The sequence below is a fragment of the Rhizobium sp. BR 317 genome, assembly GCF_047445835.1.
Taxonomy (GTDB): domain Bacteria; phylum Pseudomonadota; class Alphaproteobacteria; order Rhizobiales; family Rhizobiaceae; genus Rhizobium; species Rhizobium paranaense.
The window spans coordinates 287844-335221 of sequence record NZ_JARWLB010000006.1; the positions used below are offsets into that span (position 1 = coordinate 287844).

The following is a 47378-nucleotide window of genomic DNA, read 5'->3' on the forward strand; positions in this document are numbered from 1 at the left end:
CGACGCCCTCCCGGTTTTCAATCAGGCTTTCAGCGCCTCCAAACCTTCCACGACGGTCGTCAGAGCGATTTCCGTCACTTCATAGGCGGCGACGCCGTGGATGGTGAAGGGATCGGCTGCGACATAGGCTTCCAGTTCATCACGGTCGCCCAGGGCAAAGATGATGCCGCCAGTGCGCGGCACCTTGCGGCCGGACGCGAGGAACCAGCCCTTCGCATAACCTTCCTTCACCCAGGCCATATGCGGCTCCATGTGCTCGTCGGCTTCGTCATTGCCCTTGAGATAGGTCAGGGAGAGGATGAACATTGCGTCAATTCCGTATGAGTTGTGCGCAGATCAGTCCGCGCAGGGAGTTTCCGACATAAAGCTCACCTTTTTCCAGATCGTCCAGCCTTATCCGGCCGACGCGGGCTTTGCGTTGGCAAATGAGTTCGGTGCGCAACACACCGGCAAGCAGGCCGGAAGAGATGGGCGGCGTTCGCAATGGACCGGAACCCTCGTCGAGGAATACAGAGGTAATAGTGCCCTCGCAGACCTCATCCCTTTCATTGAGCAACAGCACTTCGTCGGCCTCCGCCGGCGAATATTCGGCGCGGGCAGCCTCATAGACGGACCGGCGAGTGGTTTTGACGCGCAGCAGCGTGTCGGCGGAATCAAGACGGGTTCCGGCGATGCGGACGCGCCAGGTGGCGTCGGGTGCAAGGGGCGTGAAGGCGGCGGTCGTGACTTCCGTCCGTCCGGCGCGATMGAATGTCAGACGGACCCGCAATGGAGCGTTCGCGCCGGCGACGGCCGCATCCAGTTTCGTTAGCGCATCCTTCGGTGCGGGAAAACCCAATCGGCGGGCGGAACGCTGGAGGCGGGCAAGATGCAGGCGCAGGCGCAGGAAGCCCGTCTGCGGCTCATAACGCAGCGTCTCGATCAGCGAAAAGTCCTCTAGCGCCGGATCCATCGGTCCCCCACGGCGAAGCGTGCCTTCAGCAGGCATTCTTCATATTCCGCCTCCGCCGTCGAATCGAAAACGATGCCGCCGCCGACATTGAAGACGGCGCGGCCGTCGTCGAACAGCGTGATGGTGCGGATCGCCACGGAAAAACGCATAGCGCCGCTCGGCGCAATCATACCGATCGCCCCGCAATAGGCGTCACGCGGGCCGACTTCGAGGTCGTGCAGAATTTCCATCGCCCGAATTTTCGGCGCGCCGGTGATCGAGCCGCAGGGGAAGAGTGCCGCGAAGATATCGCGAATGGTCATATTGGGGCGCAGCTTCGCCTGCACATGGCTGACCATCTGGTGCACGGTAGGATAGGTCTCGATCTCGAAGAGTTTCGGCACGTCGAGCGTGCCGACCTCGGTGATGCGCGAGATATCGTTGCGTAGGAGGTCGACGATCATGCGGTTCTCGGCCTGCGTCTTCTCGTCGGCAAGCATGGCGCTGATGATCTCGGCATCCTCGGCGTCGTTGGCGCCGCGCTTGGCCGTGCCCTTCATCGGATGCGTCTCGATCCAGCCGTCGTCGTCGGTGCGGAAGAAGAGTTCGGGCGAGCGCGACAGGATGACCGGGCCGCCGAGATCGACCAGCGCTCCATACTTCACCGGCTGGAGCTCKATCAGCGACCAGAAGGCGGCGCGGGCGTCGCCGTTCCAACGGGCCGTGATGGGCATGGTGAGGTTTGCCTGATAGCAGTCGCCCTGGCGCAAATGCCAATGCAGCCGGTCGAATCTCTCTTTATATATGGAGGGGTTCCACGCGGCCGTGGCGTCGGTCAGAAACGCCTCGTTTTCAAGGCGTTGCAATGGCTGGGCGAGGGGGTGGCCGTCCGCCGCCGGAGCGTCGAAGACGCCGAATGAGAGCAGCGGCGTCTCGCGGTTCTCCTCAGCGAAAGGGGCAAGCTTTTCCTCGAAGAGGTGACCGGCCTCATAGGCCATATAGCCCGCCAGCCATTTTCCGTCCTCCTTCGCCTTTTGCATCCGGTCAAGGGCATCGAAGAATTCCGCACGTGTTTGAGCCGTGATGATCTCCGCCGGCTCGGCAAAGAGCATCACCTGTCCTGTGCTGTCGTCCCGGAAGAGGACGTAGGGTTGGGTATCGGCCATGTTTCGGCCTGTATAGCTTTCTTGTTGTGTCGATTGTCAGGCGCCTTCGTATTTGGCGCACCTATGTGCCTGGCCCTCACCCTAACCCTCTCCCGCGAGCGGGGTGAGGGGACCAGTTCTCTATCCGCCGTACCGCTCGTGTCCAGACGATCAGCGAGCGATTTGCGCAGGATAGCTCCCTCTCCCCGCATGAGCGGGGAGAGGGCTGGGGTGAGGGGCCAGGCACGAAGGCGCCATAACGACGAACATGCCTGACTTGCTCATCTTCCGAACAAACAGGAAGACTTAGTTTCTATCTAGCGCCTCCAGCTCATCGATAAGCCCTTCGATCATCGACAGTCCCTTACTCCAGAACGACGGATCGGTGGCGTCGAGGCCGAAGGGCTTCAGGAGTTCGGAGTGATGCTTGGTGCCGCCGGCCTTCAGCAGCTCGAAATATTTCTCCTGAAAGCCCTGCTCGGCATTCTGATAGACGGCATAGAGCGAATTCACCAGGCAGTCGCCGAAGGCATAGGCGTAGACATAGAAGGGCGAGTGGATGAAGTGGGGGATATAGGCCCAATAGGTCTCATAGCCCTCGGAAATCTTGATCGCCGGTCCGAGGCTTTCCGATTGGACTGAGAGCCACAGCTCGCCGATATCGTCCGCTGTCAGCTCGCCGTTCTTGCGGGCGGTGTGCACCTTGCGTTCGAATTCGTAGAAGGCGATCTGGCGGACGACCGTGTTGATCATGTCCTCGACCTTCTGGGCGAGCATCGCCTTGCGCTCGCGCTTGTCTGTGATCTTGTCGAGCAAGGCGCGGAAGGTCAGCATTTCGCCGAAGACGGAGGCCGTTTCAGCCAGCGTCAGCGGCGTCTGGCACATCAGCGCGCCCTGGCCGCCGGCAAGCACCTGATGCACACCATGGCCGAGCTCGTGTGCTAGGGTCATGACATCGCGCGGCTTGCCCATATAGTTGACGAGCACATAGGGATGCGCCGACGGAACGGTCGGATGCGCGAAGGCGCCTGGCGCCTTGCCGGGGCGCACAGGTGCGTCGATCCATTCCTCGTAGAAGAATCGCTTGGCGATCGCGGCCATTTCCGGAGCGAAATTGTCATAGGCGGAAAGAACGGTCTGCTTCGCTTCGGTCCAGGGGATCAGCGCATTCGAGGTCTCGGGGAGTGGCGCATTGCGGTCCCAGAAATTCATCTGCTCCATGCCGAGCCACTTGGCCTTCATCGTGTAATAGCGATGTGACAGGCGAGGATAGGCGTCGCGCACGGCGGCAGCCAATGCATCGACCACCTCGCGTTCGACGCGGTTGGCCAGATGCCGGCTGTCGGCGATGTCCTCGAAGCCGCGCCAGCGGTCGGCGATGTCCTTATCCTTGGCAAGCGTATTGGTGATCAGCGTGAAGATGCGCAAATTGGCCTTGAAGGTCTCGGCGAGAGCCATTGCCGCCTTGCGGCGCACCTCGGGGTCTTTCTCCTGCAGCATGTTCAAGGCGACTTCCAGCGGCAGCTTCTCGCCGTCTACCTCGAAGCGCAGCTCCGCCATCGTCTCGTCGAACAGGCGATTGAAAGCGGCGGCGCTGGTCATGGATTTTTCCAGGAATAGCTGCTCCAGCTTGTCGTCGAGCTGGTAGGGCTTGTCCTTGCGCAGGTCGACGATCCAGGGGCGGTAGTGGCCGGCGGCCGGGTCGTTCACCATGCAGGCATCCATCGCGGCATCGTCGATGCGATTAAGCTCCAGCGGAAAKAACAGCAGATGGGCGGAATAGTCGGTCAGCCGCGCCTGCACGTCGCCATAGAGCTTGCCGTTGGCCGGATCGCTGGTGTTGGAGAAATAGGTGAGGCCGCCGAAGGAGCCGAGGCGGCCCATGATATCATCCAGCGCCTCATATTCCTTGAGCGCGGCACCGATGCCTGCCTCGCCGGTCTTGGTGGCAGCGTMGGCAAGCTTGCCTTTCCACTTTTCCTCGAAGGCGATCGCCGCCTTTCCGGCCTTCTCCATGTCACTGACGAAGGCCGTGGAGGTGGCGGAAGGATAGAGGTCGCTGAGCTTCCAGGCGGGCAGGTCGCCGAGCGCGGGATTGGTCGCGGCGGCCGTCGGGCCGGCGGAAAAATTAAGGGATGAATGGAGCGAGGTCGGGCTCATGGGCGGTATTTCCTCTGCTTTTCTTTGCGGAACAGTCCGGTCTCTCCGTGTCTATTCGGCTGAAAAGGCGACGGCAAGGGCGGATTTCCCTGGAGCGCTGTCTATTCATTTGAACGCACAGAGATGGCGCTAGTCTTTTGAATCTAGGGCATCTTATCCGCTTGCAGGTGATCGCGCCTGAAAGCCGGATACTCTGGGATCGACAACGGAATTCATAGACGACGTTACATTCGTCATAATGATTAAAATACGATGCTTTGGCAAAACTTCGTGTTCAAGCCTTTCTGCGAAGGTCCTCATCAGGTTTCGCATGAAGTGAGGCACCAATGACCGTATTTAATAGCGCCAAGGGGGGCGCGCAGATTCTCGTTGTTGAGGATGATCCGATTCAACGGCGTCTGCTGAAAAACGCTATCGAGCGGCACGGACACGTTGCTCATCTGGCGGAGAATGGCCGTTTCGGCCTTGAGATGCTGAAGCGCAACAGCGAGCAGATCAATGTGATCGTGCTCGACCTCATGATGCCGGAGATGAACGGCATCGAGTTTCTGAGTGCGCTGAGCGATATGGGCACCGATCTGCCGGTCATCGTGCAGACGGGGCAGGGCGGTATCGAGACCGTGGTGCAGGCCATGCGGGCCGGCGCTTTCGATTTCGTCGTCAAGCCGGTATCGCCGGAACGGATAGCGGCTTCAATCGCCAATGCGCTGAAGCTCGATCAACGTGAGGCGCGGGCTCGCGCCGGACGCAGATCGCGGACGAGCACGATCAGCTTCGACGACATCGTCTCGGCGAGCCCGGCGATGATGCGGGTGATCGATCTTGCCCAGCGCGCCGCGCAATCGAACATCCCCGTGGTGCTCGAAGGCGAATCCGGCGTCGGCAAGGAGCTGGTGGCGCGTGCTATCCAGGCCGGCAGCGACCGCGCTGGCAAGCCGTTCGTGACGGTCAATTGCGGTGCCATTCCGCACAATCTTGTCGAGAGTATTCTCTTCGGCCACGAGAAGGGCGCCTTCACCGGCGCTGCCGAGCGGCATGTCGGCAAGTTCATGGAGGCCGATGGCKGCACGCTGTTCCTCGATGAAGTCGGCGATCTGCCGCTGGAGGTGCAGGTCAAGCTCCTGCGCGCCGTGCAGCAGGGTGAGATCGAGACGGTCGGCGCACGCGTTGCCCAGAAGGTCAATGTCCGGCTGATTTCGGCGACCAACAAGGATCTGATCGAGGAGGTAAAGGCCGGCCGGTTCCGTGAAGACCTCTACTATCGCCTCAACGTCTTCCCGATCACCATGCCGGCGCTGCGTCGCCGTAAGGAAGACATTCCATACCTCGCACGCGCCTTCGCCGATCGATTTGCGCTCGAACAGAAGCTCGGTCATTCGCTTTCGATCAGTCCTGGTGCCCTGGCATTGCTGACGGCCTATGACTGGCCGGGCAATATCCGCCAGCTCGAAAACGCGGTCTTCCGCGCTGTCGTGCTGTCGGAGGGTTCGGAGCTGGTGGAAGCCGACTTCCCGCAGATTGCGGCACAGTTGCCTGGCTATTTCACCGCCGAGCATCCGACCTTAGTTGTGGATAATTCCGAGGCTTTCAGCAGCGGTATGGACCCCGACGAAAGATTTGAACGCGGCATGCGTGTCATTTCCTCCGATGCGGCTACAACTCCGCCGCTTTCGATCGTCGACACATCATCTGCTCCTCAATCGGATAATGTCATCGCCAGCACGGACCCGTTCGGCGACGTCAGAAAGCTCGCAGATGTTGAGGAAGAGCTTATTCGATTCGCTCTCAAATTCTATCGAGGACAAATGAGTCAAGTGGCAAGGAAGCTCGGAATCGGGCGGTCGACTCTCTATCGCAAGTTGAAAGACTATGGGATAGACCCGGATGACCCGCAGAAACATGCGGCCTGAGCGTATATTAACGTTTAGGCAAGCATATTTTGTTACCTGTCGTAAAGCACTTGTTAGTGCATCGTTCACCATGTATGAAGAGGGCGACCATGTGTGGCATTTTTGCCATCGTGTCACCGCAATTGACAGCCATTTGGAACACGATGCGACATTGTCTGTCGGACGGGGATCGAATTGCCGAATCTGAGTGGAAATACCAAGCCTAATAGCTTGAGCAGGCTTTTTGCGTGCTCGGAGATATTGCGTAAGGTGGCCAAGGTCGTAGCCGTTGGTCTGCTTGCGATGGCCGTTTCCACTCCGGTTTTCGTTGGCTCCCCCTCCCAGGCAGGCGGCGAAACCCGCAGCCTCAAGATCTACTACGTCCATACAGGCGAAAAGGCAGTCATCACCTACAAGCGCAATGGAAAGTTCGATCCGGACGGTCTGGAGAAACTGAACCGCATCCTGCGCGACTGGCGTAAAAACCAGCCGACCAAGATGAACCCGCGCTTGTTTGACCTGATCTGGGAAGTCTACCGCGAAAGCGGTTCGCATGAATTCATCTATGTCGTCTGCGGCTTCCGCTCGCCGGGAACCAACGAGATGCTGCGCACGCGTTCGGCCCATACGGGTGTCGCGAAGAAGAGCCAGCATATGCTCGGCAACGCGATGGATTTCTATATTCCCGATGTCAAGCTCACCAAGCTGCGCGAGATCGGCATGAAGCTGCAGGTTGGCGGCGTCGGCTATTATCCGACGTCCGGTTCGCCCTTCGTGCATATGGACGTCGGCGGCGTGCGCGCCTGGCCGCGCATGGATCGCCAGGATCTCGTCCGTCTCTTCCCCGATGGCAAGACGATGCATATTCCGGCTGATKGTCGGCCGTTGCCGGGCTATCAGGAGGCGGTTGCCGACTACAAGCGCCGCATGTCTTCCGACGATATCCAGATCGCCAGCGCTTCGCATGCGCGTCGCGGCTTCTTCGCCAGACTGTTTGGCGGCGGCGGCGCGGATGAGGAAGAGGACAATGCGGATGAAGGTGCGCCGACGACGGCAGCGCCGGCCACCCTTGTTGCCAGCAAGAAGACCGACCAGGCTCCCGCAACCGCGGATGACGGCGACGACAGCCAACCGGCTACGCAGGTTGCCAGCATAAACGCGCCTGTTCCACAGGTTCGTCCAGCCTTCGGCAACCAGCCGGCGGGCAGCGAAGTGGCTTCGGCTCTGCTGTCGCAGCCGCATAACGCCGCTCAGGATGCGCTTACCGCGGCCATGCCGGATGCAAACGGCCAGCAGGACCAGCAATATGCGGATCTTCGTGACTATCGCGTTCCCGTGCCGGCACTACTTGACCGTCGCTCGCCCGGTGATGCCGAGCTAGCCTCCGCCGAGTCGGACGCGAAGGATCAGACCGCCGACGTGCCGGTTCCGGCCGAGCGTCCGGAAGTGGCTGAAAGCCTGCTCGCCTCCGCCGATGCCGATCCGGATGCGATCGATGATGCGGCCGACGAAGGCACGCTGTCGCCGTCGATCGTGGCGGCTCTCGAACAGCATCGCGTCGATCAAGCGGATGCGAATGCCGGCGTTCCGGTCAATGTGGCTGCTAACAATGCCGCATCCAAGGACGAGATACCGCCGAAGAGTGTTGCGGATGCCACGCCGCCGGACGAGAACAATACCGCTGCCGATAATGACGCCGTCCGGGCTATTGCAGCGGTCTCGCCGCAGAAGCGGCCGGGACAGCCGATGCCGATGCAGGTTGCCGCACTTGCGCCGACTTCCAACAAAATCAAGGTCAACAGCGGCCGCTTCAACGACAGCTTCGAACCGGCGCGGTCGCAGGAGAGTCCGATTGCTGCCGGGATGGCGACCAAGGGTGGCCGGCCGAACAAGCAGGATGCCGCAGTGGCCGATGCAGGTCGCGCGACGGTGACCACCGAGCCGAAGCTGACCGAGAAGATGATCTCGCAGTGGGCGATCACCAATGCCCGCGTCGAGATCGTCAACCGCCCGGTCAAGGCTCCGCGCTTCGTCAGCCCGACGCTGCGCGCTCAGCCGACCGCCGTCTATACCGACGGCTTCAAGGTGCAGACCGCGTCGATCGACCCGKAACGCTTCAGCGGTACGGCCGTGAACTTCCTGCAAGTGAAGAAGTTCAATTCGGTCGAATAGCTGACTGCCGCCATTCCCAAAAGAAAACCGTCGACGCGGTCAGTTCCGCTTCGACGGTTTCAACTATTCATCTCATCTAGGTTCGAACGGAGCTGAACGCTGTTCCGAGTTCAGCCGAAAACGCTTTTTGGCATGCTCCCATGCAGCCAAGTGGCGGGCTTTGTCGAGCCGAAGACTCTCATCAGAGCACCAGGCTTTTATTGTACGATGGTGTCGCCGATGCCCTTGGATAGGGTTCGGGCGGAGAGCGCCCATATTTACGCCAGCCGAAAATCCGACGAAAACTGTCCGCCACGAACCACATCCTGCGGAGCCTTAGAATGGATCGTATCGACGCAATGAGGGTTTTCGTCACGGCGGTMGACGAGGGCAGCCTTGCCGGGGCGGCGCGCAAGCTGAAGCGATCGCCGACTGCGATCAGCAGGGCGCTCAGCTCGCTGGAGGCCCATGTCGGGGTCGAGCTGCTGCATCGGACGACCCGCACGCTCAAGCTGAGCGAGGCCGGTCAACGCTATGTGGCTGCATGCCGGCGGGTGCTCATCGAGCTGGAAGAGGCCGATATGGTAGCCGGAGGCGAGCGGTCGTCGCCGCAAGGCACCCTGACCATTTCGGCGCCGCCAATCCTGGGCGAAGAGGTTCTACGTCCCATTCTGGATGATTTCCTCGAGCTCCATCCGAGCGTCTCCGTTCGATTTCTGATGCTGGATCGGTTCGTCAACCTCGTCGACGAGGGCGTCGATCTTGCGCTTCGCATCGGCAACTTGACGGATTCCTCTCATATCTCGACCCGGATCGGCGGCGACGTCAGGCGCGTCGTGGTCGCATCCCCCCGCTATCTTTCTGGCAATCCCGATATCGTCGAGCCGTCCGATCTCGCCAAACATCAGATCGTGGCGTTCAGCAATTTCGGCCTCGAGTCCTGGAGCTTCACGCCGGCGAAAGGATCGCCAATACCGAGAACAGTGCATTTCACGCCTCGGTACATCGTGAACAGCGTGCGCGCCGCTGCAGCATCGGCCGCAGCGGGTATCGGTTTGACGCGGCTTTATTCTTATCACGTCGCGGAATATGTCCGGGACGGGCGGCTGAAGATCGTGCTTGCCGATGCCGAGCATCCCGCGCTTCCAGTTCACTTGCTCGCGCCACAGGGCCGCATGTCCGTGCCAAAGGTGCGTGCCTTCGTCGATTATGCCGTCCCTCGTCTGCGCGTCGAGCTCAGTCGTATAGCGACGGAGGCAGGCTCCTTGGCCTGATTATGCCGATATGCGGATGATTGTCTGCCAAAGGCCGACAATTCTCCCGAATGATGGATGCATCTAAATCAATAGCACCAACGCCGACGGCGTCGGGCGGCCCCGAAACCTCCGGCCGCTGCACTTGAAAGGATGCACATCATGAGCAGTCAACAAAAAGTTGCCATCATCACCGGAGCATCGCAGGGGATCGGCGAAGCGCTAGTTCGAGCCTATCGTGATCGCAACTATCGTGTCGTTGCGACCTCGCGGTCGATCAAGGCCAGCTCCGACGCAGGCGTACATGCTGTGGCCGGCGATATCGCCGATCCGGAAACCGCGGAACGCGTGGTGCGCGAGGCATTGGAGCACTTCGGCCGCATCGATACGCTGGTCAACAATGCCGGCGTCTTCCTTGCCAAGCCGTTCATCGAGTTCACGCAGCAGGACTTCGACCACAATATGAGCGTGAACGTCGCCGGTTTCTTCCACATCACCCAGCGGGTTGCTGCTGAAATGCTGAAGCAAGGCTCCGGCCACGTCGTCAATATTACGACGAGCCTGGTCAATCAGCCGATTGCCGGCGTACCGGCAGCGCTCGCCTCTTTGACCAAGGGCGGCCTCAACTCGGTCACCCAGGGACTGGCGATAGAATTCGCGAAAACCGGCGTTCGGGTGAATGCCGTATCGCCGGGGATCATCAAGACGCCGATGAATTCGCCGGAAACGCATGAGGCGCTTTCAGGTCTGCATCCCGTCGGCCGGATGGGTGAGATCCGCGACATCGTCGATGCCGTGCTTTATCTCGAGACGGCAAATTTCGTAACGGGTGAAATCCTCCACGTCGACGGCGGCCAGAACGCCGGACGCTGGTAGACCGCAACGCTGAAGCGGAGAGGCGCGATCACCTCTGGTGCCGCCGCCTGGTAGTTCCCGAATCCAAGTCTTGAAAGGAGACTGTCATGCCGATCGTTACCGTACAGGTTACCCGTGAAGGAACGACTCCCGACCGCAACTCGGTCACGGCAGAAGAGAAGGCTGCCATCATCGCCGGCGTCAGCCAGGTGTTGCTCGATGTACTGAACAAGCCTCTGGAATCCACCTACGTCGTGATCGAGGAGGTGGATCTGGACAATTGGGGCTGGGGTGGCCTTCCGACGGTGCAATATCGAAAGCAGCGCGCCGCAGCGGCAAAAACCTGAGCGGCAGGCCTCCGTCGCTGACGGCAACCACTGTTGAGATGGCGGGCGATGCTCTCTGCGTCGTCGCTCACAGAACACTTGCCAGGGTTTGGTCATCATCGTAGCTTTGGGCGCCAAATCTGTTCGCAGCCGCATAATTACGCATTGTCCCAAGCATCTATCGCTGTCGACGTATGGAACCGACGCGCTTATTGCATGCTTTCGCACGCCGACAGACAGATATCCGGTAAATCTAAATCAGGAGTACTGCTGATGAGCAAGATATTGATTGTGCTGACCTCCCATGACCAGCTTGGCAATACAGGAAGAAAGACCGGCTTTTGGCTGGAAGAGTTCGCGGCCCCTTATTACGTCTTCAAAGACGCCGGGGCGCAGATCACGGTCGCATCCCCCAAGGGTGGGCAGCCACCGATCGATCCGAAGAGCGATGAGCCCGAAAATCAAACGCCGGCTATGACACGTTTCAAGTCCGACAAGGCCGCCCAAGCTGTGTTGGCGGACACCGTCAAGCTCGCGACCGTCAACGCTGCCGACTTCGACACGGTCTTTTATCCCGGCGGCCACGGCCCCATGTGGGATCTGGCGGAAGACAGGAAATCCATTTCCCTGATCGAGGATTTTTATAATTCGGGTAAGCCGGTTGCCGCCGTGTGCCACGCACCTGGAGTTCTCCGTCATGTGCAATATCAGGGGCAACCCTTGGTCAAAGGCAAGCGCGTCACAGGGTTTACGAATAGCGAGGAGGAGGCAGTCCATTTGACCTCCGTTGTTCCTTTCCTCGTGGAAGATGAGCTGAAACGCCTTGGCGGCACATACGAGAAGGTTGCTGACTGGCAAAGCTTTGCCATCACGGACGGCCGATTGGTAACTGGCCAAAACCCGGCATCCTCCACGGCTGCCGCCCAGGCGCTGTTGAAGCTGCTTTGACGACGGACTGAACCAACGATGTGACCCGGAAGGGTTCGGCTTTTCACGGAAACGTGCCGAACCCTTTTGTCGTTCAATTGCTGAACTTGGATCGCAAAATCAGTCGCTGGGATCGGGATGCCTGGCGAGTCTCAGATCGACAAGGCCGCGATTTCCGTCTTTGTTGCCGGTTGCGGCGACAGCGTTGAATATCCGCTCGGCATCATCGTACATTTTGAGATTGAGATAGCAGTAGCCACGCAGAACCATCAGATCGATGCGTTCCTGCTGCAGTTGCGCCCGTTGATCGAGATAGATCAGGGTTTCCTGATAGCGTTTGGCCGAGAATGAGGTCAGCGCGCGATCGGCCAGGATGGCGACCTGCAACTCGGCGGCACGCTGGCGGCTGAGAGGAGCCTTGGCCGCAGCAACAGCCGCATTGTTCGCAAGCCCCGCGCGCAGGTAGGCGAGGCTTTGCCCGTAGGCTGCGTCTTCGCGCGCCTTGCCGGGAGGGCCGTTCAAAGCGACTTCGAAGGCTTCGATCGCTTCCATAGGACGGTTGAGGTCCATGAGGCACCAACCGCGGGAGACAGCTTCCGCGGGATTGAGGCGCTGGGCGCTGATCGTCGTGGAGCAACCCCGCGCTTCGCGCGGGCCTCGCCGAACCGTCGCAACTTGTGTCTGAGGCTCGCTATATCCCAAACGTGCAGTGGTGCGCTGCCGCGTGCCGACATTGGCCTCGGCTGGCGCCGGTGAGGTCGTGAGTGGTGGCAAGCTGGTMGGAGCCACCACCGTTTGCGGTATCGCCTGATTTGGCGAAGGCAGCGGTGCAGCGCCGATCTGGGCTTGAGGCGTGACCTCGCCGAGCCTGGCGATACGCTCCGAACGACCCGCCCATAGCCGTTGAATTTCAGCGACGCCCTGCCGGTCATTCAACTGATTGCGGGTGATGACCAGGCCGTAGGCGGAGGGTTCATCGTCAGGTTTCCAGCGCAACGCCGTTTCGAACCAGCGGGCTGCAGTTTGCGGCTGGTTTAGCGAGCGGGCATACCAGCCGAATTCCTGAGCGGTCGGCACGTATTTTTGCTCGATGACTTCGGCTGCCATACGGCCGAGCACGTCTTCGCTGAGACTGACTGGCGGCTGCAGCGCCATCACATTGGCTGTGGCAGCAAGATAGGTTGCCGTCGCATCCTTGGACTCGTTACGCCACCTGTACATGACATCCTCAGCTTCCTGAGCCTTGTGATCGGCGATCAGGATCAGGGCCAACCCCTGCGAGGCGGAAGCGGAATCGTCCTTGCTACGGGCTGCGCGGAACCACTTTTCCGCTTGGTCGTGGTTCTCACGGCGCAGATTATACCAGCCAAGGAGCAAGGCATCAGACGCGAGACCCTGGGTCTCCGCCGCGTGTTCGACTTGAGACAGATACTCCGGTGCGACCGACAGTTTCGGATCATCATTGCCCTCGGCGACGAAGCGCCGTGCAAGGTCTGTGCGGATGCTGTCGAATTCCCGGCCGCCATTGCCGTCGGCTTTCTCCAGGGCAAGAAGATCTTGCATGGGTTGGTAGGACAGCAGCGCCGACGCCTTTTGTACGGTTGCGAGCCTCTCCTGGGGATTGACGCAATTCTTCAGGATGTAGACGTAAGCATCCTCGCCGCGGGCCGTGCGATTGGTCCTGATGAAGGCCTCCGCGACCCGCCACAGAATGTCGATATCACTGCAGGTGAGCAGACTCGGCGTGTTGGCGCCGATGTCGACCACGGTTGCATATTGTTTGAGATCGGATGCGTTGACCAGACGCGCGCGCGCTTCGGCAACATCGAGACGTTCCAGCAGGTCGGCAGGCGGTTGCCATGCGGTTTCCGCCGCCTGGCGATCCGCGATGGCCTTGCGCAGTTCGGCGTAGCGGCCTTCGGAATAGAGCTGCCACATGGCTTCGAGCTGCTTGTCGCTGTTTTGCGGGACGGCCAGCGGATCGGCGGGGGGGACCCAATCCGGATAAAGTGCTTGAAGGCGGGAAATTTCGGCCTGAAGTCTGGCCTTATCGCCACGGCTTGCGAAATAGCGAAGTGCGCTCTCGTCGACTTTCGGCGGCGGTGCGGGCTGCGGCGTGGTCGATTGAGGCGCTGCCTGGGCGACGGCGTCCGATGTGTCCGGCGCCGCCTGGGCAGTGGCTGGAGTGTCTGACGTCGCTTGGACGGCGGCCGGTGTGGTGTCTGATAGAACTGCGGAAGGTGCCGCCGCTTGGATGCGGTCGGCGACGGTTTTCATGTCAACCGGTGGCGAGTTGAAGGCGACATCGACTGGCTTGATGCTTCCTGTCTGGGTGATCTGGTTTTGCGCGGCCAGTCCCAATCCCTCTTCGAGGTTGTCACGGTTTTTCATCGCGATGATAAGCCCTGCCACCGCGACTGCCACCGAAACCGTAAGTAGGGAGGATTTTATAAACACTCCGGATGTTTCTCCTCAACGAAAGCCAGGCCCAACAATTGAAGGGTCGACGGATAGTAGAGTGACGGCGCGAATTGCCGAACCGAAGCGGGCAGCTTCGCCCCGCTTGTTACACACGCCACAACATCGTTAACAATTCTATAACCTGGGTCCGTAAGTGGCTGTTTTGGCTTGCCGGTTTCCAGATCGATCGTGGCCGGCTCATCGCCTTCGACCGTCATACCCGCCTGCAGCCGCGTCAACAGCGCCTTGTCGGAAATTCCCGCCCGCGCGAGGTAAAGCGGGATGCGAATCGCATTGTAACCGAATTCGGCGTCGAAACCTTCAGCCGGTCTAGGCTTGCTACGCAGGCTCACCCAGTCCGCCGGCAATTTTCGTGGTCCCAACTGCGTCGACCGCAGCAGGGCCAGGCCGTCATCCGTCAGCTTTTGCCATTCATCGGAAGGCGCCAGCAGCGCCATGACGGGAATGGCTTCATAGACCCAGTAGGAGGGATTGACGACGGGGCCGTCTTCCCGTTCAGCGGCTCCATAGCCTTTGATACCAGGGAGCAGCAGCGTCTGTCCGCCGGCGTGAATGATGGCATGCGAAAGCAGCGCGTGCGCTATCGTCACCGCCGCCTCCAAATAGTCTTTCTTGTTCCATGCCGATCCCGCCAGCGCCAGGGCGTAAGCGATCAGCATGTCGCCATCGGAAGCATTGTTCGTATCCGTCACATGCGGAGTGACAGCCGGGTCCCATTTCCAGGCGGCGAGACCATCGTCGCGCAGCAGCAGCTCGGTTCGCGTGAAATACCATATCTGTTCGAAATCGGCGGGGCTGTTCGAAAGATAAGCGAGCAACAGACCATAGCCCTGTCCTTCGCTGTGGCTGATATTGTCATTTCCATTGTCGACGATGCGGCCGCTGGTATCGAGGAATTTCGCCTTGTAGGCAGCCCAGGCCTCAGGCGCGATTGCAGCGTGTTGCGCAGCAACTGGCTGGCACATCGTCGTAAGCGCGACGCCACCGGCAATGAGCATGGTGCGCCAGCGCGTCATGCGCGCCTGCCGATCTTCGCGAGAATTCCCGACGTCGCAACGCCGATCAGCAGGAAGAGGATGACGAGCAGGAATGCATAGGACAGAATGTTGGTCGAAAGCCAGTTTGCCGCAATCAGACGGTAGTTGGTGATCGACCAGGGTTGCGTCATGACGAAGTCGAAGCGGCTGACGGGGACCGTGTCGACCTTTCCGGTCTTGCTGGAATAGACGGTGATATGACCGGCAATCTTCGGCCAATCGACCTGGGATGTCATGGCTTCGGTCCCGGCTCGAAGGTCCTTTGCCGAGGGCGCGGTGACGATCGTCCAGGAGGAATCGCCTGTGGCGCTCGCTCCCTGAGCGATCATGAAGCTGTTGACATTCGAGGGCGTGAAGACGTGCTCCGCACCGGGCATGAACTGCAGCGAACTCAGCGAGATATCGAAATTACGGCGCATCCAATCCTGGAATCGCGATATCTGCTGCTGCAGCATGCCGCCGCCAATTCTCGAGCGCCACTCGTCGAATGTGACTGCGGTTTCCGGTTGGCCACCTTGCCCTGATGTGACGGGGCGCCAGGATGCCTGGCTGGTGGTCGCGATGTTCATCTGCGACAGGGTGGTCGTCGGCATCTCCGAAATCGAGCCTATGAAGATCGCGTCGCGGTTTCCGACGCCGCTCGGGGAGGCGATAAGATCCACATCGATGGGATGCCCGCCGACGACTGCCATCTGTCCCAGCAATGTTGCCGTTGCAGATAAGGTGTCGGTATCGGTACGGTCGATGAAGAGGGCCGCCGGCACGAGGCCACGGTTATATGGGTAGCTCGTGCCTGCCAGTGCTGCGAGGTTCGGACGTTGGGCGACCCTGGCGAAGTCCGGCATATGAAATTGGCTCGTATCGAACAGTGCGAAACGAGGCGTTGTGATGGAGGTCGTGCCGGGCATGCACGCCTGGTCTTCGTTGGTCTGCAACATCGCTTCCAGCGTCACGGTGTTGAGACCGGGTTTGAAGTGACGCATCGTCACGCGGATGGGCAGGTGCCTGAAAATGCCGCCACCGGTCGCGGTAATCGGCTTCGTCGTGGCAATGCTGCCATTGACATAGACGTCGATATGGCTCCCCGGCAGAACGTTTCTCGCATAGGCGGCATCAAGAAGGATGGTCGCCTCGCCATAGGCGTTGGCATAGAAGTCCGAGGGGATTGCCACATTGAAGCTGGTATGGAAGCGCCGCCCCGAAAATTCCGTCGTGTTGATACCCAATTGCGAGAATGAAAGGCTCGTATCCGAAAACAGGAATGGCGCGTCGGGCGCCGTCCAGCGCTGGGTTACCAGGATATCGCGACGGACGGTCGGGTCTCTGTCGGTCGGCGAGACGATGGTATCGATTGCACCGGAAACCGCCTGCCAGGATGGCCCGCTGACGAGAAGGATCGTGGAGCCCGTGCGCGGATCCTTGACGAAGGTTGCCAATGCGGCGGTTTGTGCTGCCGCGGGTGCCGAAAACAATGGTTGCAGCTCGGCCGGTGTCCCGACGAGTACCGTCATCTTTCCGGGACCKGGTGGGGGTAACGAGTCCGTACTGAAAGAGAAGGTTTCGTTCGGCATTCCGCTCAATAGCGAAAGGCCTTGAGCCAGCCGCAGCAGCGGTTTTGTGGTGCCCGGTTGCGCCAGAGCCGGCACGACGAGGTTGAATTCGGTCTTGCCGGCACCATCGACACCGATTGCTCGGATCGCATCCGTGCTCGACAGTCTTTGTGCAGCCTGCTCGCCGAAGCTGAGATAGGTCTTTGCCGGATCGATGTCGGACCAAAGTTCGTAGGTCGACTGGATGTTGCAATCGGTGCGATGGCGCTGTGTCGCTTCGAACGTCACCAGATTGGCACCCGGCTGCAGCAGGCCGCGCGGGATGTCGAAGCTTATCGAAGAGGCATTGTCCGGCGAGCCGATCTGCTGCTGGCCAATTGGGCGGTTGTTGAGAAAGATGGTCAGTTGCGAAGCCTCGGGGGCAACGACGACCGCATTCTGATAGGCGAAATTGAACTTGGCAGGGGCGGCGGCCTGTTCGGGCGTGAGGTAGATCGACCAGGATTTCCGATCATATTCACCTTCCAGCCGAAAGTTTGCGAAGGGCACCACATATCGCCGGAAGTCAGCGGCCGCGGGCGTTGCGGCCGCCTGTTTTACGGCTGGAATGGTTTGCGCCGGTACGACGGGCGTGGCCGCTTGCGGCACGACTGCCTGCGGCGTGCTTGTTTGGGGGGCGGCCGGTTGCGGGGTCACTGCTTGCGGAGCGGCCACCTTGGGAGTCGTCACCTGCGGCGTGGTCGTTTGCGGCGCAGTTGCCCGCGGAATCACTGTTTCCGGCACGATCGGCTTTGCACCTTTCGGCCGTTCGCCGGACATGTCGAAGGGCGCCGTCTGGGCGTGGACGATCGTGGCGCCAAGCAGGAAAATCAGCGCTGAAAGGACGCTTTTCATCAATTGCCAGCCTTTGCGCCTTGCTGCTCCGCCTCGCCTTCGGATCGCATGCTTCGGAAAAGATAAAGCAGACCGCGGCTTGTCTGATAAAGCGACAGGCCCAGAAACCAGATCGTCCCGCGAATGATGCCGGGATTGCGACGGCGCGCCACCTGGAACTGCGTCCATTGATCGGAGTTTGCAAACACCAGATCGGCAATCAGGCGATGATCCAGGGCACCTTTCGGAACATATTGGCAGCCGATTGTCGTTATCTCACCGGTTCGCTGAACGTTGCGGACGATGACTGGCAGCGTTTCCATTTCTGCGCCGCTATAGGGCTGAAAACGGAGCACTCCCTCCGTGCCCGCGATGACCGGATCAAGCTCCTTGTTGAAGACGTTCAGCCGTGCGCCGTGAACGGAAACGTCTTCGATCGAGGCGGAATACCATTTGCCGTTGACGCCGAATTCGCTGCGACGATTGACCCTGACGCGGCGCGAGGAGGATCGCTCGCCACGCTCCGAGACAACGCCAAGGGCACAGCCGGACAAGATCAGGTTGATCATATTCCAGCCGCCGACGACCAGCGTCACGTCTGCCTTATAGGGTTCGGCATAGATGCGGTATATTGTTACCGCAACCGCGATGATCTGCACGGCGAAAATCACGAAGAAAGGACGACTGATTTCCGAGAGGCGGCTGGTCGAGATCGATTCATCCTTGGCCGTGACCTTGAAAGTCGGCTTTCGGGGATTGAGCATGACCGAGACGACGGCGGGCAGCAAATGCACCGTCTGAACATATTCATAGAGTTCCGAAATCCACGGCCAGCGGAAGGAACCGTAGAGATAGTTCTGCATCATGAGGTTCACGAGCATATAGGCAAGCGTATAGGCCAGGAATTCGCCACCCGACGCCGTGAAGATTTCGAGATCGAAGAAAAGATAGAAGAGGGGCGCGAACAGGAAAATCGTGCGCGGAAAGGGAAAGAGCCAGAAGAGCGTGGAGGACATGTAGCAAAGACGTTGCGGCAGCGAGAGGCCGCGCTTCAGCAGCGGGAAGCGGAAGCGAAGGATTTGCATCATACCCTGCGCCCAGCGGCTGCGCTGGCCGATGAAGCTCGCAAAGGTCGCGGGCTGCAAACCGGCAATAAGCGGCTTGTCGACATAGATGCTGTTCCAGCCGCTGCCATGAAGGGCCAATGCCGTTTCGCAGTCTTCGGTGATGCTGATCCCGCTGAAGCCGTTTTGGGATTCCAGCGCAGCGCGGCTCAATACAGCCGCCGAACCGCAAAAGAAGGCCGCATTCCACTTGTCCAGGCCACGCTGAATGATGCCGTAGAACATCTCGTTCTCGCTCGGCATGTTGTCGAAAGTCCGCAGATTGCGCTCCAGCGGATCGGGATTGATGAAGAAATGTGGTGTCTGGACGAGAAAGAGCTTCGGATCGTCCTCGAAATAACCGACGGTTTCGAGCAGGAAATCGCGGGCCGGCGCATGGTCGGCATCGAAAACGGCGATCAGGTCGCCTTTCGAATGCTTCAAACCATTGTTGAGATTGCCGGCCTTGGCATGCTCGTTGCGATCACGGGTCAGATATTCGACATCGAGATCTTCGCAAAGCTGTTTGAGTTCGTCGTGGCGCGCCATTGCTGTCTGCGCTTCCAAAAGCTTGGTGGAATTGCGCTTCTGCAAAGTGCCGCCGTCGTCGAGCAGCCAAACCTTGAGCTTGTCGGCCGGATAGTCCATCGCCTTGGCGGACGCGAGTGTGTTGGCGAGAAGCTTCGTGTCTTCGTTATAGGACGGAACGAAAACGTCGACGGATGGATATTGCTGCACCTTCGATGCGCAGCCGACGCGCGGGGGCAAGGGCGTCGCAACAATGAAAAGGCTGAGCATCAGCATGGCGACGTTGTAGGTTTCTGCAAGATAGAGCAGCAGGCCAGGAATGAAGTTTTCCGGCTGATTGATGGGCGGGAGCGTGTTGGTCGTGCGCCAGTAGACGTAGCGCAAGACGATCGATGTACCGAAAGCGAGCGCGATCAGCCGCCATGTTCCTTGCGCCTTAAGGACCTTGATGACAGCCATGAAGGTAACGACCGCGGTGCTCGCGATGAGCTGCGTCTGTAGATTGACCGGCAAGGTGATCAGGACGATTCCGCACAGCGAAACCACCATCCACATCAAAATGCTTCGCGCTGTTTGCATCGACGTCCCTTTAATGGCGCTGAGCCGAGCGCCTGTCGGCGCTTCCAGGTTATTTCATTATCTCCGGCAGGCAGCGGTCGTGGCCGCGTCGCCGATACAGTCTGGCGACGGTACGATCGTACCGCTGGGGGCCGTCATCCTTGGCTGAACCTGCCCCGGTATCGGTGCCGGCACGGTTGTGACACCTGTCTGGGGCACACTGCCTTGCGGATCGGGCAATGGCACGCGAGGACCGACTACCTGAGGTACAGCCACGGTGGCAGCGGCTGGCGGCTGGACCGTGGTCTGGCGCCTGACAATTGCGGGGCGAACGACAACGGGGCGCGGTTCGTAGCCGATGGGCGTCCCTCCATTGCGGTAGCCGCCTGGGTCCGGATAAATCGGATCGCCAGGGTGACCGAGCAAAGTTTCGGCTCCTCGCGGGGCACCGTAGGGGTTCAAGGCCTCACCTTCGAAACCGCCGGCGATCGTGTAGCCGTAGACGGTGCTCAGAAGTTGCCGCTCGTTTGCTTGCGCATCGCAGAGCCGGAGCCTGACCTGGACCATGCTGAAATTGCGCTGTTCCACCGGCACGGAACGACCTGCGCGGATTTGCTGCCAGGCATAAATGCAGGTGTCGCCCGCCCGGCTCTGACCCGAGGCATAACCGAAGGGGCCGTAGATGTTTTGCACGAAGGTTGCGGAGCGAGCGAGCCGAACGCCTGGTATCGTCGCCGCCATCTCACTGGCGATCGCACCGTCACTGATCATTTTATAAGGTGTGCTGCCCAGTCCCGGGTTCGAGCCAGTCACGCCGAGAAACTGTACCTTGAGGAAGTTCTGACCGGCAACGGACGATGAGGTGGAGAGCGAAATCGTCTGCTCCACATCGTCCTTGTGCTGGCGTTCGACCACGCTGACGATGGCAGGGCCGCCGGGCGGCGGGAATGCCAGTGCTTTCTCATTGGGGAGTGTTTCTGCACCAGCCGATTGCCGTACCCCGCCCGTTGTCGTGCAACTGGTCGCCAAACCGGCCAATGTTACGAGCGCTGCTATTTTGACTAAGTGCATCTTTGGGATCGCGGCAATCGTTTATCGTTATATTCATGGGCAAATTACGCGACGCATTTTGAAATCAAGCCCCGGGCATCGATATTTAGCATAAACGCAATTATGGTTAACTAACAATTAACAGCGATAGAAATAGGCAAATCCGGAAACCGGAAACGACGGTTTCCCCCCTTGTTTCCGGCGTTCATCGAACTATTGCCCAAGCTGATCGACTCTAGGTGGTTTTTCGTCCTGCAATCTCACAATTTATCGATTACTCGACATGTCGTTCCGATGACCGGCGCCGTTGGAGTGAGGCGGTCCGGTCGGAGCCAATCGATTATCAAATGGGAAAGTTTGCTCCTCGAGCGGCCGGCGCATTTCCGCCGAGGCGTGCGGTGAGCACGGTAGCGAGAGAACGTGGCTGCGAGGAAAATAGAGGATTCGAAGTTTCGCGGGGAGGTACGAAGCCTGGGCGTTATCGAACTGGCAAGAAGGTGTCAGGCGGCCTTTTGGAGTGACGGCCGCCCGAAGGGGTGACTATTCCATTCCGAGTGCGGCCATGTAGGTCTGAAGGATGGATTCTTCCTCGAGACGCTCATTGGCGTCCTTCTTGCGCAGCCGGATGATCGTCTTCATAGCCTTGGTGTCGTAGCCACGGCCTTTCGCTTCCCCGAACACATCCTTGATATCGTCTGCGATCGTCTGCTTTTCTTCTTCCAGCCGCTCGATGCGCTCGATGAACTGGCGGAGTTCCGCCGCCGCTACGTTGACGTCGCCAGTCGTGGCCACTTCTTCCATGTGTCATATCCTCTCTTGCGGCCTTGAGGCCTGAATTCGATGGGCCGTTGACCTGCCGTGAATGAAGCGCGAGGTCAAGTCGTCTCGATGGAAGTGGCCCTATTCCTTCGGCCTGTTCCGCTCAAAAGCGGCTTTTTGCACAGCGGAAGCCTCCGTTTGGTGCAGATTTTTCCAGTCCTCGTAGGGCATGCCGTAGACCATTTCGCGCGATTCGTCCTTGGTCACCGGCAGGCCCGCTTCTTCGGCCGCCTCGCGATACCAATTGGACAGACAGTTGCGGCAGAAACCGGCGAGGTTCATCAGGTCGATGTTCTGAACGTCGCTGCGTTCGCGCAGATGCGCGACAAGGCGACGGAAGGCGGCTGCCTCCAGCTCGGTCTGCTGTTCCTTGGTGAGCTCGGTCATCTCTATCTCCTCAAGCCTCGTCATACGGGCCGGTGCGCGACGGATAGCGCTTGTATTCGTGCAGCGCCGGGTCGTCGTTCATCGCTGAAAAGATCGGTGCCAGCCGCTCGGCCCATTCGCTGATGCCGGCCTCGTCGCCGATCAGATCCTGACGGACTTCCAGCAGCGCATGCGGAATGCCCTTGACCATGCAATGGCGGTACATGGTGTCGTTTCTCAGCGCCCCGTCATAGGGTTCGTTGTCGCCTACAACGAGATTGGTGTCGGCGCCGAGCTTTGCAAGAAGCGGCAGCACGGCGCGCTCGTCGCTGTCCCAAAGCACGCTTGCATGCCATGGGCGGGGGACGCCCTTCCAGGCCGGGGTGAAGGAGTGCAGCGACAGCACCAGCGGCGCCTTGCCCGTCGCCTCCGCGACCGATGCGATCGTTTCAGCCACAGCGCGGTGATAGGGCCGATGGAAAGCTTCGATGCGGTAATTCCACTCTTCCTCGGTGATCGGATGATTGCCTGGGATGATCGCCCCATCGGAAATCTTCATGATCAGGGTCGGGTCGTCTTCGCCGCGGTTCGGATMGATCAGCAGGCGGGAAAAGCCGCCCAGCACGGAGGGAACGCCGAGCCGCGCCGAAAGCTGGCGGCAAAGACCCTCTATGCCGATGTCATAGGCGATATGCCGCGAAAAGGCAGTTTCCGGCAGGCCGAGCCGCCCATAGCGTTCGGGGAGGTGCCGCATTGCATGATCCCCGAGGATGACCATGCCTTTGTCACGATTGCCGGATACGATCTCAAAAGATGTGAAGTCATTCATGTGGATTGTCGATTACCGCATTTTCTGCCCGTTGTTTGATTGCATGGGCGGGCGGAAGGTGCAAGGCTTGGCCTCTTCATCGGCGAGGTGCGGGCCTTAAGGGCGCCGCTACCATCCCGTGAAGAAAATATAATCGATTAGAGTTGCGTTGACATTCGTTGGATGGCAGCGCAAGAAGACGCAACAACGAATAACCGGGAGCCCATTGGAAGCCGTGTCCAGCCAAGTCGCGCCAAGTTTCGTTACGCGGTCAGGGCCGCTTGCCCGATTCGCATTTTTCATCCTTGCCGCCGCCGCGCCGTTTTTCTTCATGCCAAATGCAGCTCATGCCGATTTTCGCGTCTGCAACGGTACGCAGAATCTGGTGGGTGTGGCGATCGGCTATCGTGCGAAGGAAGGCTGGGTGACCGAGGGATGGTGGCAGGTTCCGGCCACCACTTGCGCCACTTTGATCGAAGGGCCGCTTCAGTCCCGCTATTATTACCTCTACGCAGAAGACGCAGCTCGCGGCGGCCGCTGGACGGGCGATATCGAAATGTGCGTGGCGGAAAATGAATTCAAAATCCCAGGCGTGAAAGATTGCTACGCGCGCGGTTACCAGAAAATGGGATTCAAGGAATACGACACGGGACGTCAGGCGAGTTGGATGGTTCAGCTCTCCGATACCCCGGGCAGCCAAGAAAGCCAGAATTGATGAAACGCAACCGAAAAGTCAAAATCCTAGCGACGCTCGGCCCGGCTTCCTCCGAAGAGGAGATGATCCAGAAGCTGCATGAGGCTGGTGCCGACCTGTTCCGCATCAACATGAGCCATGCCAGCCATGACCTGATGCGGACGCTCATCCAGCGCATCCGCGCAGTCGAGGCCCGCTGTGGTCGTCCGATCGGCATTCTCGCCGACTTGCAGGGTCCCAAGCTGCGTGTCGGTAAGTTTGCCCAGGGCAAGGTCGATCTCAAGCCCGGCCAGACCTTCACGCTCGACAACAGCGATACGCCCGGCGACAATACCCGTGTGTTCCTGCCGCATCCGGAAATCCTGGAGTCGGTCCAACCCGGCCATCGGCTGTTGATCGACGACGGCAAGCTCGCGCTTCGCGCTGAAAAGTGCGACGGCAAGAGCATTGTCACGACCGTCATTTCCGGCACGAAGATTTCCGACCGCAAGGGCGTCAGCCTGCCGGATACGCTGCTTGGCGTCGGCGCGCTGACCKACAAGGATCGTACCGACCTCGACGCCGTGCTCGCCACCAATGAAGTCGACTGGGTGGCGCTCTCCTTCATCCAGCGTCCGGAAGACCTGTCCGAAGTCCGCAAGATTTCGCGTGGCCGCGTCGGTCTGATGTCGAAGATCGAGAAGCCGCAGGCCGTCGAGCGCATCGAGGAAATCATCGAGCTTTCCGACGCGCTGATGGTCGCCCGCGGCGATCTTGGCGTCGAGATGCCGCTCGAAGCCGTTCCCGGCATCCAGAAGCAGTTGATTCGTGCCTGCCGCCGTTCCGGTAAGCCGGTCGTTGTCGCTACGCAGATGCTGGAATCGATGATCTCGGCGCCGGTTCCGACCCGTGCTGAAGTCTCCGACGTCGCGACCGCCGTTTTCGAGGGCGCTGACGCCGTCATGCTGTCGGCTGAGTCCGCTTCGGGCGACTATCCGGTCGAGGCTGTGTCGACAATGGCTTCGATCGCCAGCACAATCGAGCGCGAGCCGCACTATCCGGGCATCATCTACGCCCAGCGCGCGCAGCCGGAATCAACCGGCGCCGACGCCATCTMGCTCGCTGCCCGTCAGATTGCCGAGACGCTGAAGCTCGCCGCTATCGTCTGCTACACCTCGTCTGGCACGACCGGCCTGCGCGCCTCGCGTGAGCGCCCGCAGGTTCCGATCCTGGCGCTGTCGCCGATCATCCAGACGGCACGCCGCCTGTCGGTGGTCTGGGGCATGCACTGTGTCGTCACCCATGACGCCACGGACCTTGACGATATGGTCAACAATGCCTGCCGCATCGTCGCAGAAGAAGGCTTCGGCAAGCCCGGTGACCGCATCATCATCTCGGCCGGCGTGCCGCTCGGCACTCCCGGAGCGACCAACATGCTCCGTATCGCCTATATCGGCTCGGATGGCCAATCCGGCGTGTAATCGCCGGGTTTTAACTGATATCGAAGCCCGCTGCCTGAGAAAGGCGGCGGGCTTTTTGCGTTATCAGGGAGCAACCACGGCCGTTCCAACCCTCGTGTTGAAAAAGATAGCCCGACTACCGCCGTGAAATTGGCGGCGAATAACGCTGCCCAAAACCGCCTTTATCTGAGATAATTACCTGGGTAGGGTTGCGTCCGCGGCTTGTTCAGTCGCGGGAACGGTCTCGAATTGATATCCCATTGAAGCATTTGATCCTGCCCCGTCGGCAGCGATGAGCCTGCTGTCGGCAAGCATTTCGCGAACATTGTCATTGTTCAGCAAACGCGAGCCAGGAGCACTTCACATGGTTACGTGGAAACCCGATCCAAGCTTTTATCCGTCACCGCGCATGGCCATGAAGGCCGCCCCGGAGACGCTTGCCTATGTCGTCGCCTTCGATCCGACACGCGCAGTTCCCGACGAGCTCGCGGTCGTCGATGTCGATCCCAAATCCGCCTCTTACGGTCAGATCGTCACCTCCGTCGCGATGCCCAATGTCGGTGACGAGCTGCATCATTTCGGCTGGAACGCCTGTTCATCTTGCCTTTGCCCGAATGCGCCGCATCCGCATGCGGAGCGCCGCTATCTGGTCGTGCCGGGATTGAGGTCCTCGCGCATCCATATCATCGACACCAAGCCCGATGGTCGGAAGCCATCGATCGTCAAGGTCATCGAACCCGGGGAAGTCGCCGAGCGGGCCGGATATTCCAGGCCTCATACCATTCATTGCGGACCGGAAGGGATCTACGTCGCGGCCCTTGGTAATGCCGAGGGGAAGGGGCCGGGCGGCGTGTTCCTCATGGATCACGAGACGTTCGATGTGCGCGGTCAATGGGAAATGGATCGTGGACCGCAACAGCTTTCCTATGACGTCTGGTGGCACCTTGGTCACGACACGCTCGTGACCAGCGAGTGGGGCACGCCGGATACCTTCGAAAATGGCCTGATCCCGGAAGTCCTGCTCGGCGCGAAATATGGCCGCCGTCTGCATTTCTGGGACCTGCACAAGCGCAAGCATCTGCAGACGATCGATTTCGGCGATAAGTATCAACTCGTGTTCGAACTCAGACCGGCGCATGACCCGACCAAGGCCTATGGTTTTGTCAATTGCGTGCTCAGCCTCGAGGATCTCTCCTCATCGATATGGGTCTGGCACCGTGACGGTGAAAAGTGGGCGGTGACAAAGGTGATCGACATTCCGGCGGAGCCTGCCGATCCGGAGCAGTTGCCGCCGATGCTCAAGGGTTTCAAAGCCGTGCCGCCGCTCGTCACCGACATCGATCTTTCGATGGATGACAGATTTCTCTACGTCGCCTGCTGGGGAACCGGCGACCTGCATCAGTACGATGTGTCCGATCCGTTCAAGCCCAAGCTGACGGGTAAGGTCCGGATCGGTGGCATTATTTCACGCGCTTCGCACCCGGGAGCGAAGAATGGCGCGCTGAATGGCGGTCCGCAAATGGTCGAGATCAGCCGCGACGGTCGCCGCGTCTATTTTACCAACTCGCTTTATGGCGCGATCGATGAGCAGTTCTATCCCGACGGACTTTCCGGCTGGATGGTGAAGCTTGATGCGGGAGAGGAGGGCGGCATTGCCTTCGACGAGAAATTCTTCGTCGAATGGCCGAAGTCGCATCGTCCGCATCAGGTCCGCTTAGAGGGTGGAGACTGTTCGTCGGATTCCTATTGTTATCCGTGAGCGAAGATTAGCCGGGCGAGGTGCCCCATGAACGAACTCTGGCCCTGGGTGCTGCTGGCGGGATTGGGAGCCTTTCATGGTCTCAATCCCGCGATGGGATGGTTGTTTGCCGTGGCGCTCGGCGTTCACCGGCAGAGTTCCGCCGCCGTGGTCAAGGCGGTCCCTGCTATCGCCCTTGGCCACGTCGCGTCCATCGCATTGGTCGCCGGCGCCGTCGTTGCCGTCGGTCTTTTCGTGGATCAGGGCGTTGTGCGCTTGGTCACCGGGGTCGGCCTCGTCGCTTGGGCTTTCTGGCATCATTTCTTCGGACACCGGCACCGCGTTCGCATCGGCATGCGCACCGGGCTTGCAGGCCTTGTGCTCTGGTCATTCCTGATGGCGACGGCTCACGGTGCGGGGCTCATGCTCCTGCCGGCCTTGATGCCGCTCTGTCTAACGGGATCGCCATTGCATGGCATCGGCGGGGACGCGTCCGCGACGATCACGATCACGATCGCGGCGGTCGGCGTCCATACATTTGCGATGTTGGCGGTCACAAGTCTCGTTGCCCTGGCGGTCTATCGCTGGGTCGGGCTCGAAATATTGCGCAGCGCCTGGATCAATGTGGATCTCGTTTGGACGCTGGTTCTGCTTGGCACCGGTACTGTGCTGCTGATCGTGTAGAAAAGGCGATGAAGATCTCGATCGGTCTCTGTGGTGATGAGGTCGAGGAGAGTGCGGCATACTCAATATTTATGACGAGCACAGGGATACCAAAAGCACATGCTTGCCAAGCATAGCGGTGCATGCAAGTTTCCGACAACCATGGGGAGGAAATCATGCACATTGCCACGCTGCTTGCTTTTGCCACCGTCTCCTTCATCGGCATCGCGACGCCGGGGCCGACTGTTCTGTTGGCTCTGACCAACGGTTCGCGTTACGGCGTGCGCCGTGCGCTCGCCGGCATGATTGGTGCCGTGCTGTCGGACTTCGTGCTGATCGGCGCGGTTGCCATCGGGCTTGGCGCGTTGCTGGCGGCCTCGGAATTCTGGTTTTCCTTGCTGAAATGGGCGGGCGCTGCCTATCTCGCTTTTCTCGGGATCATGATGCTGCGTTCCAAGGGAACGATCGACGGCATGCTCAAGGCCAATGCCGGGCAGGGGAAGGGCACGCTGTTGTCCATCGGGATGAAGAGCTTCATGGTCGCGGTGACCAATCCCAAGGGCTATCTGTTCTTCTCGGCCTTTTTGCCGCAGTTCATCGATCCGGCCGCGCCGCAGATGCCGCAGTACGCCGTCCTCGCGCTGCTCTTCGCCTCGCTCKATTTCGCGATCATGTTCGGCTATGCCGCGTTCGGCTCGCAGGCGGTGCGTTTCCTCAAGACGGAAGGCACGAAATGGCTGGAACGCGCCTGCGGCGGCGCACTCCTGGCTTTGGCCGGTTCGCTGGCACTTTATCGTCGCGCGGCGAGTTAAACGTTAGTGATGGCGCAGCGCCGTCTCGAAAACGTCCATATCGACATTACCGCCTGAGGTGACCGCGATGACCGTGTCGCCGTCGATCTCCTTGCCATGGAAGAGGGCCGCCGCCAGCGCTACGGCGCCGCCGGGCTCGACGACGATCTTGAGGCGGGTGAAGGCGAGCGCCATGGCGTCCAGCGCTTCCTCATCGGTTACGACGAGGCCGGGGCTGCAGAGGCGCTTCAGGATTGGAAAGGTGATGTTGCCGGGTTGTGGCGTGATGATGGCGTCGCAGATCGAGCCCTGCAGGGCAGCGTTGCGTTCAATCTTGCCGGAGGCGAGAGAGCGTGTCGTGTCGTCAAAGTTCTTGGGTTCGCAGGGGCGGACCTTGAAGCCGGGGGCGCGGGATTCCAGTGCGAGCGCGATTCCCGAAGTGAGCCCGCCGCCGCCGCAGGGGACGAGCACGGTTGTGGCATTGATGCCCTCTTCTGCTGCCTGTTCAGCGATTTCCAGCCCGGTCGTTCCCTGGCCGGCGATGACAAGCGGCTCGTCGAAAGGCTTGATCAGCGTCAGGCCGCGTTCCCTGGAGAGCCGCGCACCGATCTCGTCACGATCCTCCTTGATGCGGTCATAAAGCACGACTTCGGCACCGAAGGCGCGGGTATTGGCGATCTTCAGCTTCGGCGCATCCGTCGGCATGACGATGACGGCGGGCACGCCGTGCAGTTGCGCGGCGAGTGCCACGCCCTGGGCGTGATTGCCGGAGGAAAAGGCGATGACACCTCTCGCGCGCACGGAGGGCTCCAGCCCCGAAACCGCCGACCAGCCGCCACGAAACTTGAAGGAGCCGGTATGCTGCAGGCATTCCGCTTTCACGAACAGCCGCCGCCCGGCGATCTCATCGAGGAAAGGAGAGGAGAGAAGTGGCGTTCGCCGGGCGCGGCCGTCGAGGCGGTCGCGAGCGGCTTCAATCATTGCAATATCGACCATGGAGGGAACACTCTTCTGCTGCGGAAAGGCTGTTCAATCCATAAAACGCTGCGGTCCTCTTTAAAACAACGACTTTGTCCCGGTGACACTTCAACCAACGTCCGACAAAGAAAGGTGGCCGACATCGTAGATCTGGACACCGGGCCTCAAAACGTCTTTTGGCAGATCGGCAAGCAGACGGAAACGCACCCGCGTCCAACTGGTCGGTTCGAAGGCGGCGACGGAAGCAAGCGCTTCGCCGCGCGCGACTTCGCCAGTCGCGTCATCGCTTTCGCGCTGACGAATCTCGGCAAGCGGCGCATAGGGCCCCGTTTGAAAGATCTCGCGGATGGCGAACCGGGCATTTTGAATATCCGGCGAGATATCGGCGCGCCAGACGATCCAGGTCTTCACCTGCGGCCGGCCAAAACTCTCCGTTACCCCGGCAAAGCCGGGACCGCAGATGAAGTTGCTCAACCCCTCATCCTTGTCCCAAACATAGAAGGGCGAATAGAGATTCTCGCGGCTTCCCGTCCTGGCATCGCCTTTCCGGGCGGAGAGATAGGCCTTGAACTTCAGACCGGGAAAATTGTCGAGCATGGGCCCCTTGTCGCGGATGCGACGGTCGAGGATCGCCATGTCGTAGTCGGCAGGCAGGGTGAAGCTGTATTGCATGGCAATCATGGTCAATCCTCCAGCCAGGTCACGGCGGCGCCGTTCTGTTGAGCCTGGATGCTGATATAGGCGAAAGTGCTGTCCGGCGTTGCGCCATGTCGGTGACGCTCGCCGGGTGCGAAGATTATGCAGTCGCCGGCGCGCAGTTCCTCGGCCGGTTCGTTGTCACGCTGCGCAAGGCCTACACCCGATAGAACATAGAGGATTTGCCCGTGTGGATGGGTGTGCCAGCGTGTCATCGTGCCGGGTTCGAGCGTACAGCGCATGGCTGTGAGCCCGCCGTCCTCGTTGTCCTGAACCAGCATCTCCACCCAGAAGGGCCTGTTAGCGATGCCTTCCGGCGAACGCTGGATGGCGGTGCCGGCGCGATGGATTGGCAACGGCTGTCGAATGCTTGTCCGGTTCATCGTTGTCAGGCCTGTTCGATCATTTGCGCGATCCCGTCCGAGAAGGACCAGTCCTCGCGCGTCGTCGTGACGATATTGATCATGACATCTTCGGGCCGCAGGCCCGGCGCATCCGCAAGCAGGGCGACGAGGCGGCGATAGAAGGCCTTCTTGACTTCCGTCGAGCGCGGCTTGCCGATCGTGATTTGGAAGAAGACGTAGTTGTCCGAGCGTGGGCCGCCGAGATAGGTGCGGTCGAAGATCAGCTCGTTCGGCTCCAACTGATGAATCTCCTGGAAGCGATCGGTGGGCGGCACGTCGAAGGTCTCGACCATGGCGCGGTGGAAATTATCCGAAAGCGCCTGCAAATATTCCGGCGACTTGCCGCGGAGAAGGGAAATACGAGTGAATGGCATGGGGTGCTCCTGTCATCGGGTCTACTTGACGAGCACACCATGCCACGGGATAATAGTTCGGAAAATCAGATAATATTTGACTTATAATCCCGAAAATATGGATAGTTGATCATGCGGAAAGTTATCTTCGACCTCGACGTCCTGCGCAGCTTCGTGACAGGCATGGAGCTTGGCAGCTTCGCCAAGGCGGCAGAACGGCTCGGGCGTTCGACGTCCGCGATCAGCGCGCAGCTCAAGAAACTGGAGGAACAGGCGGGTACGCCGATCTTCCGCAAGGCCGGGCGCGGGCTGGCGCTTACGGAGGCCGGCGAGACCATGCTCGGCTATGCGCGGCGGCTGCTGGATCTCAACGACGAGGCGGCGACTGCGATCCATGGTGCCGATCTGGAAGGCTGGGTTCGGCTCGGCTTGCAGGAGGATTTCGGCGAGACGCTGTTGCCGGAGGTACTAGGCCGCTTTGCCCGCGCGCATCCGAAGGTGCGGATCGAGGCGCGTGTGGTGCGAAATGCAGAGCTCATCGAGCGCGTGACGTCCGGCAAGCTCGACCTGGCGCTTGCCTGGAGCGACGGCTTTCGCACGACCCATACCGATCGGATCGCCGAAGTGCCGATGTGCTGGGTCGGGCCGGCGCATGGTGCCACCCAATGGCATGCCGATGGCGGCGAGCCGCTGCCGCTTGCATCATTGGAGGCGCCCTGCCTGCTGCGGTCGATCGCGACCAAGGTGCTGGACCATGCCGGCATCGGCTGGCGCATTTCCTTCGTCAGCCCCAGTCTTGGTGGGCTCTGGGCTGCGACGGCGGCGGGGTTGGGCGTGACGGTGCGCACGCCGCTGGGTCTGCCGGTTAAGGTGCGGCCCATGGCACCAGGGGAAGCCGGCCTCCCGCCGCTGCCGAAGCTCGACCTCTTGCTGCATCGCGCCGAAGCGGAAGCGAACGCGGCGACGGAACGGCTGGCTTCGATCATGCTGCAAGCCGTGCGGCAAACGGTGGATGCCACGCCGCAGGGGCGGGTGTTTGCCGATGCGCCGAACTACGAACTGGTGACTGCCTGAGTGGCGGTGGCTTCGGCCGGCAATGTAGTCTTCGGGCGGGCGAGGCGGGCTTCCGCTTCCTGAGCGAATGCCTGGAGATCGCGTGACTGGCCGGCGAGATGCTCCATTGCCGCGATGGCCACGTCGGTCGCGACATAGTCCGGCTTGTGGCCGAGATGACGGATGGTAACAAGTTCGGCGCCGGCGATGTCGCGCGCCAAGCCGCGCGAATGCAGCTCTTCCATGACGATATCGTCGCTGTCGCCGGTGATGATGACGGTCGGCGGCGTGATCTCGCGGTAGCGCGGTGCTTCGGCGACGACATAGGCTAAGAGATTGGCAACGTCGGCTGCATTATTGATAAAAGCTCTTGGCCGTAACACCAGCTCCGGTGCGGTTTTCACCACGTAATCGGCAGGGCGCTGATTGGGGTGGAAGACGCTGAGCGTGCTGCTTTCGACACGCTGCAGACCGACCGGCATCACCACCAGATGGGCGAAGAGCCAGCCGAAGACCGGCATGGCGGCAAGCGTATAGTACCAGTCGATTCCGCCCGGCCACGGATGAGTCGCCGGCGCAAGGAAGAGCAGGCCGGTTGTCTTGTCGGGATGACGCATGCCGAAGGCTGCGGCGATGGCGCCGCCGAAGGAATGGCCGACGATGATGGCGCTCTCGATACCGCGTTTCTCCATCAATCTTGCGATCGCGTCGGCCTGACCGGAGGGCAGGGCATTTTCCGGGCCGCCACGTTCGGAATAACCGTGGCCGGGCCGATCGATGAACAGCATTTCCGCCCGGCCGGCGAGCGGGTCGGCAAAGGCTTCGAACTGGTCGCGCAGATTGCCGCTGGCGCCGTGAATGAAGATCAGCGGCGGCAGGTCGGCGGTGACCGGGCACGCCAGATGCAGGGCGTTCATGCGGAATTCGCCGATATCGGTCAGTTCGCCGATATTGGGATAAGTCTGTTCGATCGCGCGCGTCTTATAGGCCGAAAAGCAGGCCGCGGCGGCAGGAATTAGAACAAGGGCACAAAGCAGAATATCGATCATTGCGGTATAAAGTAGATAATGGGAACTATCGGTCTATGCGACTTTCACGATCGCTCATGTGTTGTAGATATGCCCTTTGTTGAGAAATCCTAGACCATTCCGTTTCAGGCGGAGCGACCGTCAGCGAATAGATGCTCTAAAGCTCGTCGCGATCTTTCAGATTCGCTCCCACACTTTAGCTCCTTGTTTGTGCATGTCGTTTTCGCAAAACCGCCGCACACTTTTGCGCGACATGCATTAGGTTCGGCTACCGGCGATCTTTTCGGAGAGGGTATTAAACTGCTCCTGGGCGGCGCGATTCGCCGGATAGATTTCAAGGAAGCGTGCCCAAGCCTTCAGCGTTAGCTCGTCATTGCCGGTTTCGCTCAAGATCGCGGCCATGCCGGCGAGCGCGCCGAAGTGGCGCGGCTCTATCCGCAGCACCTGATTGATGTCTTCCATCGACTTGCGATAGTCACCGATGGCGTAATTCAGCGTCGCGCGGCGGTTCCAGCCCTCGGCGTAGTCCGGCTTCAGCGAGATCACCTGGTCGAGGAAATCCATGGCGGCGGCATTGCGCTTTTCCTGGATGGCCTTATCCGCCCATTGCATCAGGAGATTGATGGTGGCGCTGCCGGAATCGCTCCATTCCATGCGAATCTGATCGGCGATGAGGCTCGCCTGATCGGGATTGCGCTGGCGCTTCAAAGCGATGAAGAGATTATCGATCTGCTGCTTCGAGGAGAGCGTGCCGGAGGCGGCGTTCGGATCTTTTTTCTCGACGATATCAGAATCGTCCGCCATGGCGATATGCGGTGTGGCGGCGGTCAGGGCGAGGAGAATCGGCAGTGCCAGATATGACGAAGCAAAAATGCGCATGGCGGGCATAGTAGCCCGCCAATGTCGAAGATCAAAATAATTTTGATGTGATCATCTCAAGCGACCGCGAACGGTCCGCCCGGCCCGTGGCCAGGCGCCACGCAAAATCAGCCCTGACGAGCCTTGTAGCGCGGGTTCAGCTTGTTGATGATGTAAATGCGGCCCTTACGGCGGACCAGACGGTTGTCACGGTGACGCGCCTTGAGCKACTTGAGCGAATTCTTGATCTTCATTTTTCTGATCCGCGATGTTTGAGGGGGAATGTCACATTCGCCCGGTATCTTTAACAATCAAAAGCGCGCTCACGGCGCGCTCTTTAGGGTGGGCAGCAAATACCCCGTCGCCTTAGCCCTGTCAACCACGTCAGGGGTTTTTTCCCTGCGCTGTTAGCGACGAAGCTGTGTAATATGCCCCATTTTGCGGCCGGGACGCGACTTTGTCTTGCCGTAGAGATGCACCAGCACGTCGTCCTGGCTCAGCCAATCAGGAACCGAAAGGATATCGTCGCCGATCAGATTCTGCATCACGCAGTCGGAATGGCGTGCTGGATTGCCGAGCGGTAGGCCGGCGACGGCGCGGATATGCTGCTCGAATTGCGAGACGACGCAGGCGGCTTCCGTCCAGTGCCCGGAATTGTGAACGCGCGGCGCCATTTCATTGGCAATCAGGCTGCCGTCGGCGAGGACGAAGAACTCGATGCCGATGACGCCGACATAGCCGAGCGCGGCCAATACCTTTTCCGCCGCCACGCGTGCCGCTGCCGCCGTCTCGGCGGAGATGCTGGCGGGGAGGGTGGAGGTGTGGAGAATACCGTTGCGATGGATATTTTCCGCCGGATCGTAGCAGGCGATGGTGCCGTCCAAGCCGCGGGCGGCAATGATGGAGATCTCCCGCTCGAACGCCACGAAGCTTTCGAGAATCAGCGGAACGCCGCCGAGCGCGGCAAAGCCGCCTTCAGCGCTGTCGGCCGACGAGCGATAGACGCGCTGGCCCTTTCCGTCATAGCCGAGGCGCCGGGTCTTGAGTACGCCCTGGCCGCCGAAGTCGGCAAGCGCCGTTTCGAGATCGGTCTGGCTGTCGACGGCGTGAAAACGAGCGGTCGGAATGCCGCAATCGTTGATGAAGCGCTTTTCGGTCAGCCTGTCCTGTGCCATCTCCAGCGCCATTGGCGGCGGGTAGACGGCAATATCCTTGGCGAGCCTTTCGGCGGCGACGACCGGCACGTTTTCAAATTCGTAGGTGACGACGTCGCAGCGCTTCGCTAGTTCGGCGAGAGGGGCCCGATCGTCATAGGCGGCTACGATCTGCTCGTTCGCTACCTGCGCGGCGGGACAATCAGCTTCCGGCTCCAGGATGATCGTGCGGAAGTTCAGGCGAGCCGCCGCCATGGCCAGCATGCGGCCGAGCTGGCCGCCGCCGATAATGCCAATCGTTTTCGCGGTCATAGGTCGTCCATCGGATATTCAGCAACGGCAGCGCTCTGCCGGGCGCGCCATTCGTCCAGCCGTTCAGCGATATCCTCATCACTGAGCGCCAGTACGGCGGCAGCAAGAAGGGCGGCATTGATCGCGCCGGCCTTGCCGATCGCCAATGTGCCGACGGGAATGCCTGCCGGCATCTGCACGATGGAAAGAAGACTGTCCTGGCCGGACAAGGCGCGTGACTGCACCGGTACGCCGAAGACCGGCAGCGGCGTCATCGAGGCGGCCATGCCCGGAAGGTGGGCGGCGCCACCAGCACCGGCGATGATGACCTTAAAGCCTTCGTCGCGTGCGCCCTTGGCGAAGTTCACCAGCCGATCCGGCGTACGATGTGCGGAGATAATGCGCGCGTCGTAAGTGATTTCCAGCGCTTCCAGCGTGTCTGCGGCGTTCTTCATGGTTTCCCAGTCGGACTGGCTGCCCATGATGATGGCGACGGGTGGTCTTTCTGTCATCATCGTCGCGTCTTGCTCCTCAGGCGATAATGTCGGGAATGATCTGGTCTTCCAGCTTGGTGAGCTTGTCCTTGATGACGAGCTTCTTCTTTTTCATGCGCTGGATGCGAAGCGCATCGCAGCCCGTCTGGATCATGGCGTCGATCGCGGCGTCATAGTCTTCATGTTCCTGGCGCAACCGCGCCACGATCAGCCTGATTTCCGCCTGTTCCTGATCGGCCATGCTCATGTCCCCAATGCCCTGCGGACCCGTGTTCGTTCCGCCTCGTGAATCCCGCAAGCTCCTATCACCAAATGATGGTAACGGGAAGTTATCCCTCATCACGAATTTGCCGCTCATAGGCCACGTTTTCGCCTTCGACAAGGGTTCGATATTATGGCACACTGGTAGGGTTGACACCTAGAGCCTTGGCGATGGATGGCCAGGGATCGTAAGAGGAAGGAAGGGTCATATGACTGTTCAAGCTCATCTTGAATCGCTCGAAAAGAAACATGTCGCTCTCGAGGAGGAGCTGCATTCTGCACTGACATCTCCCTCTATCAATGATACTGAAATAGCCGATATCAAGCGCAGGAAGCTGCGCCTCAAAGACGAAATCCAACGTCTGCGATCGTCAGTTCACTGACGCAACGTCTTCCAGAGACGGAAGCCACCGGTCGTGGCAAGGAAGACAGGCGGGCCGAAAGGCCCTGAAACAATTCCCTTGTAAGAGACGGTGACTGCTCCCAGTCGATACGGATGCGCCAACTTCAAAACGTGAGGAGTGGGAGTTGGCGCAACTTTCCTGAGAAAGATCGGGAAATTGCTACAGAGCGCGCCAGAGAGCCGATCTCAGGCCCAGAACTGATCCAGCCACAAATTGAGCTTGTCGAAACCGCGGCTGTTGACCGCGTAGATGCGTTTCGTCCCTTCGGTGGTGACGGAAACGAGATTGCTGTCGAGCAGTGCCTTGAGATGCTGCGACACCGCCGGCCTGCTGATCGGCAAGCCCTGCGCCAGTTCGTTGACCGTTTTGGGTGCGCGGCGCAACTCTTCCAGCAGGTAACGCCGGTTCGGATCCGCGATGGCTGCGAAGGGGTCCATGGTCGACATGGGCCGAAAGCTACGTCAAACGCCCAAGAGCGGCAAGCTAATTGTGCGCCGCAATGATGATTGTGCCGGCGGCTCTAACATTATTGCGGTGAGGAACGGCTCCCGGGCCTCTGCAACGTGAAATAGCGCTCGTGGATGTCGGGTGCTTTCAACGCGCTGCCCCTTGTCAGACCGCCCCAACGGATTTACTCACAAATATAGAACCGGGTGCGCTATTCCCAGCGATCGAACCCATAAATATGGAAACCCGCATGACCGTGCCCGAAGACCGCTGCCGCCTCGTTCTCATCGTTCCCGATATCGCCGATATCGAAGAGCAGGCGAAGGCGGTGGCCGATGCGCTGAGGGGCGGGGATGTGGCGTCGGTCATCATCCCGCAATATGGGCTCGACGACAGCACCTTTCAGAAGCATGCGGAAAAGCTGGTGCCGGTGGTACAGGCGGCAGGCGCAGCCGCATTGATTGCCGGAGACAGCCGTGTCGCAGGCCGCGCCAAGGCCGACGGGTTGCACATTACCGGTAATCTTGCCGAGCTCACCGAGGCGGTCGAGAAATTCGTACCGAAGCTCATCGTCGGCGGCGGCAATGCCACGGACAGGCACAATGCGCTGGAAATCGGCGAGCTGCGTCCCGACTACATCTTCTTCGGCAAGCTCGATGGCGACATCAAGCCGGAGGCGCACMCGAAAAACCTGGCGCTCGGCGAATGGTGGGCATCGATGATCGAGATTCCCTGCATCATCATGGGCGGCACCGATCCGAAATCGGCGCTTGAGGTGGCTTTGACGGGCGCCGAATTCGTGGCGCTGCGCGGGGCCGTTTTTGCAGACCCCTCGGCGGCCCCGTCCATCGTTGCGGAAGTGAATGCGCTTCTGGACGAAAAAGCGCCACGGTTTGAAGATTGATAGCAATCCATGTCGCTCACGCCCCGATTCAGTCACCGGTTTTTCCTTGCTGCGCTCGCCGTTGGGCTGACGGCGTTGCCGCCGATTGTGGTGGCGCAATCGAACAATAGCGACACGTCGCTGCCGGGCATCACAACACAGCCGGACAAGGGCGCTCGGCCGACCGACAGCGGACAATCCGACGATGCCGCGCCGTCGGATGAGGCTGCTGCGCCCGACGATAGCGCGCCGCCGCCGCCCGGCGACAGCGTGATGACGCGGCCATTGGACGCCGCCGCCGGCACTTTCAAGACCGAGAAGATCGGTCCCGGCGCTGAGCCGAAGACGGACGATGCCATCAAGCCCTCCCAAGGTGTTGGCGTCTTTGACCGTATGGGCGCGAAGCTGCCCGACCTGCCGCCGGAAAAGGCCTTCACCGGCAAGGTCGACGAAGCCTATGGCGCCTTCCAGCGGGGGTATTACCTGACCGCGTTTCAGAAAGCCCTGCCGCGTGCGCAGCTCGGCGATCCCGCAGCGCAGACCCTGATTGCCGAATTGATGTCGCAGGGTCTCGGCGTCAAGCGCGACACCAAGGATGCTGCCTTCTGGTACGGCAAGGCAGCCGAGGGCGGCGATTCGACTTCGATGTTCAAATACGCGTTGCTCCTGATGGAAGGACGCGATCTGCCGCGCGACGAGAAGAAGGCGGACGAGTGGATGAAGAAGGCGGCCGATGCCGGCCAGCCGTCCGCCGAATTCAACTGGGCGCAGAGCCTGACGGCAGACAATCCCGGCATCAAAGGGCTGCAGATGGCTCTTCCATATTATGAGAAGGCGGCGCAGCAGGGCATTGCCGATGCGCAATATGCTGTCTCTCAGCTCTATCAAAATCTGCCCGACCTGCCCGAGGAAAAGAAGTCGCAGGCGCGTGAATGGCTGTCGCGCGCGGCCAATGCAGGCTTCGACACCGCACAGCTCGACATGGGCATTTGGCTGATCAACGGTATCGGCGGCAAGCAGGATCTGGAGAACGGTTTCAACTGGATGCGGGTTGCCGCCTATCGCGGCAATGTCGTAGCGCAGAACAAGCTGGCGCATCTCTATATCAACGCGCTCGGCACGAAGCAGGATCCGGTTGCCGCTGCGACCTGGTATGTCATCTCGCGCCGCGCCGGCCTCAAAGATCCGGAGCTCGAGGATTTTTACCAGGGCATCGAGGACTATCAGCAGAAGGCCGCGATCGACGCCGCGAACAAGTTTCGCAGGGTGCAGTAACGCTTAGAGCGCCAGCGTTCATTTGAACGCATGGCGCTCTACGGAATTCCAATTCTGTTAGAACAGAGCGTCGGCGAAAAGATCTTCGTCGTCAGCCTTGGCCGGCGCTGCGGCAGCCTGTGCGGTGCTGGCGTCCATGGCGATGATATCGCGATGGACGTCGCGCTCCTGCGCCATCGTGTAGGTCTTGAAGATGCGGGCGCTGAGCGGCGCGATGATTTCCTCCAAATCGCTGACATCGGCCATATCTCTGCCGGCCATGTCTTCGAGCGTATCGGCGCAATTTGCCAGGATCTCGCCGAGGTCGCGCTGGAAGTCGAGCTTGCCGATCGACAGCATGATCTTGTTGGCCACTTCGCGGCCATGCGCCGAGAGCGTTTCCAGTTCGCCATCCATGATATTGGCGGCGCCACGGATGGCGTCGACGGCCGAAATCAGCCTCTCGTCGAGACTATAGTCAGAGGCTTCCTGGCCGGAGGCGACGTGGCCGGCTGCCGTTTCGAGTGACGCGAGCCCGGAGACGATCGCGTCGGCGGATTCATCGAGTTTTGCCGCGAAGATGCGCAGTTCGGCGGTGACGACGTTGATCGAACGGCCTTCCTCGCCCATGCGGCTGCAGCGCAGATTGGTGTTGAGCGCCATGTAGTGAATATCGGTCTTGACGGCGCGGATGGTCTCGATGCGGTGCAACAGGTTCGAGGCCGTGCCGAGTGTCGACTGGCTGATGCCATCGGCCTGAACGCGGGCGGTTTCGACCTGTTTGACGATCGTGTGGGCGGCGGAGACGCTCTGTTCCAGTGCACGCAGCACATTGGCATCGCTGTTTCCGTCCTCGGGCTTCATGGCGTCGCGCAGTTTCAGGATTTCCTGCGTGTCGTGGCTGAAGCTGGCAATCGTCTTGACGACACTGCCCGACTCCCTCTGGAAATCCGTGACCATGTCGCGCATCTGCGCCGCCGTCAGGTGATGGATGACATTTTCAAGCCGCTGGTAGGCATCGGCATCGAGCTTGTGGCCCTCGTCGCTTGCGAGAAATTCTCCGAGAAAGGCGAAGGCGCTTTGTACATGCTCGATACGCTGGCGGGTGATGTCGCCGATCTGCAGAGCCGAAAGGGTGGTTGCGACCTTGCTTTGCACGCCGCGGGCGATGGCGCCAACCTCGGCGGCGATCACCGCGAGTTCCTTGCGGTGCGCAGCGATGGTGCGGGCATCCTTTTCGAGTGCTGCGACCACTTGCGGAACGTTGCGGTCATAGGCTTTCGCGGTGGTGGTGCCAAAGGTMATGGCGACCTTCAGGTCGCGTTCGAGGGCGCCGAGCTGCTGGGCGAAGGTGTTGACTTCAGTGGTGCCGGAGTGAATGCGCTCCAGAATCTCCTCGGCAAAACCGGCAAATTCGGCAATGCCCGCACCGGTGATCTTCACCGTGACGGCGAAGGTACGCAGGTAACGCATAGTCTCCTGCATATCGGTGACATGCGAGTGCAGCTTGGCGCCGGCCTCGGCGAGAACGGTGAAATTCTCCTGGCGCCTGGCTTCGAGGCCGGGCAGGTCCGACAGACCGCTCATCGTCTGCACTAGATCGGCGGTGGTGTCGCTGGCGCCATCGCTGTCGAGCGCCTTGGTCAACCGGTCGAGAGATGACAGGAGCTGGTTCAGGACCTCCATGACCGACAGGAGAACAGCGCCACCGTCGAGAAAACGTTTCTCTACCTCGGTACGCGCCGCCTCCAGGGTGCGGCTGACATCCATGGCCCGCGGGACTCCCCGGGGGCGATCGATGCGGCGTGCCAGAGCTGTTCCATTTTTCATGTTTGTCCCTTTACTTGGAGAAAGGCTCGTTTGACTCAACTCTTAAATGTGGGATGGAAAATTCCGGTAAATTCTCCGGACTCGTAGACGTTGCACCCCGGGCTTTCCCCAGCAGGGTTAAGATTCACTCACCGGAAAGTCGGTGTTTTGATCTTTTCGATTTAACTGCCTGAATCCCAATCATATTTCTCATCGTAAAGATTGAGCGGTCATTTATATCAGGTGAAAATTCACAGCCCCTGAAATCTCGAATTATACAACCTGTGTTTACTCCCTCTTAAGGCTGACATGAGATTCAATAGTTATCGCTTAAGTATTCGTTTGGTAGCGGGGCCAGATTTGAAATGGATGACAAATATTCTGAATCTATTTCCCTGCCTGATATCTTGAGCATCAGGAACATTTCCGAAATCTATCAAAGTATGACTGTGAAGTTTCGGGACAGCAAAACGCTTGTCCTCGAAGTTGCCGAGGATGCGGAAGCTGATTTGAGCTTCGTGCAATTGGTCGACTCGGCTCGGGCCGAGGCGAAGGCTTCCGGCAAAACACTTCGTCTTTCTTCTCCGGCTACCGGTTCTGTTTTGAAAGTCTTGCAGAGGGGCGGATTCGTCGAAGCCTTTACGGCGGAGGACGCGCAATTCTGGCTCCATAAAGAGGTACATTCATGAGTGCGAAGATTCTGACTGTCGACGATTCCGCCAGCATCCGTCTGACGACCAAGGTGACGCTGACGAATGCCGGTTACGAGGTCACCGAGGCGGAGAACGGTGCCGAGGGCCTGGACAAGGCCAAGGCCGGGCAATTCGATCTCATCGTGACCGACCTCAACATGCCCGTCATGGACGGACTGACCATGATCGAGGAGCTGCGCAAGCTGCCGGCTCACATGGGCGTTCCGATCATCTTCCTGACGACGGAATCCGATGCCGATCTCAAGGCGCGCGCCAAGGCCGCCGGCGCCACCGGCTGGCTGACCAAGCCTTTCGATCCGGAAAATCTCGTCAAGATCACCAAGAAAGTGCTGGGCAGATGAACTCGCTCGATCCAATTGCTGTCTTCCGTACCGAGGCTGCAGAATGCCTGGAGCAAATCGAGGCAGGCCTTTTGGATCTCACGCATCAGCTTGACGACAAGGCTTTGATCGACGCCGTGTTCCGCGGCCTTCATACGCTGAAGGGCTCGGGCTCCATGTTCGGCTTCGATGCGCTCGCAGCCTTCACCCATCATTGCGAAACCGCCTTCGATCGCGTCCGCAAGGGCCAGGCGCCGGCAACGGCCGAGCTCGTCGCTGCCGTTCTCGACGCGCAGGACCATATGCGCGCCCTCGTCGACGATCCCAATCGCAATCACGACGCCACCAGCCAACGTCTTCTGGCGCAGTTGCATGCAGCCGTCGGCGGCGCCGCCGACGCTGCAAAGCCGGTTCAGCCGGTCGCCGCGATTGCGCCTGTCGTTGCCGTCTCGAAGCGAAAGACCTGGCGTATTCGCTTCAGTCTGCCGCAGAACGCGATGATCAACGGCACCAATCCGCTGGGGTTGCTGGACGAGCTGCGCGATCTCGGCGAATGCCGCATCCTCGCCAATACATCGGCCATTCCGCCGCTGAGCGCGCTGGTGCCGACGGAATTGTATCTCTCCTGGGATGTCACTGTTACGACCGAGCAGCCGCGGTCCGCCATCGACGATGTCTTCATCTTCGTGATGGACGACATGCAGCTCGATGTCGAGGAAATCGATGGCAGTGCAGTTGCTGCAACGCCGGATGAGCCCGCCGTTTCGGCTGACTCGCAGGCGGTTGTTGCTCCCGCCGCGCCGGCCGTTGCCGAGATTGTCCCGATCAAACGAGAAGCCGCGGCAACGGCACCACCCGCTTCCGACCAACGGCAAGCGAAGGCTGCCGAAAGCGTTCGTGTTCCGGCCGAGCGCCTCGATGAACTCATGGATCGTGTCGGCGAACTGGTCATCGCGCAATCGCGCCTCAGCCAATTGGCGAGTGCCAGTGCCGATATCGGGCTGAGGTCGGTGTCGGAAGAGATCGAACGCCTGTCCGGCGAACTGCGCGACACGATGATGGTGCTGCGCATGGTGCCGGTCGCGAGCCTCTTCAACCGTTTCCGCCGCCTGGTGCATGATCTGGCGCGCGAGACCGGCAAGGTCATCGAACTCGTCACCGAAGGTGAGACGACGGAGGTCGACAAGACCGTCATCGAGCGGCTTGCCGATCCGCTGGTGCATCTGGTGCGCAATTCCATCGACCATGGTCTTGAACCACCGGAAGAGCGTCTTGCTGCCGGCAAGGCGAAAGCTGGAACCATTACATTGTCGGCCCGGCAATCGGGTGGCGAAGTCATCATCTCGATCAAGGATGACGGCCGCGGCATCAATCGCGAACGTGTCCGGGCCAAGGCGGAATCGTCCGGGCTGATCCAGCCAGGTCAGCAGCTCAGCGATGCCGAGCTTCTGCAGCTCATCTTCGCGCCCGGTTTTTCGACGGCGGCGCAGATCACCAATCTTTCCGGCCGCGGCGTCGGCATGGATGTGGTGAAGCAGACAGTAGAAGCGCTGCGGGGCACCATCGATATCGTCAGCCAGCCGGGACAGGGGTCCGATGTCTCGCTGCGCATTCCGCTGACGCTCGCCATCATCGACGGCCTGCTGGTGCGCGTCGGCGCCGGGCGCTATGTCATTCCGCTGTCGGCGGTCGAGGAATGCCTGGAATTGTCGCTGGAAGAGGATTTGCGTTCGCGCGGCCGTAGCTTCATTTCGCTGCGCGACAGCCTGGTGCCTTTCCTGCGGTTGCGGGACGTATTCCGCACCGGCACCAAGCCGGACGTGCATCAGAAGGTCGTTGTMATCTCGACCGGCACCGAGCGGGTCGGCCTCGTTGTCGACCAGATCATCGGCGACCACCAGACGGTGATCAAATCCATGTCGAAGCTGCACAATGACGTCGCCCACTTCTCCGGGGCGACGATCCTCGGCGACGGCAGCGTCGCCCTCATTCTCGATGTCGTGCATCTGGTCGCAGCAGGCCAGCAACAGGAGGCGCATCTGCGTGCAGCGGGATGAGCGGAAAAGCCATGAAATCCGACAATCTCTGGAATGGCACTCATTGGAATGAAAACGGCGAGGTCGAAGTTCTGACCTTCGATCTTGCCGGTGAAACCTTCGCCCTCGAGGCGGTCATGGTTCAGGAAATCCTGGACATTCTGCCGGAAACCGCCGTTCCCGGCAGCCAGCCCTTCGTGGGCAGCGTCATCAATTTTCGCGGCAAGGTGATCCCCCTTGCCGATCTCCGCCTCGCTTTCGGCATGGAAGCGGCGGAAGCGACTATCGATAGCCGTATCATCGTTATCGAACTTGACCTGCAGGATGAACCCACGCTCGTGGGTCTGCGGACCGACAGGGTGAATGAAGTCACCACACTTGCAAAAGCTTCCAGCGAAGCACCGCCTAGCGTGGGGATGCGTTGGCGTCCCGACTACATCAACTGCCTGGTCAAGCGCGGAGGGGAATTCATCATTCTCCCCAATCTGCAGGCGATTTTTTCTGCCCGGCAAAACAAGGCGCTTTCCGCCTGACCATTGCTGTGGCCGAATTTTCGAGGGAATCAAGACGATGCGTCTAACGATCAAAGCCAAGCTGGTGGGGGCGTTTGCCTTCATCATCCTCATGTTGATAGGCACGGCCGGCTACGGCATCATGAGCCTCAGCGCTTTCAACGACACCATCAGCAATGTGCTCGAAGGCCCCGTGGAGCGACTGGAGTTGACGCAGCAGGTCAACATCTCCCAGCTCCAAGTCATTCGTCAGCAGAAGAACCTTCTTGCGGCCCACAATGACGACGAAGCCAAGGCGGCGCTCGCTGCCGGCGACGTCGCACGCAAGCAGCTTGCTGACACCTTGGCCGCCGTGGACAAGGTCGCGACCGAAGAAAGCCGTGCTCATTGGGATTCCGTCGAAGCCACCGCGGCGAAGTTCATCCAGGCCGACGATCAGATTCGCCAACTGCTGAAGGCAGGCGACAAGGAAGGCGCAAGCACCGTCTCCGTTACCGATGCCCGCAGGGCCGCCAACGAGATCGACAAGGCACTCGACGCTCTGCTCGTCATCGAAAAGCAGAAAATGAAGGAAGCGGATGACGGCGCCGACGTGCAATATGCCGGCACCCGTCTGACGATGCTCGTTGCCGCCGGTGTGGCGCTGCTGATCGCCGCTGTGACCGCTTATTGGATCGCGAACACGATCAGCAAGGGTCTCGCCCGCGCCAACACCGTCGTTCGCGAGGTTTCCGAGGGTGATCTGACGAAGACGGTAGAGATCACCAATCAGGACGAAATCGGCGAATTGCTGGGCAACGTCAATGTCATGATCGAACGTCTGCGTGGCGTCGTTGCCGATGCGCTGGGTGCGGCTGACAATGTCTCCTCGGGCAGCCAGCAGCTTTCGGCAAGCTCGGAGCAGGTGTCGCAGGGCGCGACCGAACAGGCGGCGTCCGCCGAAGAAGCTTCGGCTTCGATGGAGCAGATGGCGGCCAACATCAAGCAGAATGCCGATAATGCCGCGCAGACGGAGAAGATCGCGCGTCAGTCGGCCAAGGATGCGGAAGCAAGCGGCGATGCCGTGACCCGCGCCGTCAGCGCCATGCGTACCATCGCTGAGAAGATCGGCATTGTGCAGGAGATCGCCCGCCAGACTGATTTGCTTGCYYTGAACGCGGCTGTGGAAGCGGCCCGTGCCGGCGAACACGGCAAGGGCTTTGCGGTCGTCGCCTCGGAAGTGCGCAAGCTTGCCGAGCGCAGCCAATCGGCGGCTGCCGAGATCAGCTCGATGTCGAGCGATACCGTCAAGGCGGCCGCCGAGGCCGGCGATATGCTTGGCCGTCTGGTGCCGGACATCCGCAAGACGGCCGAACTCGTCTCCGAGATCAGTGCTGCCTGCCGTGAGCAGGATATTGGTGCGGCCCAGATCAACGAGGCGATCCAGCAGCTCGACAAGGTGACGCAGCAGAATGCCGGCGCTTCGGAAGAAATGTCGGCCACTTCGGAAGAGTTGGCCGCCCAAGCTGAAGAGCTGCAGGCCTCTATCGCCTTCTTCAAGGTCGATACCGCAGGCAGCAAAGTCTCGGCCAGGAAGTTACCMGCCAAGGCGGCGGCAAACAAGGCTGTTGCGCCGCTCGCCAACCGCCGCGTCACGTCGGCTGTTCCGGCGCAGACCGTCGCCGCCCAGCAGGCTCGCGCCAAGGGCTTTGCTCTCGATCTTTCCATGGGCGGCCCGGATGCCGGTGACGAGGATTTTCGCGAAAGCGCCTGAGCGCTTCTTCGATGACTTCTGCCGGGACCTTCGTGGTCCCGGCGTTCTGATATCCCCAACGTGTGTATGCGTTGGCGTCGTGGTTCCTGAGATGTCCGGTGACGGGGAAGTGAATGGATCGCTTTCCCTGGTTCGAAGGCTCTCTTTATCGGTACGACGCTGTCAAACGGTGACGCCGTTCCGCAATACCCATTTTGCCTCTTTGTTTTCGGGGATAGGACAATGCGTTTCTCCATCAAACTGAAATTAGGTCTCGCCTTCGGCACAATGACGCTGCTTTTGATCGGCATCGCGGTCTATGGCAGCATCAGTCTTGGTCACCTCAATGATGCCAGCAACGGAATGACGGCGGGTCCTGTCAAACAGTTGCAAACAGCGCTCGACGCCAACATCGCCGCCGTGGAAGCCATTCGGGCGCAGAAAGATGCGCTGATTGCCAATGGCGATGCGGAAACTGCCTTCTACAAGGAATCCAGCACCTATCTCGATACCATGTCCTCTCAAGCTCAGGATGGGCTTGCTATCGCGACAGTGGAAGGCAAACCCCTCTGGGAGAAGCTGATATCGCTTGGCCAGACCTTCCGCCAGCGTTCCACCGAGCTGCAGGCGCTTGAAGCCAAGGGCGATCACGCCGGCGCCGAGGCGCTTTCGGACGGCGAACTGACCGACCTCAGCAAACAGATGACCGGCGCGATCAACAGTCTCGTCGACATTCAGAAAAAGGTGCTGGCGGCCACGGACGCGGCCGGCGATCAGCTTTATGAAGACACGCTGATGATCCTGGCTGCCGTTTCCGCCGTGGCGTTGATCATCGCATTGAGCGCCGCCTTCTGGATTACGCTCGGGATCAATCGCGGCCTGGGCAAGGTGTCTGACATCGCCAAGGCCGTGGCGACCGGCGACCTCAATCAGAAGGTCGAGGTCAAGACGAATGACGAGATCAAGGATCTGATCGATACCGTCAATGTCATGACCTCGAACCTGCGCGCCACCGCCGCTGTGGCGGATCGCATCGCGATGGGCGATCTCTCCGTTGCCGTGAAGCCGCTCTCCGACAAGGATGTTCTCGGCCTGGCGATGCAGAGCATGGTCGCCAACCTGCGCGTCACATCCGATATCGCCACGAAGATTTCCGACGGCGATCTGACGGTCACGCCGAAGCCACTTTCCGACAAGGATGTTCTTGGCTTGGCGCTGGAGCAGATGGTCGAACGTCTGCGTGGCGTCGTTGCCGATGCGCTGGGTGCGGCTGACAATGTCTCCTCGGGCAGCCAGCAGCTTTCGGCAAGCTCGGAGCAGGTGTCGCAGGGCGCGACCGAGCAGGCGGCTTCGGCTGAAGAAGCTTCGGCTTCGATGGAGCAGATGGCGGCCAACATCAAGCAGAATGCCGATAATGCCGCGCAGACGGAGAAGATCGCGCGTCAGTCGGCCAAGGATGCGGAAGCAAGCGGCGATGCCGTGACCCGCGCCGTCAGCGCCATGCGTACCATCGCTGAGAAGATCGGCATTGTGCAGGAGATCGCCCGCCAGACTGATTTGCTT

Annotated in this window: 44 protein-coding genes and 2 pseudogenes; 22 read left to right on the forward strand and 24 right to left on the reverse strand. The window is 60.2% G+C overall.

Annotated elements, in window-relative coordinates:
- Positions 1 to 21: 21 nt before the first annotated feature.
- The 4 genes from QD357_RS12515 to QD357_RS12530 form a co-directional block, all read right to left on the reverse strand.
- Positions 22 to 306, reverse strand: coding sequence for a YciI family protein (locus QD357_RS12515; protein ID WP_107109181.1), 285 nt, complete (start codon positions 304 to 306; stop codon positions 22 to 24).
- 4 nt (positions 307 to 310) lie between these two features.
- A complete protein-coding gene (locus tag QD357_RS12520) occupies positions 311 to 952 on the reverse strand; it encodes an aminotransferase class IV family protein (RefSeq protein WP_414124393.1) in 642 nt (213 codons plus the stop codon).
- Positions 937 to 2097 (reverse strand): aminodeoxychorismate synthase component I, encoded by a 1161-nt coding sequence (locus QD357_RS12525; RefSeq protein ID WP_107109179.1) that lies wholly within the window; start codon positions 2095 to 2097, stop codon positions 937 to 939. Before QD357_RS12525 ends, QD357_RS12520 begins: the two co-directional genes overlap by 16 nt.
- A gap of 285 nt (positions 2098 to 2382) precedes the next feature.
- Complete coding sequence (locus tag QD357_RS12530; RefSeq protein ID WP_414124394.1) at positions 2383 to 4236, reverse strand: M3 family oligoendopeptidase; 1854 nt, start codon at positions 4234 to 4236, stop codon at positions 2383 to 2385.
- A 326-nt stretch (positions 4237 to 4562) separates the two neighbouring features.
- Here QD357_RS12530 and QD357_RS12535 point away from each other — a divergent pair.
- From QD357_RS12535 to QD357_RS12565, 7 genes and pseudogenes are all read left to right on the forward strand, one after another.
- A pseudogene (locus tag QD357_RS12535) lies at positions 4563 to 5813 on the forward strand (sigma-54-dependent transcriptional regulator); the annotation flags it as partial.
- Positions 5814 to 5936: 123 nt separating this feature from the next.
- Positions 5937 to 6146 (forward strand): annotated as a pseudogene (locus QD357_RS12540) (helix-turn-helix domain-containing protein); the annotation flags it as partial.
- A gap of 174 nt (positions 6147 to 6320) precedes the next feature.
- A complete protein-coding gene (locus QD357_RS12545; RefSeq protein WP_414124395.1) occupies positions 6321 to 8297 on the forward strand; it encodes a DUF882 domain-containing protein in 1977 nt (658 codons plus the stop codon).
- A gap of 320 nt (positions 8298 to 8617) precedes the next feature.
- Positions 8618 to 9550, forward strand: a complete 933-nt coding sequence (locus tag QD357_RS12550; protein ID WP_107109175.1) for a LysR family transcriptional regulator — start codon at positions 8618 to 8620, stop codon at positions 9548 to 9550.
- 141 nt (positions 9551 to 9691) lie between these two features.
- Complete coding sequence (locus QD357_RS12555) at positions 9692 to 10405, forward strand: SDR family NAD(P)-dependent oxidoreductase (RefSeq protein WP_107109467.1); 714 nt, start codon at positions 9692 to 9694, stop codon at positions 10403 to 10405.
- A gap of 86 nt (positions 10406 to 10491) precedes the next feature.
- Positions 10492 to 10731, forward strand: coding sequence for a tautomerase family protein (locus QD357_RS12560; RefSeq protein WP_107109174.1), 240 nt, complete (start codon positions 10492 to 10494; stop codon positions 10729 to 10731).
- 252 nt (positions 10732 to 10983) lie between these two features.
- On the forward strand, positions 10984 to 11658 hold the full coding sequence (locus QD357_RS12565; RefSeq protein ID WP_107109173.1) for a type 1 glutamine amidotransferase domain-containing protein: 675 nt from the start codon (positions 10984 to 10986) through the stop codon (positions 11656 to 11658).
- A gap of 99 nt (positions 11659 to 11757) precedes the next feature.
- Here the strand turns inward: QD357_RS12565 and QD357_RS12570 are convergent, their stop codons facing one another.
- From QD357_RS12570 to QD357_RS12605, 8 genes are all read right to left on the reverse strand, one after another.
- Positions 11758 to 14094, reverse strand: a complete 2337-nt coding sequence (locus tag QD357_RS12570) for a cellulose synthase (protein ID WP_414124396.1) — start codon at positions 14092 to 14094, stop codon at positions 11758 to 11760.
- Entirely contained in the window at positions 14085 to 15134 is a 1050-nt protein-coding gene (locus tag QD357_RS12575) for a glycosyl hydrolase family 8 (protein WP_414124397.1), read from the reverse strand. The genes QD357_RS12570 and QD357_RS12575 overlap by 10 nt, the downstream gene beginning before the upstream one ends.
- Positions 15131 to 17599, reverse strand: coding sequence for a cellulose biosynthesis cyclic di-GMP-binding regulatory protein BcsB (locus QD357_RS12580; protein ID WP_181316093.1), 2469 nt, complete (start codon positions 17597 to 17599; stop codon positions 15131 to 15133). The genes QD357_RS12575 and QD357_RS12580 overlap by 4 nt, the downstream gene beginning before the upstream one ends.
- Complete coding sequence (bcsA, locus tag QD357_RS12585; RefSeq protein WP_107109171.1) at positions 17599 to 19788, reverse strand: UDP-forming cellulose synthase catalytic subunit; 2190 nt, start codon at positions 19786 to 19788, stop codon at positions 17599 to 17601. The genes QD357_RS12580 and bcsA overlap by 1 nt, the downstream gene beginning before the upstream one ends.
- A 57-nt stretch (positions 19789 to 19845) precedes the next feature.
- Entirely contained in the window at positions 19846 to 20838 is a 993-nt protein-coding gene (gene bcsN, locus QD357_RS12590) for a cellulose biosynthesis protein BcsN (protein WP_107109170.1), read from the reverse strand.
- A 519-nt stretch (positions 20839 to 21357) separates the two neighbouring features.
- The gene (locus tag QD357_RS12595; RefSeq protein WP_064683289.1) at positions 21358 to 21618 is read right to left on the reverse strand and encodes a DUF2312 domain-containing protein; all 261 of its coding nucleotides are present in this window, start codon (positions 21616 to 21618) and stop codon (positions 21358 to 21360) included.
- A 99-nt stretch (positions 21619 to 21717) separates the two neighbouring features.
- Entirely contained in the window at positions 21718 to 22023 is a 306-nt protein-coding gene (locus QD357_RS12600) for a DUF1244 domain-containing protein (RefSeq protein ID WP_107109169.1), read from the reverse strand.
- Between the two features lie 10 nt (positions 22024 to 22033).
- Positions 22034 to 22831: an N-formylglutamate amidohydrolase gene (locus QD357_RS12605; RefSeq protein WP_414124398.1), complete on the reverse strand. Its 798-nt coding sequence runs from the start codon at positions 22829 to 22831 to the stop codon at positions 22034 to 22036.
- 205 nt (positions 22832 to 23036) lie between these two features.
- Here QD357_RS12605 and QD357_RS12610 point away from each other — a divergent pair, with 205 nt between their 5' ends.
- The 5 genes from QD357_RS12610 (at position 23037) to QD357_RS12630 (ending at position 28156) form a co-directional block, all read left to right on the forward strand.
- A complete protein-coding gene (locus tag QD357_RS12610) occupies positions 23037 to 23525 on the forward strand; it encodes a DUF1036 domain-containing protein (protein WP_028752900.1) in 489 nt (162 codons plus the stop codon).
- On the forward strand, positions 23525 to 24964 hold the full coding sequence (gene pyk, locus QD357_RS12615; RefSeq protein WP_414124399.1) for a pyruvate kinase: 1440 nt from the start codon (positions 23525 to 23527) through the stop codon (positions 24962 to 24964). Before QD357_RS12610 ends, pyk begins: the two co-directional genes overlap by 1 nt.
- 343 nt (positions 24965 to 25307) lie before the next feature.
- On the forward strand, positions 25308 to 26702 hold the full coding sequence (locus tag QD357_RS12620; protein WP_107109166.1) for a selenium-binding family protein: 1395 nt from the start codon (positions 25308 to 25310) through the stop codon (positions 26700 to 26702).
- A 27-nt stretch (positions 26703 to 26729) separates the two neighbouring features.
- Positions 26730 to 27365 (forward strand): hypothetical protein, encoded by a 636-nt coding sequence (locus QD357_RS12625; protein WP_107109165.1) that lies wholly within the window; start codon positions 26730 to 26732, stop codon positions 27363 to 27365.
- A gap of 155 nt (positions 27366 to 27520) precedes the next feature.
- A complete protein-coding gene (locus QD357_RS12630) occupies positions 27521 to 28156 on the forward strand; it encodes a LysE family translocator (RefSeq protein WP_414124400.1) in 636 nt (211 codons plus the stop codon).
- A gap of 3 nt (positions 28157 to 28159) precedes the next feature.
- On the opposite strand, the gene QD357_RS12635 is transcribed toward QD357_RS12630, so the two are convergent.
- The 4 genes from QD357_RS12635 to QD357_RS12650 form a co-directional block, all read right to left on the reverse strand.
- Positions 28160 to 29131: a threonine/serine dehydratase gene (locus QD357_RS12635; RefSeq protein WP_107109164.1), complete on the reverse strand. Its 972-nt coding sequence runs from the start codon at positions 29129 to 29131 to the stop codon at positions 28160 to 28162.
- A 90-nt stretch (positions 29132 to 29221) separates the two neighbouring features.
- Positions 29222 to 29794, reverse strand: coding sequence for a DUF4865 family protein (locus QD357_RS12640; protein WP_107109163.1), 573 nt, complete (start codon positions 29792 to 29794; stop codon positions 29222 to 29224).
- Positions 29795 to 29796: 2 nt separating this feature from the next.
- Positions 29797 to 30192: a cupin domain-containing protein gene (locus QD357_RS12645; protein ID WP_107109162.1), complete on the reverse strand. Its 396-nt coding sequence runs from the start codon at positions 30190 to 30192 to the stop codon at positions 29797 to 29799.
- A gap of 5 nt (positions 30193 to 30197) precedes the next feature.
- Complete coding sequence (locus QD357_RS12650) at positions 30198 to 30587, reverse strand: tautomerase family protein (protein ID WP_107109161.1); 390 nt, start codon at positions 30585 to 30587, stop codon at positions 30198 to 30200.
- A 111-nt stretch (positions 30588 to 30698) separates the two neighbouring features.
- On the opposite strand from QD357_RS12650, the gene QD357_RS12655 reads away from it, so the two are divergent.
- Complete coding sequence (locus QD357_RS12655; protein WP_107109160.1) at positions 30699 to 31640, forward strand: LysR substrate-binding domain-containing protein; 942 nt, start codon at positions 30699 to 30701, stop codon at positions 31638 to 31640.
- Here the strand turns inward: QD357_RS12655 and QD357_RS12660 are convergent.
- From QD357_RS12660 to QD357_RS12685, 6 genes are all read right to left on the reverse strand, one after another.
- The gene (locus QD357_RS12660; RefSeq protein WP_107109159.1) at positions 31619 to 32668 is read right to left on the reverse strand and encodes an alpha/beta fold hydrolase; all 1050 of its coding nucleotides are present in this window, start codon (positions 32666 to 32668) and stop codon (positions 31619 to 31621) included. The two genes, QD357_RS12655 and QD357_RS12660, sit on opposite strands and share 22 nt — an antisense overlap.
- Positions 32669 to 32905: 237 nt before the next feature.
- Positions 32906 to 33535, reverse strand: a complete 630-nt coding sequence (locus QD357_RS12665; RefSeq protein WP_107109157.1) for a hypothetical protein — start codon at positions 33533 to 33535, stop codon at positions 32906 to 32908.
- A gap of 98 nt (positions 33536 to 33633) precedes the next feature.
- Positions 33634 to 33759, reverse strand: coding sequence for a type B 50S ribosomal protein L36 (gene ykgO, locus QD357_RS12670; protein ID WP_414124401.1), 126 nt, complete (start codon positions 33757 to 33759; stop codon positions 33634 to 33636).
- Between the two features lie 153 nt (positions 33760 to 33912).
- The gene (locus QD357_RS12675; RefSeq protein WP_107109156.1) at positions 33913 to 34971 is read right to left on the reverse strand and encodes a 5-(carboxyamino)imidazole ribonucleotide synthase; all 1059 of its coding nucleotides are present in this window, start codon (positions 34969 to 34971) and stop codon (positions 33913 to 33915) included.
- Positions 34968 to 35462, reverse strand: a complete 495-nt coding sequence (purE, locus tag QD357_RS12680; RefSeq protein WP_181316104.1) for a 5-(carboxyamino)imidazole ribonucleotide mutase — start codon at positions 35460 to 35462, stop codon at positions 34968 to 34970. The genes QD357_RS12675 and purE overlap by 4 nt, the downstream gene beginning before the upstream one ends.
- 19 nt (positions 35463 to 35481) lie before the next feature.
- Positions 35482 to 35685 carry a YdcH family protein gene (locus tag QD357_RS12685; protein WP_028752913.1) on the reverse strand — a complete coding sequence of 68 codons (204 nt, stop codon included), beginning with the start codon at positions 35683 to 35685 and terminating at the stop codon, positions 35482 to 35484.
- Positions 35686 to 35914: 229 nt separating this feature from the next.
- Between QD357_RS12685 and QD357_RS12690 the strand changes: the two genes are divergently transcribed.
- Positions 35915 to 36088, forward strand: coding sequence for a YdcH family protein (locus QD357_RS12690; RefSeq protein ID WP_081670329.1), 174 nt, complete (start codon positions 35915 to 35917; stop codon positions 36086 to 36088).
- Positions 36089 to 36294: 206 nt separating this feature from the next.
- Here QD357_RS12690 and QD357_RS12695 read toward each other — a convergent pair whose 3' ends face one another.
- Positions 36295 to 36555 carry an ArsR/SmtB family transcription factor gene (locus tag QD357_RS12695; RefSeq protein ID WP_107109154.1) on the reverse strand — a complete coding sequence of 87 codons (261 nt, stop codon included), beginning with the start codon at positions 36553 to 36555 and terminating at the stop codon, positions 36295 to 36297.
- A gap of 251 nt (positions 36556 to 36806) precedes the next feature.
- Between QD357_RS12695 and QD357_RS12700 the strand changes: the two genes are divergently transcribed.
- Complete coding sequence (locus tag QD357_RS12700) at positions 36807 to 37460, forward strand: thiamine phosphate synthase (RefSeq protein WP_414124402.1); 654 nt, start codon at positions 36807 to 36809, stop codon at positions 37458 to 37460.
- Between the two features lie 9 nt (positions 37461 to 37469).
- Positions 37470 to 38714, forward strand: coding sequence for a tetratricopeptide repeat protein (locus QD357_RS12705; RefSeq protein WP_107109152.1), 1245 nt, complete (start codon positions 37470 to 37472; stop codon positions 38712 to 38714).
- Between the two features lie 57 nt (positions 38715 to 38771).
- Here the strand turns inward: QD357_RS12705 and QD357_RS12710 are convergent, their stop codons facing one another.
- Positions 38772 to 40463: a chemotaxis protein gene (locus QD357_RS12710; RefSeq protein ID WP_414124403.1), complete on the reverse strand. Its 1692-nt coding sequence runs from the start codon at positions 40461 to 40463 to the stop codon at positions 38772 to 38774.
- A 404-nt stretch (positions 40464 to 40867) separates the two neighbouring features.
- On the opposite strand from QD357_RS12710, the gene QD357_RS12715 reads away from it, so the two are divergent.
- The 6 genes from QD357_RS12715 to QD357_RS12740 all read left to right on the forward strand — a co-directional run.
- Positions 40868 to 41191, forward strand: a complete 324-nt coding sequence (locus tag QD357_RS12715; protein ID WP_107109150.1) for an STAS domain-containing protein — start codon at positions 40868 to 40870, stop codon at positions 41189 to 41191.
- Positions 41188 to 41556: a response regulator gene (locus tag QD357_RS12720; protein WP_107109149.1), complete on the forward strand. Its 369-nt coding sequence runs from the start codon at positions 41188 to 41190 to the stop codon at positions 41554 to 41556. Before QD357_RS12715 ends, QD357_RS12720 begins: the two co-directional genes overlap by 4 nt.
- Positions 41553 to 43592 carry a chemotaxis protein CheA gene (locus QD357_RS12725; RefSeq protein ID WP_107109148.1) on the forward strand — a complete coding sequence of 680 codons (2040 nt, stop codon included), beginning with the start codon at positions 41553 to 41555 and terminating at the stop codon, positions 43590 to 43592. Before QD357_RS12720 ends, QD357_RS12725 begins: the two co-directional genes overlap by 4 nt.
- An 11-nt stretch (positions 43593 to 43603) precedes the next feature.
- Positions 43604 to 44104, forward strand: a complete 501-nt coding sequence (locus QD357_RS12730) for a chemotaxis protein CheW (RefSeq protein WP_107109147.1) — start codon at positions 43604 to 43606, stop codon at positions 44102 to 44104.
- A gap of 37 nt (positions 44105 to 44141) precedes the next feature.
- The gene (locus QD357_RS12735; RefSeq protein WP_107109146.1) at positions 44142 to 45836 is read left to right on the forward strand and encodes a methyl-accepting chemotaxis protein; all 1695 of its coding nucleotides are present in this window, start codon (positions 44142 to 44144) and stop codon (positions 45834 to 45836) included.
- Positions 45837 to 46058: 222 nt separating this feature from the next.
- Positions 46059 to 47378, forward strand: a 1320-nt coding sequence (locus QD357_RS12740; protein ID WP_414124404.1) for a HAMP domain-containing protein, incomplete at its 3' end; no start/stop codon positions are given.

Coding starts and splice junctions, on each gene's coding strand:
- QD357_RS12515 (WP_107109181.1), bottom strand. CDS start 306: ATGTTCATCCTCTCCCTGACCTATCTCAAGGGCAATGACGAAGCCGAC.
- QD357_RS12555 (WP_107109467.1), top strand. CDS start 9,692: ATGAGCAGTCAACAAAAAGTTGCCATCATCACCGGAGCATCGCAGGGG.
- QD357_RS12560 (WP_107109174.1), top strand. CDS start 10,492: ATGCCGATCGTTACCGTACAGGTTACCCGTGAAGGAACGACTCCCGAC.
- QD357_RS12565 (WP_107109173.1), top strand. CDS start 10,984: ATGAGCAAGATATTGATTGTGCTGACCTCCCATGACCAGCTTGGCAAT.
- QD357_RS12575 (WP_414124397.1), bottom strand. CDS start 15,134: ATGACGCGCTGGCGCACCATGCTCATTGCCGGTGGCGTCGCGCTTACG.
- bcsA (WP_107109171.1), bottom strand. CDS start 19,788: ATGCAAACAGCGCGAAGCATTTTGATGTGGATGGTGGTTTCGCTGTGC.
- bcsN (WP_107109170.1), bottom strand. CDS start 20,838: ATGCACTTAGTCAAAATAGCAGCGCTCGTAACATTGGCCGGTTTGGCG.
- QD357_RS12595 (WP_064683289.1), bottom strand. CDS start 21,618: ATGGAAGAAGTGGCCACGACTGGCGACGTCAACGTAGCGGCGGCGGAA.
- QD357_RS12600 (WP_107109169.1), bottom strand. CDS start 22,023: ATGACCGAGCTCACCAAGGAACAGCAGACCGAGCTGGAGGCAGCCGCC.
- QD357_RS12620 (WP_107109166.1), top strand. CDS start 25,308: ATGGTTACGTGGAAACCCGATCCAAGCTTTTATCCGTCACCGCGCATG.
- QD357_RS12625 (WP_107109165.1), top strand. CDS start 26,730: ATGAACGAACTCTGGCCCTGGGTGCTGCTGGCGGGATTGGGAGCCTTT.
- QD357_RS12635 (WP_107109164.1), bottom strand. CDS start 29,131: ATGGTCGATATTGCAATGATTGAAGCCGCTCGCGACCGCCTCGACGGC.
- QD357_RS12640 (WP_107109163.1), bottom strand. CDS start 29,794: ATGATTGCCATGCAATACAGCTTCACCCTGCCTGCCGACTACGACATG.
- QD357_RS12645 (WP_107109162.1), bottom strand. CDS start 30,192: ATGAACCGGACAAGCATTCGACAGCCGTTGCCAATCCATCGCGCCGGC.
- QD357_RS12650 (WP_107109161.1), bottom strand. CDS start 30,587: ATGCCATTCACTCGTATTTCCCTTCTCCGCGGCAAGTCGCCGGAATAT.
- QD357_RS12655 (WP_107109160.1), top strand. CDS start 30,699: ATGCGGAAAGTTATCTTCGACCTCGACGTCCTGCGCAGCTTCGTGACA.
- QD357_RS12660 (WP_107109159.1), bottom strand. CDS start 32,668: ATGATCGATATTCTGCTTTGTGCCCTTGTTCTAATTCCTGCCGCCGCG.
- QD357_RS12665 (WP_107109157.1), bottom strand. CDS start 33,535: ATGCCCGCCATGCGCATTTTTGCTTCGTCATATCTGGCACTGCCGATT.
- QD357_RS12675 (WP_107109156.1), bottom strand. CDS start 34,971: ATGACCGCGAAAACGATTGGCATTATCGGCGGCGGCCAGCTCGGCCGC.
- purE (WP_181316104.1), bottom strand. CDS start 35,462: ATGACAGAAAGACCACCCGTCGCCATCATCATGGGCAGCCAGTCCGAC.
- QD357_RS12685 (WP_028752913.1), bottom strand. CDS start 35,685: ATGGCCGATCAGGAACAGGCGGAAATCAGGCTGATCGTGGCGCGGTTG.
- QD357_RS12690 (WP_081670329.1), top strand. CDS start 35,915: ATGACTGTTCAAGCTCATCTTGAATCGCTCGAAAAGAAACATGTCGCT.
- QD357_RS12695 (WP_107109154.1), bottom strand. CDS start 36,555: ATGTCGACCATGGACCCCTTCGCAGCCATCGCGGATCCGAACCGGCGT.
- QD357_RS12705 (WP_107109152.1), top strand. CDS start 37,470: ATGTCGCTCACGCCCCGATTCAGTCACCGGTTTTTCCTTGCTGCGCTC.
- QD357_RS12715 (WP_107109150.1), top strand. CDS start 40,868: ATGGATGACAAATATTCTGAATCTATTTCCCTGCCTGATATCTTGAGC.
- QD357_RS12720 (WP_107109149.1), top strand. CDS start 41,188: ATGAGTGCGAAGATTCTGACTGTCGACGATTCCGCCAGCATCCGTCTG.
- QD357_RS12730 (WP_107109147.1), top strand. CDS start 43,604: ATGAAATCCGACAATCTCTGGAATGGCACTCATTGGAATGAAAACGGC.